The 55056-nt window shown below is 68.6% G+C and carries 58 protein-coding genes and 1 tRNA gene (1 of these 59 only partly in view); 25 read left to right on the forward strand and 34 right to left on the reverse strand.

The window, feature by feature from the left end; all coding sequences use genetic code 11:
• The 8 genes from BMW88_RS02375 to BMW88_RS02410 form a co-directional block, all read left to right on the forward strand.
• Positions 1-570, forward strand: partial view of a sugar ABC transporter substrate-binding protein gene (locus BMW88_RS02375; RefSeq protein WP_089948681.1) — the 3' portion only. It extends 414 nt beyond the left edge of the window; only the last 570 of its 984 coding nucleotides appear in the window; its start codon lies beyond the left edge, outside the window; its stop codon occupies positions 568-570.
• A 14-nt stretch (positions 571-584) separates the two neighbouring features.
• Positions 585-1634 (forward strand): ABC transporter permease, encoded by a 1050-nt coding sequence (locus BMW88_RS02380; protein WP_089948682.1) that lies wholly within the window; start codon positions 585-587, stop codon positions 1632-1634.
• A complete protein-coding gene (locus BMW88_RS02385; protein ID WP_089948684.1) occupies positions 1631-2401 on the forward strand; it encodes an ATP-binding cassette domain-containing protein in 771 nt (256 codons plus the stop codon). The genes BMW88_RS02380 and BMW88_RS02385 overlap by 4 nt, the downstream gene beginning before the upstream one ends.
• On the forward strand, positions 2398-3330 hold the full coding sequence (gene iolC, locus BMW88_RS02390) for a 5-dehydro-2-deoxygluconokinase (protein WP_089948686.1): 933 nt from the start codon (positions 2398-2400) through the stop codon (positions 3328-3330). The genes BMW88_RS02385 and iolC overlap by 4 nt, the downstream gene beginning before the upstream one ends.
• Positions 3327-4232 (forward strand): Cgl0159 family (beta/alpha)8-fold protein, encoded by a 906-nt coding sequence (locus BMW88_RS02395; RefSeq protein WP_089948687.1) that lies wholly within the window; start codon positions 3327-3329, stop codon positions 4230-4232. Before iolC ends, BMW88_RS02395 begins: the two co-directional genes overlap by 4 nt.
• Positions 4229-5116: a 5-deoxy-glucuronate isomerase gene (iolB, locus tag BMW88_RS02400; protein WP_089948689.1), complete on the forward strand. Its 888-nt coding sequence runs from the start codon at positions 4229-4231 to the stop codon at positions 5114-5116. Before BMW88_RS02395 ends, iolB begins: the two co-directional genes overlap by 4 nt.
• The gene (iolD, locus tag BMW88_RS02405; RefSeq protein WP_089948690.1) at positions 5113-6969 is read left to right on the forward strand and encodes a 3D-(3,5/4)-trihydroxycyclohexane-1,2-dione acylhydrolase (decyclizing); all 1857 of its coding nucleotides are present in this window, start codon (positions 5113-5115) and stop codon (positions 6967-6969) included. Before iolB ends, iolD begins: the two co-directional genes overlap by 4 nt.
• Before the next feature lie 121 nt (positions 6970-7090).
• Positions 7091-8086, forward strand: coding sequence for an NADH:flavin oxidoreductase/NADH oxidase (locus tag BMW88_RS02410; protein WP_089948692.1), 996 nt, complete (start codon positions 7091-7093; stop codon positions 8084-8086).
• A gap of 72 nt (positions 8087-8158) precedes the next feature.
• Here BMW88_RS02410 and BMW88_RS02415 read toward each other — a convergent pair whose 3' ends face one another.
• Positions 8159-8344 (reverse strand): DUF3073 domain-containing protein, encoded by a 186-nt coding sequence (locus tag BMW88_RS02415; protein ID WP_089948693.1) that lies wholly within the window; start codon positions 8342-8344, stop codon positions 8159-8161.
• 173 nt (positions 8345-8517) lie between these two features.
• Here BMW88_RS02415 and BMW88_RS02420 point away from each other — a divergent pair, with 173 nt between their 5' ends.
• Positions 8518-9378 carry a DUF8083 family protein gene (locus tag BMW88_RS02420; protein WP_089948694.1) on the forward strand — a complete coding sequence of 287 codons (861 nt, stop codon included), beginning with the start codon at positions 8518-8520 and terminating at the stop codon, positions 9376-9378.
• On the opposite strand, the gene BMW88_RS02425 is transcribed toward BMW88_RS02420, so the two are convergent.
• Genes BMW88_RS02425 through BMW88_RS02445 form a run of 5 tightly spaced genes read right to left on the reverse strand, consistent with a single transcriptional unit; the run spans position 9321 to position 13544 of the window.
• Positions 9321-10502, reverse strand: a complete 1182-nt coding sequence (locus BMW88_RS02425; protein ID WP_089948696.1) for an MFS transporter — start codon at positions 10500-10502, stop codon at positions 9321-9323. The genes BMW88_RS02420 and BMW88_RS02425 overlap by 58 nt on opposite strands.
• 57 nt (positions 10503-10559) lie before the next feature.
• Positions 10560-11129, reverse strand: coding sequence for an RsiG family protein (locus BMW88_RS02430; protein WP_089948698.1), 570 nt, complete (start codon positions 11127-11129; stop codon positions 10560-10562).
• 60 nt (positions 11130-11189) lie between these two features.
• Positions 11190-12014, reverse strand: a complete 825-nt coding sequence (locus BMW88_RS02435; RefSeq protein ID WP_089948699.1) for a beta-keto acid cleavage family enzyme — start codon at positions 12012-12014, stop codon at positions 11190-11192.
• Positions 12015-12042: 28 nt separating this feature from the next.
• Complete coding sequence (ygfZ, locus tag BMW88_RS02440; RefSeq protein WP_089948701.1) at positions 12043-13104, reverse strand: CAF17-like 4Fe-4S cluster assembly/insertion protein YgfZ; 1062 nt, start codon at positions 13102-13104, stop codon at positions 12043-12045.
• Complete coding sequence (locus BMW88_RS02445; RefSeq protein WP_177220898.1) at positions 13101-13544, reverse strand: Fur family transcriptional regulator; 444 nt, start codon at positions 13542-13544, stop codon at positions 13101-13103. Before BMW88_RS02445 ends, ygfZ begins: the two co-directional genes overlap by 4 nt.
• Before the next feature lie 27 nt (positions 13545-13571).
• On the opposite strand from BMW88_RS02445, the gene BMW88_RS02450 reads away from it, so the two are divergent.
• Positions 13572-14414, forward strand: coding sequence for an aminodeoxychorismate lyase (locus BMW88_RS02450; protein ID WP_089948703.1), 843 nt, complete (start codon positions 13572-13574; stop codon positions 14412-14414).
• A gap of 96 nt (positions 14415-14510) precedes the next feature.
• Here the strand turns inward: BMW88_RS02450 and BMW88_RS02455 are convergent, their stop codons facing one another.
• The 13 genes from BMW88_RS02455 to BMW88_RS02510 all read right to left on the reverse strand — a co-directional run bounded on the left by BMW88_RS02455 (position 14511) and on the right by BMW88_RS02510 (position 24218).
• Positions 14511-15461: an alpha/beta hydrolase gene (locus tag BMW88_RS02455; RefSeq protein ID WP_089948704.1), complete on the reverse strand. Its 951-nt coding sequence runs from the start codon at positions 15459-15461 to the stop codon at positions 14511-14513.
• A gap of 24 nt (positions 15462-15485) precedes the next feature.
• Positions 15486-16430, reverse strand: a complete 945-nt coding sequence (locus tag BMW88_RS02460; protein WP_089948706.1) for an NADP-dependent oxidoreductase — start codon at positions 16428-16430, stop codon at positions 15486-15488.
• A 251-nt stretch (positions 16431-16681) separates the two neighbouring features.
• A complete protein-coding gene (locus BMW88_RS02465; protein WP_089948707.1) occupies positions 16682-17536 on the reverse strand; it encodes an MmyB family transcriptional regulator in 855 nt (284 codons plus the stop codon).
• A 67-nt stretch (positions 17537-17603) separates the two neighbouring features.
• Complete coding sequence (locus tag BMW88_RS02470; protein WP_089948709.1) at positions 17604-18455, reverse strand: 5-oxoprolinase subunit C family protein; 852 nt, start codon at positions 18453-18455, stop codon at positions 17604-17606.
• Positions 18452-19039, reverse strand: a complete 588-nt coding sequence (pxpB, locus tag BMW88_RS02475) for a 5-oxoprolinase subunit PxpB (RefSeq protein WP_089948710.1) — start codon at positions 19037-19039, stop codon at positions 18452-18454. Before pxpB ends, BMW88_RS02470 begins: the two co-directional genes overlap by 4 nt.
• A gap of 97 nt (positions 19040-19136) precedes the next feature.
• Complete coding sequence (locus BMW88_RS02480) at positions 19137-19754, reverse strand: heme-binding beta-barrel domain-containing protein (protein ID WP_089949434.1); 618 nt, start codon at positions 19752-19754, stop codon at positions 19137-19139.
• Between the two features lie 622 nt (positions 19755-20376).
• Positions 20377-20676 (reverse strand): DUF1416 domain-containing protein, encoded by a 300-nt coding sequence (locus tag BMW88_RS02485; RefSeq protein WP_089948712.1) that lies wholly within the window; start codon positions 20674-20676, stop codon positions 20377-20379.
• Positions 20677-20680: 4 nt separating this feature from the next.
• Positions 20681-21526 carry a sulfurtransferase gene (locus tag BMW88_RS02490; RefSeq protein WP_089948713.1) on the reverse strand — a complete coding sequence of 282 codons (846 nt, stop codon included), beginning with the start codon at positions 21524-21526 and terminating at the stop codon, positions 20681-20683.
• A gap of 48 nt (positions 21527-21574) precedes the next feature.
• Positions 21575-22012, reverse strand: coding sequence for a DUF4395 domain-containing protein (locus tag BMW88_RS02495; protein ID WP_089948714.1), 438 nt, complete (start codon positions 22010-22012; stop codon positions 21575-21577).
• Between the two features lie 71 nt (positions 22013-22083).
• Positions 22084-22161, reverse strand: a complete 78-nt coding sequence (locus tag BMW88_RS44410; RefSeq protein WP_425434607.1) for a putative leader peptide — start codon at positions 22159-22161, stop codon at positions 22084-22086.
• A 79-nt stretch (positions 22162-22240) separates the two neighbouring features.
• Positions 22241-22669 (reverse strand): thioredoxin family protein, encoded by a 429-nt coding sequence (locus tag BMW88_RS02500; RefSeq protein WP_089948716.1) that lies wholly within the window; start codon positions 22667-22669, stop codon positions 22241-22243.
• Positions 22666-23499 carry an LmeA family phospholipid-binding protein gene (locus tag BMW88_RS02505; RefSeq protein WP_089948718.1) on the reverse strand — a complete coding sequence of 278 codons (834 nt, stop codon included), beginning with the start codon at positions 23497-23499 and terminating at the stop codon, positions 22666-22668. Before BMW88_RS02505 ends, BMW88_RS02500 begins: the two co-directional genes overlap by 4 nt.
• The gene (locus BMW88_RS02510) at positions 23496-24218 is read right to left on the reverse strand and encodes an alpha/beta hydrolase (RefSeq protein WP_245777520.1); all 723 of its coding nucleotides are present in this window, start codon (positions 24216-24218) and stop codon (positions 23496-23498) included. Before BMW88_RS02510 ends, BMW88_RS02505 begins: the two co-directional genes overlap by 4 nt.
• A gap of 176 nt (positions 24219-24394) precedes the next feature.
• On the opposite strand from BMW88_RS02510, the gene BMW88_RS02515 reads away from it, so the two are divergent.
• From BMW88_RS02515 to BMW88_RS02545, 7 genes are all read left to right on the forward strand, one after another.
• A complete protein-coding gene (locus tag BMW88_RS02515) occupies positions 24395-25150 on the forward strand; it encodes a response regulator transcription factor (protein WP_089948720.1) in 756 nt (251 codons plus the stop codon).
• 10 nt (positions 25151-25160) lie between these two features.
• Positions 25161-26036, forward strand: coding sequence for a mycothiol synthase (mshD, locus tag BMW88_RS02520; RefSeq protein ID WP_089948722.1), 876 nt, complete (start codon positions 25161-25163; stop codon positions 26034-26036).
• A 197-nt stretch (positions 26037-26233) separates the two neighbouring features.
• Positions 26234-27355: a phosphate ABC transporter substrate-binding protein PstS gene (gene pstS, locus BMW88_RS02525; RefSeq protein ID WP_089948723.1), complete on the forward strand. Its 1122-nt coding sequence runs from the start codon at positions 26234-26236 to the stop codon at positions 27353-27355.
• A gap of 72 nt (positions 27356-27427) precedes the next feature.
• Positions 27428-28402 (forward strand): phosphate ABC transporter permease subunit PstC, encoded by a 975-nt coding sequence (gene pstC / locus BMW88_RS02530; RefSeq protein ID WP_089948724.1) that lies wholly within the window; start codon positions 27428-27430, stop codon positions 28400-28402.
• Positions 28399-29313, forward strand: a complete 915-nt coding sequence (gene pstA, locus BMW88_RS02535) for a phosphate ABC transporter permease PstA (RefSeq protein ID WP_089948726.1) — start codon at positions 28399-28401, stop codon at positions 29311-29313. The genes pstC and pstA overlap by 4 nt, the downstream gene beginning before the upstream one ends.
• A gap of 15 nt (positions 29314-29328) precedes the next feature.
• Positions 29329-30105, forward strand: a complete 777-nt coding sequence (gene pstB, locus BMW88_RS02540; protein ID WP_089948728.1) for a phosphate ABC transporter ATP-binding protein PstB — start codon at positions 29329-29331, stop codon at positions 30103-30105.
• A gap of 10 nt (positions 30106-30115) precedes the next feature.
• Positions 30116-31276, forward strand: a complete 1161-nt coding sequence (locus BMW88_RS02545; RefSeq protein WP_089948729.1) for a hypothetical protein — start codon at positions 30116-30118, stop codon at positions 31274-31276.
• 12 nt (positions 31277-31288) lie between these two features.
• On the opposite strand, the gene phoU is transcribed toward BMW88_RS02545, so the two are convergent.
• From phoU to dusB, 5 genes are all read right to left on the reverse strand, one after another.
• On the reverse strand, positions 31289-31951 hold the full coding sequence (gene phoU / locus BMW88_RS02550) for a phosphate signaling complex protein PhoU (protein ID WP_089948731.1): 663 nt from the start codon (positions 31949-31951) through the stop codon (positions 31289-31291).
• A 72-nt stretch (positions 31952-32023) separates the two neighbouring features.
• The gene (locus tag BMW88_RS02555; protein ID WP_143115946.1) at positions 32024-35044 is read right to left on the reverse strand and encodes an LCP family protein; all 3021 of its coding nucleotides are present in this window, start codon (positions 35042-35044) and stop codon (positions 32024-32026) included.
• Between the two features lie 300 nt (positions 35045-35344).
• A complete protein-coding gene (locus BMW88_RS02560; protein WP_143115947.1) occupies positions 35345-36193 on the reverse strand; it encodes a GGDEF domain-containing protein in 849 nt (282 codons plus the stop codon).
• Positions 36194-36334: 141 nt separating this feature from the next.
• On the reverse strand, positions 36335-36787 hold the full coding sequence (locus tag BMW88_RS02565) for a hypothetical protein (RefSeq protein ID WP_245777521.1): 453 nt from the start codon (positions 36785-36787) through the stop codon (positions 36335-36337).
• 118 nt (positions 36788-36905) lie between these two features.
• Positions 36906-38048, reverse strand: coding sequence for a tRNA dihydrouridine synthase DusB (gene dusB, locus BMW88_RS02570; protein WP_177220902.1), 1143 nt, complete (start codon positions 38046-38048; stop codon positions 36906-36908).
• A gap of 317 nt (positions 38049-38365) precedes the next feature.
• Here dusB and BMW88_RS02575 point away from each other — a divergent pair, with 317 nt between their 5' ends.
• Both BMW88_RS02575 and BMW88_RS02580 read left to right on the forward strand, forming a co-directional pair.
• The gene (locus BMW88_RS02575; protein WP_177220904.1) at positions 38366-39034 is read left to right on the forward strand and encodes a DUF4241 domain-containing protein; all 669 of its coding nucleotides are present in this window, start codon (positions 38366-38368) and stop codon (positions 39032-39034) included.
• A 111-nt stretch (positions 39035-39145) separates the two neighbouring features.
• On the forward strand, positions 39146-39622 hold the full coding sequence (locus BMW88_RS02580; protein ID WP_089948738.1) for a DUF6328 family protein: 477 nt from the start codon (positions 39146-39148) through the stop codon (positions 39620-39622).
• On the opposite strand, the gene BMW88_RS41605 is transcribed toward BMW88_RS02580, so the two are convergent.
• Positions 39587-40282 carry a hypothetical protein gene (locus BMW88_RS41605; RefSeq protein ID WP_177220906.1) on the reverse strand — a complete coding sequence of 232 codons (696 nt, stop codon included), beginning with the start codon at positions 40280-40282 and terminating at the stop codon, positions 39587-39589. The genes BMW88_RS02580 and BMW88_RS41605 overlap by 36 nt on opposite strands.
• Before the next feature lie 346 nt (positions 40283-40628).
• Here BMW88_RS41605 and BMW88_RS02590 point away from each other — a divergent pair, with 346 nt between their 5' ends.
• Both BMW88_RS02590 and BMW88_RS02595 read left to right on the forward strand, forming a co-directional pair.
• Positions 40629-42083, forward strand: coding sequence for an MDR family MFS transporter (locus tag BMW88_RS02590; protein ID WP_089948740.1), 1455 nt, complete (start codon positions 40629-40631; stop codon positions 42081-42083).
• A 197-nt stretch (positions 42084-42280) separates the two neighbouring features.
• A tRNA-Lys gene (locus BMW88_RS02595) sits at positions 42281-42353 on the forward strand.
• A 77-nt stretch (positions 42354-42430) separates the two neighbouring features.
• On the opposite strand, the gene BMW88_RS02600 is transcribed toward BMW88_RS02595, so the two are convergent.
• The 8 genes from BMW88_RS02600 to BMW88_RS02635 form a co-directional block, all read right to left on the reverse strand.
• Entirely contained in the window at positions 42431-43612 is a 1182-nt protein-coding gene (locus BMW88_RS02600; RefSeq protein ID WP_089948742.1) for a tyrosine-type recombinase/integrase, read from the reverse strand.
• Positions 43612-43806, reverse strand: coding sequence for a helix-turn-helix domain-containing protein (locus BMW88_RS02605; RefSeq protein ID WP_089948743.1), 195 nt, complete (start codon positions 43804-43806; stop codon positions 43612-43614). The genes BMW88_RS02600 and BMW88_RS02605 overlap by 1 nt, the downstream gene beginning before the upstream one ends.
• 17 nt (positions 43807-43823) lie before the next feature.
• The gene (locus BMW88_RS02610) at positions 43824-45428 is read right to left on the reverse strand and encodes a replication initiator (RefSeq protein WP_089948745.1); all 1605 of its coding nucleotides are present in this window, start codon (positions 45426-45428) and stop codon (positions 43824-43826) included.
• Positions 45425-46888 (reverse strand): FtsK/SpoIIIE domain-containing protein, encoded by a 1464-nt coding sequence (locus BMW88_RS02615; protein ID WP_089949436.1) that lies wholly within the window; start codon positions 46886-46888, stop codon positions 45425-45427. The genes BMW88_RS02610 and BMW88_RS02615 overlap by 4 nt, the downstream gene beginning before the upstream one ends.
• On the reverse strand, positions 46885-47103 hold the full coding sequence (locus BMW88_RS02620) for a hypothetical protein (protein WP_089948747.1): 219 nt from the start codon (positions 47101-47103) through the stop codon (positions 46885-46887). The genes BMW88_RS02615 and BMW88_RS02620 overlap by 4 nt, the downstream gene beginning before the upstream one ends.
• 223 nt (positions 47104-47326) lie before the next feature.
• Positions 47327-47587 carry an AMED_5909 family protein gene (locus tag BMW88_RS02625; protein WP_245777522.1) on the reverse strand — a complete coding sequence of 87 codons (261 nt, stop codon included), beginning with the start codon at positions 47585-47587 and terminating at the stop codon, positions 47327-47329.
• Positions 47574-47777: a hypothetical protein gene (locus tag BMW88_RS02630; protein WP_177220908.1), complete on the reverse strand. Its 204-nt coding sequence runs from the start codon at positions 47775-47777 to the stop codon at positions 47574-47576. The genes BMW88_RS02625 and BMW88_RS02630 overlap by 14 nt, the downstream gene beginning before the upstream one ends.
• Before the next feature lie 41 nt (positions 47778-47818).
• On the reverse strand, positions 47819-48271 hold the full coding sequence (locus BMW88_RS02635) for a hypothetical protein (protein ID WP_143115949.1): 453 nt from the start codon (positions 48269-48271) through the stop codon (positions 47819-47821).
• 170 nt (positions 48272-48441) lie between these two features.
• Here BMW88_RS02635 and BMW88_RS02640 point away from each other — a divergent pair, with 170 nt between their 5' ends.
• Together BMW88_RS02640 and BMW88_RS02645 are read left to right on the forward strand one after the other, a co-directional pair.
• A complete protein-coding gene (locus BMW88_RS02640; RefSeq protein ID WP_089948751.1) occupies positions 48442-49185 on the forward strand; it encodes a DUF5919 domain-containing protein in 744 nt (247 codons plus the stop codon).
• Positions 49186-49194: 9 nt separating this feature from the next.
• Positions 49195-49665 (forward strand): NUDIX hydrolase, encoded by a 471-nt coding sequence (locus BMW88_RS02645; RefSeq protein ID WP_089948753.1) that lies wholly within the window; start codon positions 49195-49197, stop codon positions 49663-49665.
• A 30-nt stretch (positions 49666-49695) separates the two neighbouring features.
• Here BMW88_RS02645 and BMW88_RS02650 read toward each other — a convergent pair whose 3' ends face one another.
• On the reverse strand, positions 49696-51042 hold the full coding sequence (locus BMW88_RS02650) for a hypothetical protein (RefSeq protein ID WP_089948755.1): 1347 nt from the start codon (positions 51040-51042) through the stop codon (positions 49696-49698).
• A gap of 303 nt (positions 51043-51345) precedes the next feature.
• On the opposite strand from BMW88_RS02650, the gene BMW88_RS02655 reads away from it, so the two are divergent.
• Positions 51346-53358, forward strand: a complete 2013-nt coding sequence (locus BMW88_RS02655) for an AAA family ATPase (RefSeq protein WP_177220910.1) — start codon at positions 51346-51348, stop codon at positions 53356-53358.
• 612 nt (positions 53359-53970) lie between these two features.
• Positions 53971-55035 (forward strand): hypothetical protein, encoded by a 1065-nt coding sequence (locus BMW88_RS40790; protein ID WP_143115950.1) that lies wholly within the window; start codon positions 53971-53973, stop codon positions 55033-55035.
• Positions 55036-55056: the final 21 nt, after the last annotated feature.

Genomic DNA, 55056 nt, shown 5'->3' on the forward strand with positions numbered 1-55056 from the left:
GAGTTCGGTGCCATGGCGCACGTCGGCCAGGAGGAGACGATCGCCGGTGAGGAGGCCGGCGAGAAGCTCAAGGCCGCGGGCAGGACCAAGCTGCTCTGCGTGATCCACGAGGCCGGCAACTCGGGCCTCAACCAGCGCTGCGACGGTGCCCGCACCGGGTTCGGGGCCGCGGTGGAGAACCTCCAGGTCGACATCTCCAACCCGACCGACATCGAGGCCCGCATCAAGGCCAAGCTGCAGTCCGACACCGCCGTCGACGGCGTGCTGGCGCTGAACCCGCAGGTCGCCGTGAACGCGGCGGCGGCGGTCAAGGGCGCGAGCTCGAAGGCGCAGGTCGCCACGTTCGACCTGAACGCCGACGTGGTGAACGCGATCAAGTCCGGCGAGGTGCTCTTCGCCGTCGACCAGCAGCAGTACCAGCAGGGCTACCTGCCGGTCGTGATGCTGAAGCTGTTCCGCGACAACGCCAACACCCTCGGTGGTGGCAAGCCCGTCCTGACCGGTCCCGGCTTCGTCGACAAGTCCAACGTGGACAAGGTCGCGGAGTACGCCAAGAACGGCAAGAGGTAGGGGGAGACGGGGAGATGACCGTGACGGCCAAGGCACCACCGGCTGCCGACGAACGGGTGGGCCAGCCCGGGGTGGTGGACCAGCTGGTCAAGCGCCCGGAGATCGGCGCCATGCTCGGCGCGCTGCTCGTGTTCGTGTTCTTCTCCGTGGTCACCGAGCAGTTCCTGAGCGTGGGCGGCGCCGCCACCTGGCTGGACGACGCCTCCATGCTCGGGATCATGGCCGTCGCGGTGGCGTTGCTGATGATCGGCGGCGAGTTCGACCTGTCCGCCGGCGTCATGACCGCGTCCACGGCGCTCGTCACGGCTCTCCTCGCCACCCGGCTGGGGCTCAACGTCTGGCTGTCGCTGCTGGTCTCGCTCGTCTTCGCGTTGTCGGTGGGCGCGCTGAACGGCTGGCTCGTCATGCGCACCGGCCTGCCGAGCTTCATCGTGACGCTGGGCAGCTTCCTCGCGTTGCAGGGCCTCAACCTCGGTGTCACGCGCCTGGTCACGGGCAGCGTGCAGGTGTCGGGCATGCGCGAGGCCGCTGGCTACGAGTCGGCCGGTTTCCTGTTCGCCTCGACGTTCCAGCTCGGCGGCACCAGCTTCTTCGTGTCGATCATCTGGTGGGTCCTGTTCACCGTCGTCGCGTCGACGGTGCTGATGCGCACCAGGTTCGGCAACTGGATCTTCGCGATCGGCGGTGCCGCCGCGAGCTCCCGCGCGGTCGGTGTGCCGGTCGTGCGGTCGAAGGTCCTGCTGTTCATGACGACGGCGTTCGCGGCGTGGCTGGTCGGCTCGATCAACATCCTGCGGTACGCGAGCGTGCAGGCGAACCAGGGCATCGGGCTGGAGTTCCAGTACATCATCGCGGCGGTGATCGGCGGCTGCCTGCTCACCGGCGGCTTCGGTTCCGCGGTCGGCGCGGCGATCGGCGCGCTGATCTTCGGCATGGCCCGGCAGGGCATCGTCTACGCGGGCTGGAACAGCGACTGGTTCCAGCTCTTCCTCGGCGTGATGCTGCTGGCGGCCGTGCTGGTGAACAACGTGCTGCGCCGCCGGGCGGAAAGGGTGAAGCGATGACGCCGCTCATCGAGGTCGAGAACATCGGCAAGACCTACGGCAGCGTCATCGCGCTGAGCGAGGTGTCCACCGTGGTCAACGCCGGCGAGGTCACCTGCGTGCTCGGCGACAACGGCGCCGGGAAGTCGACCCTGATCAAGGTCCTGGCCGGGGTGCACCAGCACGACCGGGGGTCGTTCAAGGTCGAGGGCACCGAGGTCAGGTTCTCCTCACCGCGCGAGGCGCTGGACCACGGCATCGCGACCGTGTACCAGGACCTCGCGGTCGTGCCGCTGATGTCGGTGTGGCGCAACTTCTTCCTCGGCTCGGAACCCACCACGAGGTTCGGGTTCCTGGACCGGAGGAAGGGCCGCGAGATCACCAAGAAGGCGTTGTCCGACATGGGCATCGACCTGCGCGACGTGGAGCAGCCGGTCGGCACGCTGTCCGGCGGCGAACGGCAGTGCGTCGCCATCGCCCGCGCGGTGCACTTCGGCGCCAAGGTGCTGATCCTGGACGAGCCGACGGCGGCCCTCGGCGTGAAGCAGGCCGGTGTGGTGCTGAAGTACGTGGCCCAGGCCCGTGATCGTGGCCTCGGCGTCGTGCTGATCACCCACAACCCGCACCACGCCTACCCGGTCGGCAACCGCTTCCTGCTGCTCAAGCGCGGCCGTCCGCTGGGCTCGTACGAGAAGTCCGAGATCGGCATCGCGGAGCTGACGCGGCAGATGGCCGGTGGTGCCGAGCTGGAGGCGCTGGAGCACGAGCTGCGAGGTGCCGAGGCGTGACGTCCCTCGAAGTGCTGACCGTCGGCCGGGTCGGCGTCGACCTCTACCCCGAGCAGTCCGGGGTGCCCCTGGCCCGGGTCAGCACCTTCGCCAAGTCGCTCGGCGGCACCGCGACCAACGTCGCGGTCGCCGCCGCCCGGCTCGGCCGCCGCGCGGGCGTGCTCACCAAGGTCGGCCCGGACGGCTTCGGCGCCTACGTCCGCGAGGCGCTGGAGGGGTTCGGCGTCTCGTCGGCGCACGTGGGCACCTCGCCGGACCTGTTGACACCGGTGGTGTTCTGCGAGCTGAACCCGCCGGCGGACCCGCCGCTGCTGTTCTACCGGTTGCCGATCGCACCGGATCTGACGCTCAACGAGGATGACGTGCCGTGGGCGCTCGTCCGCGACGTGCCGCTGCTGTGGGTGACGGGCACCGGGGTCTCCGCCGAACCGGCGCGGGAGACCCAGCGGATGATGCTGGCGAGCCGCGGCCGCAGGTCGCACACCGTGCTGGACCTGGACTACCGGCCGATGTTCTGGCCGGACGTGGGGACCGCGCGGACTGAGATCGGCTGGATGCTCGACCACGTCACGGTCGCCGTCGGCAACCGGGCGGAGGTCGAGGTCGCGGTCGGCACGTCCGACCCCGACGAGGCCGCTTCGCGGCTGCTGGACCGCGGGATCTCCCTGGCGCTGGTCAAGAAGGGCGCCGAGGGCGTTCTCGTGGCCACGCCGGACGGGCGCTGGACCGTCGAGCCGAACCCGGTCGAGGTCGTGTGCGGGCTGGGCGCGGGTGACGCGTTCGGCGGGTCAGTGGTGCACGGCCTGCTCTCCGGCTGGGACCCGGTGCGGATCGCCCGCCACGCCAACGCCGCGGGCGCGATCGTGGCGTCGCGGCTCGCCTGCGCCGATGCCATGCCGAACCAGGAAGAGATCGAGGAACTGCTGTGATCACCGATGGCCAGTGGCGGGAACTGCTGTGGCGGCGGGCCGAGGACCCCGGCTCGATCCGGCGGGCCTACCAGTCCCGCAAGCGCCGCCACTCGTTGCTGAACGGCAAGTCCACGCTGTTCCTGGTCGCGGCGGACCACCCGGCCCGCGGCGCGCTGGGCGTCGGCGGCGACCCGCTGGCGATGGCCGATCGGCGGCAGTTGCTGGCCCGGTTGCTGACGGCGCTCGCGAACCCCGAGGTCGACGGGGTGCTCGGCACCCCGGACGTGATCGAGGACCTGTTGCTGCTGGACGGCCTGAACGAACGCGTGGTCATCGGCTCGATGAACCGCGGTGGCCTGGCCGGTGCGGACTGGGAGATCGACGACAGGTTCACCGCGTACGACGCGTCGTCCATCGCGACGTTCGGCCTGGACGGCGGCAAGATGCTGCTGCGCCTGGTCGACTCGGACCCCGGCACGATCCCGACCCTGGAAGGCTGCGCGCGAGCCGTCACCGAGCTGGCGGAGCACGGCCTGATGGCGATGGTGGAACCGTTGCCGTACCAGCGCGACCACAACGGCAAGCTGGTGCTCCAGAAGGACGCCGTGGCTCTGGCGCGGGCATCGGCCGTGGCCGCGGGGCTGGGGTCGACCTCGGCCTACACCTGGTTGAAGCTGCCCGCGCCGGAGGAGGCGGAAGCCGTGCTGGACACCACCGCGCTGCCGGCGCTGGTGCTCGGCGGTGTGCCGTCCGACCGGCCGGAGGACGACCTCGCGGCGTGGGGCCGTTCGCTGCGCCACCCGACCGTGCGCGGCCTGGTCGTCGGCCGTGCGCTGCTCTACCCGCCGGACGGCGACGTCGCCGGCGCCGTTGCCGCCGCGGCCGGGATCCTGCGCGCCGCCAAGGGGGTCGGGGAATGACGCTGCACCGTCCACACGGGACTCTCTCGACCGCCGCCGACGTCGTGTCCCTGGCTCCGGAGGACGCGGGCTGGACCTACACCGGGCTGCGCGTGCTCCGGGTCGAGCCCGGTGGGTCGCGCAGGGTGGAGACCGGCGAGTTCGAGGCCTTCGTCCTTCCGCTGGCCGGGTCCGTGGCCGTCGAGGTCGACGGCGAGCGCTACGCGTTGCGGGGCCGTGACTCGGTGTTCACCCGCGTCACGGACTTCGCCTACGTGCCGAGGGACGCGTCGGTGACGCTGTCCTCCGTGGACGGTTGCGAGGTCGCGCTGCCGATGGCCAGGTGCACCCGGCGTCTGACGCCGAAGTACGGCCCCGCGGAAGGCGTTCCCGTCGAGGTGCGCGGTTCCGGCAACGCCACCCGCCAGGTCACGAACTTCGGCGTGCCGGGCGTGTGGGACCACGCGGACAAGCTCAACGCGTGCGAGCTGATCACCCCGGACGGCAACTGGTCCTCGTACCCGCCGCACAAGCACGACTCCTCGCAGCCGTGCGAGGTGGAGAACGAGGAGATCTACTACTTCCGGGTCGCCGGCCGGGACCAGGTCACGCCGTCGCGCACCGGCTTCGGCTTCCACCGCACGTACACCGACGACGGCACGATCGACGAGGACGTGACCGTGCGGGACGGCGACGTGTTCCTGATCCCGCGCGGTTACCACGGCCCGTGCGTCGCGGCGCCGGGATATCCCCTGTACTACCTGAACGTTCTGGCCGGTCCGGGCGCCGAGCGTTCGATGGCGTTCTGCGACGACCCGGCGCACGCCTGGGTCCGCGACAGCTGGGCCGCGCGGGAACCGGACCCGCGCTGCCCGGTCACGACCGCAGAGGGGCGGGTCCGATGAAGCTCACGACCGCGCAGGCACTGGTCCGCTGGATGCTGGCCCAGCGGACGGAACTCTTCGACGGATCGCAGGCGCCGCTGTTCCCCGGCGTCTTCGCGATCTTCGGTCACGGCAACGTGCTCGGCATCGGCACCGCGCTGGAGGAGGTCCGCGACCGGCTCCCGGTGTGGCGCGGCCAGAACGAGCAGGGCATGGCCCTCGCCGCCGTCGGCATCGGCAAGGCCGCGCACCGCCGCCAGGTCGGCGTCGCCACGTCGTCGATCGGCCCCGGCGCCCTGAACATGGTCACCGCGGCCGGCGTCGCCCACGCCAACCGCCTGCCCCTGCTGCTGTTGCCGGGCGACACCTTCACCGGCCGCGCGCCCGACCCGGTCCTGCAGCAGGTGGAGCACTTCCACGACCCGACCGCCACGGTCAACGACGCGTTCCGCGCGGTCAGCCGCTACTTCGACCGCATCACCAGGCCCGAGCAGCTGCTGTCGACCCTCCCGCAGGTCGCGCGCGTCCTGACCGACCCGGCCGACTGCGGTCCGGTGACGCTGGCGCTGCCGCAGGACGTGCAGGCCGAGTCGTACGACTTCCCGGAGTCGCTGTTCAAGGAGGTCCTGCACCGCCCGCTGCGCCAGCGCCCCGACCTGAACGCCCTCGCCGGTGCCGCCTCGGCGATCCGCGCGGCCGCGAGGCCGTTGCTGGTCCTGGGCGGCGGCGTGCGCTACTCCGGCGCCGCCGGTCGCGCCCTCCGGTTCGCCGAACAGCACGGCATCCCGGTCGTCGAGACGACCGCGGGCCGCACGCTGGTCCCGCACGAGCACCCGCTGCACGCGGGCCCGCTCGGCATCACCGGCTCGACGTCGGCGAACGTCCTCGCGGCCGAGGCCGACGTGGTGATCGCGGTGGGTACCCGCCTGCAGGACTTCACCACCGCGTCTTGGACCGTCTTCTCCCCCGACGTGCACCTGGTGTCGTTGAACGCGGCCCGCTTCGACGCCGTGAAGCACGGCTCGTCCGCCCTGGTGGCCGACGCCGACGAGGGCCTGCGCGAGCTGACGGACGCCCTCGGCTCCTGGCAGGCACCCGCGGACTGGTCCCGCCGCGCCGGCGCCGAGCGCGCGAAGTGGGACGACCACATCTCGGCGCTGCGCACGCCCTCCGCTTCGGGCCTGCCCACGTACGCGCAGGTCGTGGGCGTGGTGAACGACGTCAGCGGCCCGGAGGACTACGTGATGACGGCCTCCGGCGGTCTGCCCGGCGAGCTGATCGGCGGCTGGCGGGCCACCGGCGAGTCCACGATGGACGTCGAGTACGGCTTCTCGTGCATGGGCTACGAGCTGGCCGGGGCCTGGGGCGCGGCCATCGCCCGCACGGACGGCGTCGTCACCACCCTGCTCGGCGACGGCTCGTACCTGATGCTGAACTCCGAGCTGTTCTCCGCGGCCTTCGCGGGCCACGGCTTCGTCGCGGTCGTCTGCGACAACGACGGCTACGCGGTGATCCACCGCCTCCAGACCGGCCAGGGCGGCGTGGGCTTCAACAACCTCTACCCCGACTGCCGCTCCTCGCACGCCGAACCTCCGCGCACCGACTTCGCGGGCCACGCCGCCTCGCTCGGCTGCGCGGTCTTCCCGGTGGAGTCCCTGGCCGGCCTCGAAGGCGCGTACCGCAAGGCCCGGAAGGTGGCGGTCACCGAACAGCGGCCGGCGGTCGTGGTGATCCGGACGCACCCGTCGTCGTGGACCGAGGCCGGGGCGTGGTGGGAGATCGGCGTGCCGGAGACCTCGCACCGGGCGGAGATCGCGGCCGCCCGCGCCGAGGTGCTGGAGGGCAAGGCGAAGCAGGTCCGCTACCTGCGCTGATGTCCGTTTCGGCACTGGCCGGTCATCGCCCGGTGACCGGGACAACGGCACGACCGGGAACAACACGACGACCGGCTCCCTTGAACAGTTGGTTAGGTCTACGAACGTTCAAGGAGCCCCCGTGAGCCAGCTCTTCTCCCCGCTGACCCTGCGGTCGGTCACGCTGCCCAACCGCATCGCGGTCAGCCCGATGTGCCAGTACTCGGTCACCGCGGAGGACGGCGTCCCGACCGACTGGCACCTCGTCCACCTCGGCTCCCGCGCGGTCGGCGGCGCCGGCCTGGTCATCGCCGAGGCCACGGCGGTCGAGGCCAGGGGCCGGATCTCGCCGCAGGACACCGGCATCTGGAACGACGAGCAGGTCGAGGCCTGGAAGCGGATCACCGCGTTCATCAAGGAGCACGGCGCGGTTCCCGGCATCCAGCTCGCGCACGCCGGCCGCAAGGCCGTCGGTGACTGGACGCCGGTCGCGCCGACCACCGAGCCGTTCCCCGGCCTGAACACGCCGGAGAAGCTCGAGCACCACAGCGGCATCGTCAAGGCGTTCGTCGACGGTGCGCTCAGGGCGCTCGAAGCCGGGTTCGAGGTGCTCGAGATCCACGCCGCCCACGGCTACCTGCTGCACGAGTACTACTCGCCGCTGACGAACGAGGGCAGCACCGAGGAGCGCATCGCCGTCCCGGTCGAGGTCACCGCCGCCGTGCGGGCAGCGGTCGGCCCGGACGTGCCGGTGCTCGTGCGCATCTCCGGCACCGACTGGGAGCCCGGCGGCTGGACCGCCGACGACAGCGTCGTGCTGGCACAGGCGCTCAAGGCCGCGGGTGCGGACCTGATCGACGTGTCCAGCGGTGGCAACACCGCGCAGGCGGAAATCCCGATCGGGCCCGGCTACCAGGTGCCGCTCGCCGAGGCGGTGCGACGCAAGGCAGACGTGCCCACGGGTGCGGTCGGCCTGATCACCGAGGCGAAGCAGGCCGAACAGGTGGTCGCGGACGGTTCCGCCGACCTGGTGCTGCTCGGACGCGAACTGCTCCGCGACCCGTACTGGCCGCTGCACGCGGCACAGCAGTTGGGTGCGGAGGTCCGGGCCCCGGAGCAGTACGCCAGGGCGTTCTGAGGCAGCCCTCAGAGTTCAAGGGCTGGGCACCGACGTTCCGGTTGCCCAACCCTTGAACTCTTCAGGCTGTATTCAGCGACGGTAGTCGTCGTAGTCGTCGTACGGATCGTCGTGGCTTTCTTCGCCACCACGCCCGTTCGGCGACGCATCGCCACCAGACAGCTCGCGCTGCAGCGCAGCGAAGTCGGTCTCATGAGAGCTGTACTTGAGCTCCCTGGCGACCTTCGTCTGCTTGGCCTTCGCTCGGCCGCGCCCCATGGCTCGACCCCCTCGCACAGGGACGGGGGCGGCCGGGGGAACGGCGGCCCCACTCGTCTCGACAACTAGTTCCTGGTAACTACCGTACCGTGCCGATGGGGTTCCTCGCGACGCGGTAGGCGTGACACGTACCGCCAAATCTCGTGACCGCCCTCGCGTGGAAGGATGCACAGGTGCCCAGACCGTTCGTCGCCTACCTACGGGTGTACGAACCGTTGTCCGTGTTGGACGCACCGTTAGCGGCGAAGATCGAAAAAGCCCTGGCCAAGGGCCCTGTCCCCCGCTCGGAGGTGGGAGACAGGGAACGAGAGCTGTGGTTGCGATCACAGTTGGGTCGCAAGCTCCTCCCGGGCGAGTCGTTCGACGTGATGACGATCAGTCCGGCCGAGGTGCCGACCTCCGACGCCGCACGCGTGGGAGCGGGCCCGCTCGTCTGCCCGCTGGACCTCAGGGCGCGCTCCGCCGCCGCTCTGGTGGGCTTCCTGGCCTCCGCGCCGCCGATCCTTCAGGACGCCGCACTCGGCCTCTCCCCGGAGACGGTCCGGGCGCGCGCCTCGGCCGTGCTGGCCGAACTGGCCGGCGGGGCCGTCCACGTGATTTCCACGACCTGGACCGTGCCGCTGCCGTGGTTCGCCCTCGTCGACCCCGCCCAGCGCCGGGTGGTGCTGGCCGGCTCCCAGGACGACCCGGAGCGCCAGGTGTCGTGGCGCGTGGCGATGGCGGACGCCCGGCGCAGGGTGGCGCGGGCGCTCAAGGTCGTGAAGGCCTCGCTGGGCGAGGAGGGGCCGGCCGCGATCCTCGCCGACACGGGCCGCTGGCTCGAGAACTTCCACCCGCACTCGGCCGTCGAGCTGGACTACGGCGGCCTGGTGCAGCTGATGCCGGACAAGGACCTGCTGGAGGACACCTCGGCGGCGGACGTGAACACCATCGTCGACGCCCTGGAGACGGGCGACGCCGAGGAGGTGGCGTTGCGCTACGAGACGCTGCGCGAGTTCTGGGGCGAGCTCGCCCGCAGGGAGCGCCACGGCTGAAGCAGCACTCGGGCCACGACGGCCGAGACCGCCGCCAGCGCCATCGCCGCTGGCCACGCCACGTGCACCGCGACGAAGCTCGCCACGAACGGCGTGGTCGCGGCGCTGAGGTAGTTCACCGAGTTCTGCATGCCGATCGCGGTGGCGCTGCGGCCGTCCGGCGCGAGCTCACCGGCCTCGGTGACGGCCAGCCCGTTCCAGCACAGCGCGAGCACGCTCGCCGGGACCAGCACCGCCACGAGCACCGGCAGCGGCGCCTGGTCGAGCACGGCGACCAGCGCGAACCCGATCGCGGTGAGCGCCGACACGACCTTCAACGGCCCGATCCGGCTGCGCGCCCGGTCCGACCACACGCCGACCACCAGCCGTCCGGCACCGCCGAGCGCCTGGGCGACGGCGAAGACGGCCGCGGCCGCCGTGACGCTCACGCCGCGGTGGTCGTGCAGGAGGGGGACGATCAGGGCGGTGGCGGTGAACTGGGGCACCACGAGCAGCCCGCTGGCGAGCGAGAGCCGCAGCAGCCTCGGGTCCTTGAGCACCAGCCCGTGCTCCGCGCCCGCCCGCACCGCGCCCGGTGGTTCCCGCGCGAGCAGGGCCACCGCGAGCGCCACGAACGCCGTGACGCCGGCCAGTGCGACGAACGCCGTGGGCACCCCGGCCGAGATGGCGACTCCGGGCAGGACGGCCGCGGTGAGGGCCGCGCCGAGCGGGGTCGCCGTCTGCCGGACGCCCATCGCGAGGCCGCGGGTGTCCTTGCCGAACCACGACATGACCGCCCGGCCGCTCGCCGCGTTGACGCTCGCGCCGAACAACCCGGCGCCGAGGAGCGCGAGTCCCGCGACCCAGGCGTTGCCCAGCGCCGCGGACAGCAGGCAGGCGGCGGCGCCGAGACCGCCGATGGTCATCACGAGTCGTTCGCCGCGACGGTCCGCGACGACTCCCCACGGCACGAGAGCGATCATCGTGCCGAGGTTGACGGCACCGAGGAGCAACCCGACCTGGGGCAACGTCAGTGAGAAGTGCTGTTGCAGCTGAGGGCTGATCGCCGGCAGGCCGAGGAAGACGGCCGCGTTCGTGCCCTGCGCCACCGCACCGACGCACAGGACGACCCAGCGATACCCCATGGGGGCACGCTAGGTCGGCTGCTCAGAAAGTGGAACGACCGTCCCGGAGAGTGGGAGTCAGCTCTTGCGGCGGTGGTGTCCGCGCTCGGCCGCGAGCAGCTCGTCCACCGACGCGCTCCCGCGCTGGTAGCGAGCGGCGATCTCGGCGTTGAGCCTGTCCACGACCACCTGCACCTCGCGGCGCCGCACCGACACCGAGGCCTCTTCCGAGATGAACGTCTCCAGCACCTCGCCGAGCTTGGCGTCGTCCAGCGAGCTCACGTCGGAGAGGTCGACGTCGGAGATGAGCGCCTCGACGTGCCGTTGGTGCGCATCGGCACGGGACGGCTCATGGGTTTGGTACCGGCCGAGACCGGTCGCCGGGCCGACGGCGTTCGTGGAGAGGATCGTGGCCAGTTGCTCGACCACCGCCGAGCCGCCGGAGCTGCGGCGCTCCTGTTCCGCGCGCACGATGTCGATCCGCGCGTGCAACAGCCTCCGCAGGTAGGACAGGTCTGTCTCTTCCTGCGCGGCCTCGTCGCGGAGTTCGCGCACCTCGACGAGCGGGCGCTGCTCGACGCCCTCCGTGTAGTCGGGGGCGAGCACCCGGTCGATTCGGCGGCGCCCGCCAGGACGCACCTCGATCACGTGTCCATCCTGCGGTAGATCCTCCTCACCCGCCAACACATCCCATGCACCAAACTTGTCTCAAATGTGCACGCCCAGCAGTTTTCTCGCCTCGTCCGGCGTCAGAGCGGGCCGCTGGGCGATCTTCGAGAGCCCCGCGGCACGTGCCACGAGCTGTGCGTTGTCGCGCACCGGCACGCCGCGCGAGTAGCTGGTGGTGTCTTCCATACCCACGCGGAGGTGCCCGCCCGCACCCAGTGCGGTGAACATCACCGGCAACGTGGTGCGGCCGATCCCGGTGGCGGAGAAGCTCGCCCCCTCCGGCAGGGCGGCGACCGCGGCGACCAGCGTGGCCGCGTCGCCGGGCATGCCGCCGGGCACTCCCATGACGAGGTCGACGTGCACGTGCCCGCCCGCGGGCAGGCCGTGCTGGTCGAGCAGGCGCTTCAACGACGCGAGCTGGCCGATGTCGAAGATCTCGTACTCCGGGACGATGCCGCGTTCCTGCATGCCCCTGTGCAGGGCGACGATGAACTCCCAGCGGTTCATGAACACGTCGTCGCCGAAGTTGACCGTGCCCATCGTGCAGGAGGCCGAGTCAGGCATCGCGTCGAGCACGCGCAGCCGGTCTTGTTCGGGGTCGTGCACGGACCCGCCGGTGGAGAGCTGCACGACGAGGTTCGTCTCGGAGCGCAGGGCCTCGACGGTGGCCTTCAGCCGGCCGGGGTCCAGGGTCGGCTCCGCGGCCTCGTCGCGGATGTGGACGTGGATCATCGCCGCGCCCACCTGCTCGCAGCTCCGCGCCGTCGCGACCAGCTCCTCCAGGGTCACCGGGAGCTGCGGGACATCGGCTTTCGCGTGTTCCGCTCCGGTGGGAGCGACGGTGATGAGCGTGCCCAGAGACATGTCCCGGACTCTAGCGTCCCGCCGGGGCTCAGCCCCTCAGGTTGCGCACGGCTTCCCGGCCCAGACCGGGCGTGTCCGGCGGCACCGAGTCGGGGTCGATCCGCGCCTGGACCTCGCGGTCCGCGGCGCCGGCCACCAGCTCCGACTCGACCGGTACGGACCGCTTGACCAGCGCCAGCGCGACCGGCCCCAGCTCGTGGTGCAGCACGACGCTGCCCACCCGGCCGACCACGCGCCCGTCCAGCGTCACCGGGTCGCCGGTCTCCGGCTGGGCGTCCGCGGAACCATCCAGGTGGAGCAACAGCATCCGGCGCGGGGGACGGCCCACGTTGTGGACCTTCGCGACCGTCTCCTGGCCGCGGTAGCAGCCCTTGTTCAGGTGCACCGCCGGCTCGATCAGGTTGACCTCGTGCGGGATCGTGCGCTCGTCGGTGTCGACGCCCTGGCGCGGCCGCAGGGCCTCCACCCGCAGCGCCTCGAACGCGAAGCTGCCCGCCGGGCGCGCGCCCGCGTCCGTGATCCGCTGCCACCAGCCGGCCAGCTCACCGCGCGGCACCAGCAGGTCGAACGCGCCCTTGCCCGGCCAGGACGTCCGCCGCACGAAGCCCTCGCCCAGCGCGGTCACGTCCGCGGGCACCGGGACGCCCAGCTTCTCCAGCACGGGCTCGGCGTCCGGGCCCAGGACCGTCAGCAGCGCGAACTCGGCCGTGGCGTCGCGGGGCTCGACCTTGGACCAGAAGACCATCTTCTTCAGGTACGCCAGCAGGTCGCCGGCCTCCTCGACGTCGAGGAAGACGGTGCCGCCGACGTTCGCGACCACCATGTGGTGCTCCAGCCGGCCCTGCGCGTCCAGCAGCAGCGCCTCGGTCGCGGCGCCCTCGCCGAGCTGCTCGAAGTGCTGGCTCGTGAGCTGGTGCAGCCACGTGAGCCGGTCCTCACCGGGGATCGCGATGACGCCCCGGTTCGAGCGGTCGACGACCACCGCGGAACGCACGGCCGACCGCTGCTCGGCGAACGGGTCGCCGTAGTGCCAGGCGACACCGGCGTCGAGGGAATCGTCGGGCGGCGGGACGGCTCCGGGAAGGCTCACTCGGTCTCCTGCTCCTGCGTCGAGCAGTCGCGGCACGTGCCGGACAGCGCGAGATGGCTTGCATCCAGTTCGAACCCGTTGCGCTCCCGCAATGTTCCGACCAACGGGTCGAGAAGCTCACACGGGATCTCCTCGACGTTGCCGCAGACGTGGCACACGAGGTGCACGTGCTGGTGCTCGTCGACCGAGTAGCTCGGCGCGCCGTGGCCCAGGTGCGTGTGCCGCACCAGCCCGAGGCGGTCCAGCAGGTCGAGCGTGCGGTAGATGGTGGTGATGTTGACCGTCGGCGCGGTCTCCTGGACGCGCGAGCAGATCTGCTCCGGAGTGGCGTGCTCCAGGGCCTTGACCGCGTCCAGCACGAGCTGGCGCTGCGGCGTCATCCGCATGCCGCGGTCGTGCAGCGTTTTGCGCAGGCCTCTTGCGGTCTCCACACCGGCCATGTTAGTTGCTCCTAGTAGGCTCTTTTCATGCGCGTGCTGGCACTGCTCGACGGAACCCTCGCTGACCCCGACTCGCCGCAGATCCGCGTCGACGACCTCGGGCTGATGCGCGGTGACGGCGTCTTCGAAACGATCCTCGTGGTCGGCGGGAAGCCCCGCGAACTGACGCCCCACCTCGACCGGCTCGACCGGTCCGCCGCCATGCTCGACATGCCGCCTCCTCCGCGCGCGGAGTTCGAGCGCGCGGTCGAGCTCGTCCTCGGCAACTGGTCGGGCGGCGCGGAGTTCGCGCTCAAGCTCGTCTACACCCGCGGCGTCGACGGCGGCGACGGCACGCCGACCGGGTTCGCGCTCGGCATGGAGATCGGCACGAAGGTGCTCCAGCAGCGCGCCGAGGGCCTCTCCGCCGTGACGCTCGACCGCGGCGTCGACGCCGATCTCGCCGCCCGCGCGCCGTGGCTGCTGCTGGGCGCGAAGTCGTTGTCGTACGCCGTCAACATGGCGGCCCTGCGCGAGGCCGAGCGCCGCGGCGCCGCCGAGGTCGTCTTCACGACGTCGGACGGCTCGGTGCTGGAGGGCCCGACCTCGACCGTGGTCGTGGTGCGCGGCAAGACGCTCGTCACGCCGCCGTCCGAGCTCGGCATCCTGCCCGGCACCACGCAGTACGCGCTGTTCCGCGCCGCCGAGCGCGCCGGCTGGACCGTGCTCGTGGAGCCGATCAAGGCCGACGAGCTCTACGACGCCGAGGGCGTGTTCCTCGCGTCCAGCGTCCGCAAGATCACGCGGGTGACCGTGCTGGACGGCAAGCAGCTACCCGACTCGTCCGCCCTGCTGACCGAGCTGCAGGACCTGTACGAGTCCGAGTACTGAGCACCAGGGGTACCGGGCACCGGGGTGCCGGGCCCGGCGCGGCGACCGACGGGAAGCCGCACCGGGGTGCCGCCGGACGCCGGTGCTCTCCGGCCCTCAGATCGACCTGAGGACCCGGACGCGGTCGGCGATGGCCCGCCGGGCGACGTCGGAGTCGAAGGCGATGGAGTCGAACTCGTGCGGGGCACCGGGGTGCAGGTGGAACTCCACGGGCACCCCGGCGCGGCTGAGCTTCGTCGCGTAGGCCAGGTCCTCGTCGCGGAAGACGTCGAGCTGACCGACCTCCAGGTACGCCGGTGGCAGTCCGGTCGCGTCCTCGAGCCGGGCCGGGGCCGCGGTGGCCGGGACGTCGGGCCCGCCGGCGGCTTCGCCGAGCAGCGCGGGCCACGCGGTCAGGTTGTCGTCGTAGGACCACACCGCGTACGGCGCGATGTGCGGGTCCACCTCGGTGGTGCGGTCGTCGAGCATCGGCATGATCAGAACCTGCCGGGCGATCCCCGGCCCGCCGCGGTCGCGGGCGAGGATCGTCAGCGCGGCCGCCATGCCGCCACCGGCGCTGTCGCCCATCACGCCGATCCGGTCCGGGTCGACGCCCAGCTCGGCGGCGTGCCCGTGCAGCCAGCGCAGCGCCGCGTAGGCGTCCTCGAGCGGGGTCGGGAAGGGGTGCTCGGGCGCGCGGCGGTACTCGACGGACAGCATCGGCACGCCGCTCGCGGACACGTACCGGGAGACCGGCCCGTCGAACAGGTCGACGTGGCCGAAGATGTACCCGCCGCCGTGGAAGAACAGCACGGCCGAACCCGGTGCCGAGCCTTCCTTGGCGTACCAGCGCATCGCGATCCGCGCGCCGTCGTCCGCGATGGCGTGGTGGTCGGTGGTGACCACGTCCGCCGGGATCGGCTGGGCCGTCCCGGCGGCGCCGATGATCGGCTCCCACACGGCCCTGCGCGCCTCGACGTCGCCCACGGCCGGCGGGGTGGCGTCCGCCATCGCGCCCGCCATCGGGGCCAGCGCGGTGGCGATCTCGGGATCCAGTCCGAGTGACATGGTGTGCTCCTGCCCGGTGAGGCGTCAGACGCCGGAGACGAGGAAGACGACCTTGCCGCGGACCTCGCCGGACGCGGCCTGGGCGTGGATCGCCGGCACCTCGGTCAGCGGCACCCGCCGCGCCACGTCGACCCGCAGCTCGCCGGAGTCGACCAGGGCCGCGAGCTTCGCGAGCTGCTCGGCGTCGCTGCGGACGTAGAGGTTGATGCCGCGCACGTCGCGGTCCTCGTCGGACGGTGCGGGCATCCAGATCGTCGTGTTGACGACCACTCCACCGGGCCGGACCACCGCGACCAGCCCGTTCAGGACCGCCGGGTCGACCGGCGCGAGGTTGAGCACGAGGTCGACCTGCTCGGTCACCGCCGAGAGCACGCTGGTGGTGGTGTGGTCGACGACCTCGTCGGCACCGGCGGACCTGACCGCTTCTGCGCTGCGCGGGCTGGCCGTGGCGATCACGTGGGCACCGGCCTGCTTGGCGAGCTGGACGGCGTAGCCGCCGACCGGTCCGCCCGCGCCGTTGACGAGCACGCGCTGCCCTGCCTCCAGCCGGCCGTGGTCGAAGAGCGCCTGGAGGGCGGTGAGGCCCACCACCGGCAACGCGGCGGCGTCGGCCAGCGGGATGCCCTTGGGTGCCCGGGCCAGCACGGCCGCCGGTGCGATGACGTACTCGGCCGCGGCGCCGGGCTTCGTCATCGGCAGGAAGCCGATGACCTCGTCCCCGACCGCGAGGCCCTCGACGCCCTCGCCCAGCGCGTCGACCGTGCCGGCGACGTCGAGGCCGGGGGTGTGCGGCAGCTCGACCGGGATCGGGCCCTGCATGACGCCCAGGCGGATGTTGCCCTCGACCGGGTTGAACGTCGTGGCCGCGACGCGGACCAGGACCTCTCCGGCGGCGGGGACCGGCTGCTCGACGTCCTCGTAGCGCAGGACCTCTGGGCTGCCGAACTCGTGGAAGCGCACTGCCTTCATGACGACTCTCCTTGTCTTTGCTTCGAACTCGAAGCATCTGGAACTGAGGTTAGACCTGCTTCCAATTCGAAGCAAAGTGACGTGCGGCACCTGCCCGGCGAGAAGGCGTCCGACCGCGGGCGTCGAGAAGCCGCACGACCAGGCCGGTGCGGATCTGCGCCTTCGGCGCTCGAACGTGTCGACGAGCAGCACCGCGCCCGGTTCGACGCACGTCGATCAACACGGGCTCAGCATCACCCGCCGCGGTGCGGTCAGCCTGGGCCTGCTTGGCCCACCCTGATGACGGTGGGTCCGGTGACGGCTCGGACGACCTCACCGAGTCGTCCCTCGTCCGCCGAGCCCGGTGCCGCGGTGAGGATCACCGCCATCAGGCCGTCGTCGGGAACGTCGAGCAGCGTGCCGTCGAGCGCGATGTCACCGACTCCCGGATGGCGGAACACGGCCCGATTCTCATAAGTGGCAACGTTGCTCGGCGCCCGCCACAGCTCGTCGAACGACCGGCTCGTGGTCCGCAGCTCGTCGACGAGCTCGGCGAGCGGCTCGTCAGCGGGATGACGCAGGCCCGTTCGGTGCAACCGGGCGGCGAGCATCGCCTGGAACTGCGCCGCTCGGTCGTCGGTGCGGCTGATCTCGCGGTGCGCGTTGCAGAACGTGCGCCAGGCGACGTTCCAGTCCCGGGCCTGCCCCGTCGGTGATCCCGCTCCCAGCGCCATCCACGCGCTGTTGACGGCGACCACGTTCCACGCCGCGTCGCACAGGAACACGGGGGTGTCGGCGAACCGCTCCAGCAACCTCGTCGACGCCGGCCCTGCCTCGCTCGGCACCCGGCCGTGCACCGCGGCGTACCCGGCCAGCGCGCAGAGCCTCTCGTGCTCCGCCGCGCTCACCCGCAACGCGCGGGCGATGGCGTTCACCACGGCGGCCGACGGGTGGCGGCGGCCCTGTTCCAGCCGCCGCACGTAGTCCGCGGACACCCCGGCCAGCTCGGCGAGCTCCTCCCGCCGCACCCCGCGGGCCCGCCGCGCGCCGGACGGCAGCCCGATCGCGGCCGGCTTGGTGTTCTCCCTCAGCCGGCGCACCTCCACGCCGAGATCGTGCAAGGCCATGCCCCCAGTGTCCCCTGTGGAGGGAAGGCGGAGGAGCACCGGCGGCCCCTGATCGCGCGGTGGGGTCTCAGCCGACCGGCCGGAAGGTGACGACCGTTCCCGGCCGGGCCTGGCCGAGGAACCTCAGGTGGTCGTGGTCGACGACGCCGATGACGGGATAGCCGCCGGTGGTCGGGTGGTCGTTGAGGAAGACCACGGGCTGACCGTCCGGTGGCACCTGGACCGCGCCGGTGACCATGCCCTCGCTGGGGATCTCCCCGTCGCGCCGGGTCAGCGCGGTGCCGTGCAGCCGGGCGCCCACCCGGTTGCTGCGGTCCGACACCGTCCAGCTCCCCCGCCGGAGCTGGGTTTCCGCGTCGGCGAACCAGTCGTCGCGCGGGCCGAGCCGGAGCGGGAGCTGGAGCCGGTGCGGGGCGTGGTGCGGCGGCACCACGTCCGCGCCGCACGCAGGGCCCGGGCTGCCGAGCGGGAGGACGTCGTCGTCCCGCAGCGGGTCCGGCCCGATCCCGGACAACAGGTCGGTGGAGCGGCTGCCGAGCTCCTCCGGCACGTCGACGCCGCCGGAGAGCGCGAGGTAGGAGCGCAGGCCGGTCCGCGGGGTGCCGATCTCCAGGACGTCCCCCGCTCCGAGGTGGAGCGGGTGGTGCGAGTCGGCGAGCGCGCCGTTGACGCGCACCTCGACCGACGGCCCGGTGACGGCGGCCGTGCAGCTCGCGCCGGCGCGGACCGCGAGCCCGCCCAGCAGCAGCTCCAGGCAGGCCGCTCCCTCCCGGTTGCCGACGAGCCGGTTGGCCAGCTTGAGCGAGTGCGGGTCGACGGCGCCGGAGGGCGGGACGCCCAGGTGCGCGTGGCCGGGCCGGCCGAGGTCCTGGACGAGCGCCTGCGGGCCCGTCCTGACGATCGTGACGGTGCGGCTCACGCGACCACGAACCTGACCAGGTCGCCGGGCTGCAGCAGCGCCGGGGTCTCGGCCCCTGGGTCGAACAGGGTGATCTCGGTGCGGCCGATCAGCCGCCAGCCGCCCGGTGTCGCCCTGGGGTACGCGGCGGTGAACTCGCCGGCGATCCCGACCGAGCCACGGGGCACCTTGGTGCGCGGGGAGTCGAGCCGGGGCTGCCGCAGGACCTCCGGCAACCCGGTCAGGTAGCCGAAGCCGGGGGCGAAGCCGCAGAAAGCGACCTCGTAGGAGGCCTGCGTGTGCAGCTTCACGACCTCGTCCGGGGTGATTCCGGCGGTTCGCGCGACCAAGTCGAGGTCCGGGCCGTCGTAGGTGACGGGGATGGTGACCTCGCGCGGGTGCGCGGCGGGCACCTCGGTCAGGTCGACGTCCTCGAGGACCTTCCTGACCTCGGTGAGCGCGCCCTTGACCAGGACCGTCCGCGCGGCGGGGACCAGTTCCTCGATCCCTGGCAGGCCCTGGAGGGCCGCGCGCACGGCGGCGACCTCCGTCAGTGAGTCGACCTCGACGAGGAGGGCGTCGGTTCCGCAGCGCCGCAGCAGCATGCGCCCATGTTACGGGGAATCGTGGGATTGTTGAACAATCCGACACGCCAGATCGTTCACCGGCCCGGTGGCGCGGTGAACGATCCCGTGGCTTCGGTCAGCCCACGACGCGCTTGAGGTGCGCGGACGTGTGCGGCTGCATCTCCTGGCCCATCATCGCGCGCTCCTCGACGTACGCGAGGTCGCCGTTGTTGACGATGCCGTACAGGCGCTGCGAGGCCTTGACGTCCTTGGCGGTGGCGGTGCGGATGACCGCGTCCGTCTCGAACTCCCAGGACGTCTGGGTGCGCACCTTGCCGTAGTACAGCTCGACGATGCCCGTGTTGTGGGTGAGCAACAGCTCGATCGTGTCGTCCGCCTGAGGACGCCAGAAACCCTGCTCCCTGGCCGCCGGGCGGATCACCTCGCCGGCCTCGTTCAGCAGCCAGGACCGCGCCTCGTAGACGAGGAACGGACGGCCGTCGTGGGCGAAGGTGATCTGCTGGCCGAAGCGGAACGGGCCGTCGATCGTCGGGTAGACGACCTCCCCCTCGCCCCTCCACACACCCACCAGGGGCAGGACCGCCAGGAGGGCGTCGTTGAGGTTCGCGCCCTCGCGCAGGTTCGCCGTGTCGCCCGGGATGGGCATGTCGGTGAACTGCGGGAGGTTGCGCTCCCTGGTCGCCGCTGCTCGTTCTTCGGCCAGGCGGATCGCCTCGTCGCCGCTGCCCGGGATGGTCATCGCTGGTCGGAGTAGAGGCGGTAGACGACGTAGCCGGCGAACCACATGACGGCGATCGTCACTAGCACGAGGAGTCCGGTGAAGATGTGTTCCACGGGGATGAGGATATCTCTCCGGGGTTGACGTGCAGTGTTCTGGTGGTGCAGGACACCGGGGGGGTGCGGTTTCAGGGCGCGGGGTCGGCCGGCTTGCGTTTGGCGGGTCGGGTGCCTGTTTCAGGCGCGGGGCTCCGCCCCGGACCCCGCCAATCTGATCCAGGACCGGGCCAGCGCCGCTCTTGGGCTGATGGCACGCCTGTTGCTTTGGGCGGCTTGCTGTTGCGTGGGTGCTTGGGGTGTGGCGTGGTCCCGGCACGAGTCGCACCAGAGGCAGCCACACCTGGGGATGGGTGTCAAACGGACGAAAAGCGTGTCCGTTTGACACCCATCCCCAGGCGCGGCAAAGGCTTCGGCACGACTCGTGACGGGACCACGCCACCCGCCTCGTGTGGGGAAGACGCTCGCCTTCGGCTTCGCGTGGCTCGCCTGCGGCGTCGCGGGGCGGGGGCTCGGCTTCGCCTTCGCGTGCGAAGGCCCCGGCGGTGTGTCACCGCCGGGGCCTGTTGCGTGCTCCGGGGTCAGGCGACCGCGATTTCCACCGCGTGCACGCCGGGGCCGTCGGCCGACACGTCGGCCTGGCCGTTGCCGGTCCTGTGCAGGGCCCGGACGGTCCAGCTGCCCGGTGCCGCGAAGAAGCGGAAGTCGCCCTCCGGGGAGGAGACGACCTCGGCGGTGAACTCGCCGGTCGAGTCCAGCAGGCGGACGAAGGCGCCGCCTACCGGGGTGCCTGCGGAGAGGACCTTGCCCTCGAGGACCGTTTCCGACGTCGAGACGTCGATCGTGCCGCCCTGGACGGGGGCGCCGCAGCCGTCGCTCATGGGATCAGGCCTCCTTGCCGGAACCGAGTTCGATCGGCACGCCGATCAGCGAGCCGTACTCCGTCCAAGAACCGTCGTAGTTCTTGACGTCTTCGTAGCCGAGCAGCTCGCGCAGGGCGAACCAGGTGTGCGAGGAGCGCTCGCCGATGCGGCAGTAGGCGATGGTCTTGCGGGAGCCGTCGAAGCCCGCTTCGGCGTAGAGCGCGCGGAGCTCCTCGTCGGACTTGAAGGTGCCGTCCTCGTTGGCCGCCTTGCTCCACGGGACGTTGACCGCGGACGGGATGTGGCCGCCGCGCTGGGCCTGCTCCTGCGGGAGGTGGGCCGGGGCGAGGAGCTTGCCGGAGAACTCGTCGGGGGAGCGGACGTCGACGAGGTTCTTGTTGCCGATGGCGTCGACGACCTCGTCGCGGAAGGCGCGGATCGAGAGGTCCTGCTCCTTCGCCTGGTAGGTGGTCGCCTCGCGGGTGACCTCCTCCTTGTCCAGGGGGCGGCCGTCGAGCTCCCACTTCTTGCGGCCGCCGTCGAGCAGCTTCACGTTCTCGTGGCCGTAGAGCTTGAAGTACCAGTAGGCGTAGGCCGCGAACCAGTTGTTGTTGCCGCCGTAGAGGACGACGGTGTCGTCGTTGGAGATGCCCTTGGCCGAGAGCAGCTTCTCGAAGCCCTCGCGGTCGACGAAGTCGCGGCGGACCGGGTCCTGGAGGTCGTTCTTCCAGTCGATCTTCACGGCGCCGGGGATGTGCCCGCCGTCGTACGCGGTGGTGTCCTCGTCGACCTCCGCGAAGACGACGCCGGGCGTCTGGAGGTTCTCCTCGGACCAGGCGGCCGAGACCAGCACGTTCTCACGGCTCATGGAAGGTTGCTCCTGTATCAGTGCGTGGCTTTCTTGCGGGCGAGTCTTTTATTGCGGGCGAGCGAGGGCGGGTGCGTACCGGCGCAGCAGCAGGTACGCCTCGCACCCGAGGCACAGGCCCAGTGCCGCGTTGAGCAGCGCTGCGACCAGTGCGAGGCCGGTGGCGACCATGCCGAGCGTCGTGAGGCCCGTGGCGTAACCGAGGGTGCCGATCAGCGCGAACACGAACCCGACGCCCTGGGCGAACCGCAGCGGGGCGGCTTCCTCGCGTTCGGTGGTCGGGGTCAGGCGCGGCTGGATCGCGAAGCGGTAGACGTGACCCCACGGGTTGAGCTTGAGCGAGATGAACGCGCACATCGCGAAGAGGACCGTCTGGGCGGCGAGGAGACGCCACCAGCCGGTCAGCAGCACGATCGCGAGGACGACGGTGGTCATCCAGGCGGAGAAGCGCGGTCCGCGCGGGTCTACAGGGGAGTCCTTGGGCACGACGACCTCCGGGCATACGGACGAGAGGATTCAGTCCGGCAGAGGTGGCTGTTGGGCGTCAAGCGGCCCAGTCAGCTCGTCATGCGACACAGGCTGCTGCGCACGCGGCACAGGTCAACCGCGCGTCGCTTCGTGAGCAGCATGGTCATGGCAGCGAGGGTAGCCCCCGATCCCTCGGTCCGGGAGATATGTCCAACTGATGGAACAACCCAGGTTCACTCGACCGGGCTATCCCCCGGATGGGGGCACGAGGTGGGGGCGCAGGGCGGCCAGCAACGCGTCCCGCTTCGGCACCCCGCCGACCCGCAGCACCTCGGTGCCGTCGGCGGTCAGGGCCAGCGTCGTGGGGGTGCGCATGACGCCGAGCCGCGCGGCCACGTCCGGGAGGTTCGTGATGTCGAGCTCGGCGTGCGTGAGGCCCTCGGTGCGGTCGGCCAGGTCGCGCAGGACCACCTTCGCGTGCCGGCAGGGCGCGCAGAACGTGGTGGAGAGCTGGACCAGCGTCACCCCCGGCGCGAGCAGCTCGCGCACGGGAGCGGGCAGGTCGGCGGTGGAGCTGTCGTCGCGACGGGAGATGCGGCCCTCGCGGACCTTGAGCAGCACGCCGATCGCGCCGGCCACGGCCAGCGCTCCCAGCAGCGCCCACACGCCTGTCATCGCTGGACCAGCGGCACGTTCGCGATCTCGCCGCTGAGCTTGAACGACCCGCTCTCCACCTCGACGGCGGTCGGCGTCGCGTCGAAGGGCAGCGTGCCGGGGTCGATCTTGATCGCGAGCGCCTGGCGGAGCTGCGGGACGATCTGCTTGAGCGAGGCGTCGTCGAGCTCGATGTCGTCGATGTTGATCTGAATGGCGCCGCTGACCAGCGCGATCTGGCCGTACGCGGTGAGCGTGACGACCCGGCCGGCGACGTTGGTCTGGCCGGAGAGCTTGACCGCGGCCGTGGTCTTGGGCGCCTTCGGGTCAGCGGGCACCGGGGCGGCGACGCGGTTGTCCGGCTCGATCGAGAGCTTGTCGAACGGCGTGACCTGGTTCGCGAGCCGGTTCAGGTCGAGCGCCTTGATCCGGACGCTGCCCCTGACCGTGTCGATGGTCGCCTTGGAGACGTTGCCCGCCAGCAGGTCGGCCAGCTCGACGCGGGTGTGCAGGAGGTCGGCCTCGATGTCGAGGTCGCGCAGGTCGAGGCCCTGCTGCTCGTCCTTGATCGGCACGCCGTACGCGCGGATCTCCACGTGCCGGTAGTCGCCGCGGATCGCCTGCAGGGTGAACGGGAACCCGTTGATGCGCACCGACGGGTCCTCGTCGAGCTGCAGCTTCTCCCGCATGCGCTGGGCGATCTGGTACTCGCCCGCCGCCGCCAGCGCGAAGTCCGCGGCCACGAGCAGCACACCGAGCACGATCACGGTGATGACGAGGAACTTGCCGCGCCGCGACTTCTTCTTCGGCCGGGGGCGGGCGGGGGCCTGTCCGGAAAACCCTGCAGTCATTCCTCGTCCTCGACGTTGCCGGCGATCCATGCCGCCATCCGGTCTACCAGGTCTGGGGTCGCGGCCGACTCCGCGTGCCGCATGCCGGGCTCGATCCACAGCTCGGCATGCCCTGAGGACGCGCGGTGCAGTGACCGGGCGTGCTCCGGACCGAAATAGTGGTCCAGGTCACCGTGCACGATCAGCAGTGGCGTCGGCGTGATGCGGGCGACCACCTCCAGCGGGCTCTCCGGCGCTTGTACCCAGCCGCCGCCGAGCCGAACCCCGATCGCCCGTGCCGCGATCTTGCCGTGCGGCTGCTCCAGCAACCAGTGCACCCGGCGCATCGGAGCGGTCTCGCGCGACCACCAGCGGGCCGGGCCGCTCACCGAGACGACGGCGTCCGGCCTGGTCCGCCCCAGCGCGGCGTGCCGGATGACGATCGAGGCGCCCATCGAGAACCCGACCGTGGCGACCTTGCGGTAGCCCAGGTCGCGCGCGGTCCGGACGGCCGCCTCGATGTCGTGCACCTCGTCGGCGCCGACCGTGGAGCGTCCCCCGGAGCGCCCGTGGCCGCGGAAGTCGAACGCGACGACACCGGCGTGCCTGGCCAGCCGGGCGAGCACCCGCGCGACGTACGGCTTGCGCACGTTGTTCGTGAACCCGTGTCCCACAACGAAAGCGAGGTCGCTTTCGCGCTTGTGGTGAACGCCGTGCAGCAGCACCCCGTCGTGTGACATGGATGTAACAGGCGTGACGCTTGTGGAAACAACTGTGAGCACGGCTTCTTGACCTGGGACTTTCTCGGGGTGCACCGGTATTGTCTCCGTCATCCGCAGGCAACGGGGCCCGGTCACCGTACGCCGCTGGTCTGGTCGAGGTGACCTGACCACGGCCGATCTTGGAGGGCGCCGCGATGAGCATCGACGTGCTTCTGCTGACGACAGACCCGGACCCGGAGGCTGTTCTCCCCGCGCTGGCACTGCTCCCGCACGCCGTGCGCCCGCTGCGTCCCGAGGTCTCCGCGCTGCTGGAGGCGGGCCCCCACGACATCGTGCTGGTCGACGCCCGCACGGACCTCGTCGGCGCCCGGTCGCTGTGCCGGCTGCTCGACTCGTCCGGCGTGGACGTGCCCGTGGTGGCCGTGGTCACCGAGGGCGGCCTGGTCGCCGTCAACTCCGACTGGTCGGTCGACGAGATCCTGCTGCCGACCTCCGGCCCGGCCGAGGTCGACGCCCGCCTGCGCCTGGTCCGCTCGCGCCGCGGCGCGAGCCAGCCCGGTGGCGACGGCGCGCTGCAGCTCGGCGACCTCGTGATCGACGAGGCCACCTACACCGCGCGCCTCAAGGGCCGCCCGCTCGACCTCACCTACAAGGAGTTCGAGCTGCTCAAGTACCTCGCCCAGCACGCAGGCCGGGTGTTCACCCGCGCCCAGCTGCTGCAGGAGGTCTGGGGCTACGACTTCTTCGGCGGCACCCGCACGGTCGACGTCCACGTGCGACGGCTGCGCGCCAAGCTCGGCCCCGAGCACGAGGCGTTGATCGGGACCGTGCGCAACGTGGGCTACAAGTTCGTCCGGCCGCCCCGTCCCGGCTCGACGCGCCGGGCGCCCGAGGTGACCGAGGTGGACGACTCGGTCACCGTCCTGGATGAGCGCCTGATCGCGCGGTAGGTTCGCCTGCGTGGCGCAACTGAGCTGGTTCGACGAGCTGACCACCGACCAGGCTGCCGAGGTCGGGCGGCTGCTGGCCGCTGCCGAGAGCACCGACGGCGTGGCGCCGGTCGGCGAGGCCGTGCGGCTGCGGATGCGCCCCGGCGCGACCGGCAGCAAGCACCTCCTCGCGCACCTCGACGGCGAGCTCGCCGGGTACGCGCACGTGGACATGATCGGCGACTCGGGCGGCAACAAGGTCGCCGAGTTCGCCGTGCACCCGCGGCACCGCCACCAGGGCGTCGGCGAGGCGCTCGTGAAGGCGCTGCCCCAGGAGGGCCTGCGCATCTGGGCGCACGGCGGCCACCCCGACGCCGAGAAGCTCGCGGCGAAGCTCGGCTTCCGCAAGGTCCGCGAGCTGCTGCGGATGCGGCTGCGGGTCGAGAACGACCTGCCGGAGCCGAAGCTGCCCGAGGGCGTCACCATCCGGCCGTTCGTCCCCGGCAAGGACGAGGCCGCGGTCGTCTACGTGAACCACCGCGCGTTCGACTGGCACCCCGAGCAGGGCTCGATGTCGATCGAGGACGTCCGCGCCAAGGAGGACGAGCCCTGGTTCGACCCCGAGGGCTTCCTGCTGGCGTTCACCGACGAGGACCGGCTGGCCGGCTTCCACTGGACGAAGGTGCACACCGCGGACCTCGGCGAGGTGTACGTGGTGGGCGTCGACCCGGACAGCCAGGGCGGTGGCCTGGGCAAGGCGCTGACGCTGGCGGGGCTGCGCCATCTGCAGCAGCGGGGCGTCAAGGAGGTCATGCTCTATGTGGAGGCCGACAACACTGCGGCAGTGCGTGTGTACACAAAGTTGGGATTCACCCTTTGGGACGCTGACGTTCAATACGCCCGGTAGTGAACGAACCATCACGAAACGCAAACACGCAGGTCACGCCGTCACCCTTCCGGCGGTGTGCCTGGTCACTTCCCGTCCTGTGTTCACCTGCCGTTCACCTCCTTTAGGCGGACTGTCCACTCTGGCTACCTACCTTCCGTAGCGAGCGGCGACGTCCGTCGCGAAACCGCTAATGCTTCCGCAGGTGGAGGACTCAGGTGAAGATCCAGCGGCACGGCGCCGTGCTCGGCCTCGTCGCGGCCGGCGCGCTTCTGCTCAGTGCGTGTGGCTCCGACAACAACACCGGTACGGGTGGCAACACCCAGGCGAGCTCGGCTTCCAACGTCGAGTGCGGTGGCAAGGCCAAGCTCAAGGCCAGTGGCTCGTCGGCGCAGGCGAACGCGATGACGCGCTTCGTCACCGCCTACGAGACCGCGTGCGAGGGCCAGAGCCTCGACTACAACTCCAACGGCTCCGGTGCCGGTGTCAAGGAGTTCAACGGCAAGCAGACCGACTTCGGTGGCTCGGACTCGCCGCTCAACAAGGACAAGGGCGAGTACGACGCGGCCAAGACCCGCTGCGACGGCAGCGACGCGTGGAACCTGCCGGCCGTTTTCGGGCCGATCGCGATCACCTACAACGTGGCGGGCGCCGACGGTCTCGTCTTCGACGCCGCCACCCTCTCGAAGATCTTCAGCGGTGCGGTCACCACGTGGAACGACCCCGCCATCGCCGCGCTGAACAGCGGCAAGCAGCTTCCCGCCGACAAGATCGTCGTGGTCTTCCGCTCGGACGAGTCGGGCACCACGGACAACTTCCAGAAGTACCTGGAGGCCGCGTCCAAGGGCGCGTGGACCAAGGGCTCCGGCAAGGCGTTCACCGGCGGTGTCGGTGAGGGCGCCAAGGGCAACGAGGGCACCTCGGCCGCGGTGAAGGGCACCAAGGGCGCCATCACCTACAACGAGTGGTCGTTCGCCAAGGCCAACAAGCTGCAGATCGCCAAGATCGTCAACTCGGGCGGCGGTGAGCCGGTCGAGCTGACCACCGCGAGCGCGGGCAAGGCCATCGAGGGCGCCAAGTTCAAGGGCGAGGGCAACGACCTGGTGCTCGACCTGAAGTCGCTCTACGCGACCGAGACCGCCGGCGCCTACCCGCTGGTGCTGGCCGCCTACGAGATCGTCTGCTCCAAGTACACCGACGCGGAGACCGGCAAGGCGGTCAAGGCGTTCCTGACGGTCGCCGTGACCGATGGTCAGAAGGGCCTGGAGGACGCCGGGTACAGCCCGCTCCCGACCGCCTTCCAGGAGAAGCTGCTGACCGCCATCAAGGCGATCGCCTGACGGTAGTGACCACCGCGCCGGGAGCGTCCAACACGATCGGACGCTCCCGGCCGACTACGGATGATTGGCACCATGGCTGAAGAGGTCACCGGCAGCTCGCCGCCCGCCAAGTCGAACGGCCGTCGCCGGGGCGACGGCGTTTTCCGTTCCATGACCACCGGCTCAAGCCTGGTGATCGTGGTTTCCATCGGGTTGATCGGCCTGTTCCTGCTGATCCAGGCCGTTCCGTCGCTGAACGCGAACAACATCAACTTCTTCACGAGCCCGGAGTGGGCGACCGGCGAGGTCGGGAACCTCCGGTTCGGCATCCGGGACCTGCTCGTGGTCACGGTGCTGTCATCACTGCTGGCGCTCGCGATCGCGATGCCGCTCGCGATGGGGATCGCCCTGTTCCTCACGCACTACCTGCAGCCGAAGCTCGCCCGGCCGTTCGCCTACGTCATCGACCTGCTCGCCGCGGTGCCTTCGATCGTCTTCGGCCTGTGGGGCGCCAAGGTGCTCGGCCCGGCGCTGGAGCCGGTCGCCACGTTCCTCAACGAGAACCTGGCGTGGGTTCCGCTCTTCTCCGACGGCAACGTCTCGCTGTCCGGCGGTGGCAACATCTTCACCGCGGGCATCGTGCTCTCGATCATGATCCTGCCGATCATCACCGCGGTCAGCCGCGAGGTGTTCCGGCAGACGCCGGTGATGCAGATCGAAGGCGCGCTCGCACTCGGCGCGACCCGGTGGGAGATGATCCGCACCACGGTGCTCCCGTTCGGGCGCAGCGGCTACATCGCCGGTTCGATGCTCGGCCTCGGCCGGGCTCTCGGTGAGACGGTCGCGGTGCTGATCATCCTGCGGTCCGCGACGAGCTCGTCGACGTTCAGCTTCTTCGACGGCGGTTACACGTTCGCGTCGAAGATCGCGTCCGCGGCGCCGGAGTTCAGCGAACCGCTGTCCACCGGCGCGTACATCGCGGCCGGTCTGGTCCTGTTCGTGTTCACCTTCGCGGTGAACGCCCTCGCGCGCTACGTCGCGGGCCGAGGAAAGGCGAAGGCGTCGTGACGGCCACGTTGACCGATCCCAACAGGCCGGCTCAGGCGCCTGCGTTCCAGAAGATCAGCCCGGCGAGGCAGTTCAAGAACTACCTCGCGATGACCTTGATGGGTCTCGCGTTCCTCGTCGCGGTGGTTCCGCTGGTGTGGCTGCTGTTCACCGTGGTCTCCAACGGCTACAGCGCGCTGGTGAACGGTGACTGGTGGTCCAAGTCGCTCAAGGGTGTGCTGCCGGAGCAGTTCGCCGGCGGTGTCTACCACGCGCTGTACGGCTCGATCATGCAGGCGCTCGTGTGCGCGCTGATCGCAGTGCCGATCGGCATCCTCACCGCCGTCTACCTCGTCGAGTACGGCAACAACGGCCGCTTCGCCCGGCTCACGACGTTCATGGTCGACATCCTGTCCGGTGTGCCGTCGATCGTCGCGGCTCTGTTCGTGTTCGCGCTGTGGGTCACCACGTTCGGGTTCGAGACGAGTGCGTTCGCCGTTTCGCTCGCGCTCGTGTTGCTGATGCTGCCGGTCGTCGTCCGTTCCACCGAGGAGATGTTGCGCTTGGTGCCGGACGAGCTGAGGGAAGCCTCGTACGCGCTGGGCGTGCCCAAGTGGAAGACGATCGTGAAGATCGTGCTGCCGACCGCGCTGTCCGGCATCGTCACGGGCGTCATGCTCGCGACCGCCCGCGTCATGGGTGAGACCGCGCCGGTGCTGGTGCTGGTGGGTTACAGCCGCTCGATCAACTTCGACATCTTCGGCGGCAACATGGCTTCGCTGCCGCTGCTGATCTACAACGAGCTGCTGAACCCGGAAGAGGCGGGCCAGTTGCGGGTGTGGGGTGCCGCGCTCACGCTGATCCTCCTCATCATGTTCTTCAACCTCGTGGCGACCGTGATCTCGCGGTTCTCCGCGATCAAGACCAAGTGAAGCGGCGGAAGACAGATGGCCAAGCGCTTTGACATCAAGGACCTGAACATCTACTACGGCAAGTTCCACGCGGTGAACAGCGTGAACTTGGCCGTGCCGCCGCGCAACGTCACCGCGTTCATCGGGCCGTCCGGCTGCGGCAAGTCGACCGTGCTGCGGTCGCTGAACCGCATGCACGAGGTCATCCCCGGCGCGCGGGTCGAGGGCAAGGTGCTGCTGGACGGCGAGGACATCTACGCGTCCAACGTCGACCCGGTCGAGGTGCGCCGCACCATCGGCATGGTGTTCCAGCGCCCCAACCCGTTCCCGACGATGTCCATCAGGGACAACGTGGTCGCGGGCCTGCGCCTCGCGGGTGTGAAGAACAAGAAGCACCTCGACGAGGTCGCCGAGCGCTCGTTGCGCGGCGCCAACCTCTGGAACGAGGTCAAGGACCGCCTCGACCGGCCCGGCGGCGGCCTCTCCGGTGGTCAGCAGCAGCGCCTGTGCATCGCGCGTGCCATCGCGGTGCAGCCCGACGTGCTGCTGATGGACGAGCCCTGCTCCGCCCTGGACCCGATCTCCACGCTGGCGATCGAGGACCTGATCACGGAGCTGAAGAAGGAGTACACGATCGTCATCGTGACCCACAACATGCAGCAGGCCGCGCGCGTCTCCGACCAGACCGCGTTCTTCAACCTGCTGGGTGTCGGTCAGCCCGGACAGCTGATCGAGGTGGACGACACGGAGAAGATCTTCTCCAACCCCGGCCAGAAGGCGACCGAGGACTACATCTCCGGCCGGTTCGGCTAGATTCCTGCGGGTGAGCCCGCAGAGCAAACCCCGCAAGCGCAAGCAAGGCAAGGCACCCGGCCGCCGGCCGGAGCGGCAGTCCCCGTACGGGGCGTTGCTCGAGTCGGCGGCCGCGTTGCGTTCGGAGTCCTGGCTGCTCGCGGACGCCTGGGCGAGCGAGCTCCACGCCACGCTCTGGCTCGCGGGCTCCGGCAACTCGCCGGTGGTCGAGGCGCTCGCCGCGATGGACGACCCCGCCGCGCTCACGGCGTTGCGCGCACTGTCCGGTGTGGGCTCCGCGGAGAACCGGCTCGAGGCCTTCGCGGCCGCGGAGAACGTCGCCGCCCGCGGCGTCGCCGAGCCGTCCTGGTACGCGGCCGGCGCCTCGCTGGAGTTCCGCGAGGCCTTCCTCGTCACGAACCTGCTGGGCGACGTCGAGGTCGTCGCGATCACCCAGGAACGGGCCGGTGCCGCGGAGACCGTCCTGTTCATGCGCCAGCCGGTGCTCGGGGCCACCGCCATCGAGCTGTTCTCGACCCCGGCCGAGGGCACCGTGGCGCTGCTGGAGGACATGATCGCCTCGACGCCCGACGCGTTCCGCGACGTGCTCATCCCGCTGAGCGCCACGGACGTCTACGACCGGGTGTGGCCGGACATCGAGCAGTTCTGGGCCGACGGACCCGACGAGGAGGCCGAGGAGGGCCTCATCGGCTCCGAGGACGTGCGGCACCCCGTGCAGCTGATCGCGCTCGCCGACGCCCGCGTGAGCGCGCTGGTGCCCAGCGGGTACGAGATCCCCACCGTCAGTCCGGAGAGGGCGGACGAGGCTGTCGAGGCGTTCCTCGCGTCCGGCCACGGGATCGAGGACGTCGAGGCGGCGCGGGCGTTCGCGCGCATCGTCGCGGCCGCGGCGGTGGAGCAGAACCGCGATCCCGTCGTCTACGGGCCGGCGTCGCTGACCGCGGTGCTCATCCTGAAAGTGGCGGCCGAGGTGCACGTGTCCGACGCGGACCTGGCGCTGTTCCCGGACCTGGTGCGGGCGTGGGCCTACTTCACCGCGGACGCGCGGGACCTGCCGCGCGACGAGGCGCGGGCGGCGTGGGACGAAGAACTGCCCACCGTGCTCGCCGAGTTCTCCGAGGCCTACGCCGATCCGGAGCTCGCGGCAGAACGCGATGGGCAGTTTCGCTGAACGGTTCGTGGATCAGACGGTCTCGTCGTCGTAGCCGGGCATCCGGCCGGTGACGACGAAGACCGTGCGCTTGGCGACCGACACGGCGTGGTCGCCGTAGCGCTCGTAGAAGCGGCCGAGCAGCGTCACGTCGACGGCGCTCGCGACGCCGTGCTGCCACTCCTTGTCCATGATCACCGTGAACAGGTGGCGGTGGATGTCGTCCATCGCGTCGTCCTCGTTCTCGAGGCTGCGCGCGCGGGCGACGTCCTTCTCGCGGATGATCTCGGCCGCCTCGGTGGCGAGCTTGACCGCGATCCGGCCCATGTCGGCGAAGTACGGCTGCACGTCCTCCGGCAGCGCCGATGCCGGGTGGCGGCGGCGGGCGGCCTTCGCGACGTGCAGGGCGAGGTCGCCCATGCGCTCCACGCTCTCGGCGGCGTGGATCACCGCGAGCACGGTGCGCAGGTCCGTCGCGACCGGTGCCTGCAGCGCGAGCAGCGCGTACGCCTGCTCCTCGATGCTGGAGCGGACGTCGTCGACCTTCTGGTCACCGCTGATGACCTGCTCCGCGAGGCCGAGGTCGGCCTGCAGCAGAGCAGAGGTCGCGTTCTGCATCGCCTCCGCGACCATGACGGTCATGTCGGCCAGTCGTTCGGCAAGCTCTTCTAGCTGGTCGTGGTAGGCCTCGCGCATGGCGCTCAGCCTACGTCCCGACCATCGCGGCAGCGACATGCCAGGATGAACCCGAGGTGAACCCGAGGCGAATCACTTCGCGCAGGGGTCCTGTGCGGCGTTCACAATGGACAGATCGCTGGTGCCTTGTCCCTGCTTCTGGGCCTGTCCCTGGTTCGTGCCGCCCTGCGGCGCCACGACCCTGTCGTCGAAGTTCGCGCCGAGCGTGAGCAGGATCGCGCCGCCCATCTCGGGCGCCTCGACCAGTTCCGCGCTGGGAACGGCGGCCTTGAGCGTCGCCGCCTTGTTCTCGTTGCCCTTCGCGTACCTGATCGTGGTCTTGGACGCGTTCTCCGGTGAGTTGCCGCGCCGCGCGACCTGGAACCCCTTCTGCTGCAACGCGTTCGCCGTCCGGTCGGCCGCGCCGCCGTTCGTCGGGTCGCCGTTCAGCACCTGGATGGTGACTTCCTTGGGGTCGATCACCGTGCCGGGCTGTTGCTGCACCGGAGCGTTGGGCTGCTCGCCCGGCTTCGTCTCGGCGACCTTCTCCTGCGGCAACGGCGTGCCGTCGATGACCGTCTGGAAGAGCTTCTTGACCTCTTCGTCCTGCAGGCGCTCGATGTTGTCGTCGTTCGACTTCGTCGGGCCCTCGTCGGTCCAGTGCGGCATCGTCACGAACGAGACGCGGCCCGCCTCGAGGCTCTGCATCGAGTTCGCGAGCTCCAGCAGCGAGGCGACGTCGATGTTGTCGCCGACGGTGGAGCTCGTGAGCGCGTTGATGAAGTTGTTGAGCTTGGTCGGGCTCAGCAACACCTCGTTCGACAGCGACTGGCGCAGCATCGCCGACAGGAACTGCTGCTGGCGCTTGATGCGGTCGAAGTCCGTGCCGCTGTCGCCCGCGACCTTGCGGGCCCGCACGAACTGCAGCGCCTGGTCACCCTTGAGCAGGATCTTGCCCGGCTTGTCGATGACGACACCGAGCTCGTCGTCGATGATCGCCTTGGGCGTGCAGATCTCCACGCCGCCGATCGCCGTCGACATCTCGCGGAAGCCGTTGAAGTCGATGCTGACGAAGTGGTTGATCTTCAGGCCGGACAGCTGGGTCATCATGTTGGCGACGCACTCGGGTCCGCCGTCGTTGTAGATGGAGTTGGCCATCACGGCCTTCTCCGGCGCCAGCGGGCCGGCGTACTGCCCGGTGTCGGGGTTCCAGCTCCGGCACGCGGGCCGGTCGACGCGCACGTCACGGGGCAACGACACGACGACGATGCGCTTCCGGTCGGCCGGGATGTGCGCGAGCATGATCACGTCCGACCGCGCGCCACCCTCCTGCGCCTGGGTGCCGACGTTGTCGCCCGCTTTCGCGCCCGCCCTGGTGTCCGAGCCGACCAGCAGGAAGTTCTCGTCACCGAGCTGCTTCTCGGCCTGCTGCACGGCCTGGGAGTTGCCGCCGAGGGCGTCGATCCGCTGGAACTTGGAGTCGGCCCACTGCATCGCCGACCAGGCGATGCCGGTCGAGGCGAACACCGCGGCCGCGGCGGCGATCGCCGAGACCTTGGCGCCGCGCATCAACCTGCGCTGCTGGGGCGTGCGACCGGTGGTCCTGGGCGGGGCGTCGTCGTCACCGTCCGGCGAGACCGGGGCGGCGAACTGCGTCGCCTCCTCGTTCGCCTCCTCGTCCTCGTCCTTGACCCACGGCATGAGCTTGGCGCGCCGCTCCTTGCGCTGGCGCTCCTGCTCGAGCAGTTCGTCGTGCACCGCGGAGAACCGCGCGAGGGTGTGGTCGACCTCGCGGCGCTTCTTCACGTCGTCGCCGATGGCCTCCATCTCGGTGGTGAGGCACGACGGGTCCATGTCTTCGCGCTTCTCGACCTTGGCCACGCCCGCCGCGGGGGCGACCTTGGCCACGCCCGCCGCGGGGGCGACCTTGGCCACGCCCGCCGCGGGGGCGATCTGAGTGGCTTCGGGGCCCGGCGCGTCGGCCTTGGGCTCCTCGGCCGGGGCGTCGGGCGCCGCACCGAGCCGGTTGGCGATGGCGGGTCCACCGGCGCCGGGCACCGGGCGGGGACCGCTCGACTCCGCCCGCGGGGGCATGGGCCGGGGTCCGCTCGACTCGGCCCGCGGCGGCATCGGGTGCCTGCCGCTCACGTCCCCGTTCGGGGGCATGGGACGTCGGCCCGCGGGCTCCGGTCCCTCGCCGGGGGCGGGTGGCCGGGCGATCGTGTTCGACGACGGCGCGTCACCCGGCAGCAGCCTGCGGGGCGCACCCGCGTCCGGCGGTCCCGCCGGAGCGGGGGGACGCGGGAGGCCGGTGGCCGAGGGGGCGTCGCCGGGCGCGAGCCTGCGCGGCGGTGCGCCGTTGACGTCGGGCGCGGGCCGGCGGGGTGCGCCGCCTGCTTCCGGCGCGGGACGCCGGGGGATGCCGTTCGCGGAAGGCGCGTCGCCGGGAGGCATCCGGCGCGGGTCGCCGGGGGCCGGCGGGCGCGGGATGCCGTTGGACGAGGGCACGTCGCCGGGGATCGGCGGGCGCGGGATGCCGTTGGACGAGGGCACGTCGCCGGGCGCCGGGCGGCGAGGGACGCCACCGGGGCCCATCTCGCCGGGCGCGGGACGTCGCCTCGGGTCGGCTTCGGGACGCCGGACGGCGCCGTTCGGATCGCCGGGCGCCGGACGGCGCTGCATCCCCGGCGCGTCCGGTCGCGGCCGCTGCCCCGGCTGCTCGCCGGGAGGCGGGTAGGCGCCGTTCTGCGGACGTGGCCGGTTGCCGGTCTGCTCGGCGGGGGCGTCGGGACGCCGTCGCCTGCCGGTCTGCTCGCCCGCGAAGTTCTGCGGGGCGGGGTCGGGCATCGGCGGCCGCGGGCGCGCGCCCGTCTGCTCACCGGGCCGGTGCGCCGCGGGTGGCTGCTGCCGCGGCGCCTGTGGCTGCGGCGGCTGCACCGGCGGCGGCGCGGGCGGGTCGGGCAGGGCGCGCCTGCCCGTGGCGGGTGGATCGGGCAGGGCACGCCTGCCTGTAGTGGAAGCGTCGGGCGAGCCAGGCGGGACGGGCCGGGGGATGTTCGTCCTGCTGTGCTGCTCGATGAGGTCCGAGACGCTCAGGCCCCCAGAGCCTTCCATCGAGCGACGTCTGCGGCCGGTCGGCTGGTCGTCGTGCTGGGGGTCCTGATCACCACGGGAAGAGGGGCCGCCACGTCGGGGGTCGTCGGGCACCCAATCTCCCTTCTGGGTCAGAAGCAAAGCGGTTCGTCATTACGAGTTGACGACGACCGGGATACAACGGTTGCATCACCGGCGTGTCAGTTGCGCCCGCGATACTACGGATGTAGCCGACTTCTGACGACCACTCCCGGTGATACGTCTGGGATGAGTACGCGAATTCGTGCAGTCCGCCTACCCTGAACGGGTGAGCCAGCTCACTCAGTAGTAACCGGCGGCCCGGGGTTCGGCGATGGCTCGCCGGCCGGAGGCCGCGCCGGCGAGGCGGACGCGACCGTCCGCGCGGTACGCCACCGCGTTGCGCCCTGACTGCTTGGCCGTGTACAGGAGGCTGTCGGCGCGCAGTAGCTGCTGCTCGGCGCCGACCGCCGGGCGCTCCGGCGCCTCGTCCGCGGGCGGCTCGTACGCGAGGCCCGCGCTGACCGTCACGCGCAGCCCCGGCGCGATCTCCTGCCAAGGGTGACGCTCGACACGTTCCCGCGCCGCCTCGGCGATCTCCACGGCTGTCGCCGAGTCGACCCTGGGCAGCACGAGCACGAACTCCTCGCCGCCGTAGCGGGCGCAGAAGGCGTGCTCGGGGAGGTCCTGCTGGAGCAACTCCACCACGCGTTGCAGCACCCGGTCGCCGAGCAGGTGCCCGAAGCTGTCGTTGACCTGCTTGAACCAGTCGAGGTCGATCAGCGCGATGGCGAGTCCGTGCCGGCACGCGCCGTGCTCGGTCAGCAGGTCCATCAGCCGCTGGTCGAGGTAGCGGCGGTTGTAGGAGTCGGTGAGGCTGTCGCGCAGGCTCTGCTCGCGCGCCTCGGCGTGCTCCCGGCGCAGCCGGTCGACCTCGCGGCGCAGTTGCTCGGGAACGTGCGGCTCCTCCTCCTGACCGGCCTGGACCAGGTCGAGGGCGAAGCGGAGGTGCTGGTAGGCCTGGCACCACTGGCCGCGGGAGGCGAGCAGCGCCGCGATGGACTCGTGCAGGCCGGCCAGCCCAGGACCCTGCCGGTCGACGCCGGCGTCGGACTGGCGGGTCTGTGCGATCTCTGGTCGCAGCGCGGTCATCGCGGTCACCTCCTTACTTGGCAGGTGTCGTCCCCGCGGAGGCGGCGCTTGAGCTGAAAGGACACGAGCGGGTGGGATTTCCCCCGTCCGGTTGACCGTGAGCTGCTCCGATCCAGTGAGCTTGGAAGATCGACAACCCGCTCAGCCACCGAGGCAGGGCGCGAACCCGTACACCTGGTCGTCCAACAGCACGACGTGCAGCGATCCGATCTGGCTGCCGACCACCGCGGTCTCCTTGCGCAAGGTGATCGTGACCGCCACGACGTACACGTCCCCACGAGGATGGGTCTTTTCACCAGGGGGTGCCCAGTCGGCGTCCGTGCGAAGCGTCGACCACGTCGGCTCGACCTTGATCGTCGCTCCGCGCAGGTCGCACGTCTTCTGCCGGAAGTCCGGGTGCTGCGTGTCCTTCAGCATCTTCTGCTGCTGGGACACGCCCTCGTCCGCGGCCTTGTTGAGGCGCTCGTAGAACGCCTTGAACTTCGCCTTGTCACCGTCGCTCAGCCGGACCGGCCGTGCCGTGCCCGCGACCGGACCGCCGCAGCCCGCGAGCAGCGCGAGCGAGGCGAGGAGGACCGCGACGCGCTCAGTCACCACGTCTGTCCCGGCGGGAAGGGGAGCGCACAGGACCTCCAACGGTGTGCCGGACCGCAGCCCGGACATCGTAGACACACCGGACCGGGGCCGGTGGCCGAACGCGCAGGCCGGTGGCTCAGCCGCCCGAGTGCATGACGTCCGCGCCGGCCGGGACCGTCGCGTCCTCGGGGTCGTCGAGCCAGCCCTCCGGCAGCACGACCTTCGCGGCGGACCCCTGCCTGCCCCTCGGCCCCTCGGCGTGCTCGGGGAACGCGACGGTGGGGTCGAGCTGCCCGATGAGGTCGTCCAGCTCCTGCAGGCTCGACACCATCGCGAACGCCCGGCGCGTGTCGCCGCCGACCGGGAAGCCGTGCCAGTACCAGGCCATGTGCTTGCGCAGGTCGCGCAGGCCCTTGTCCTCGCCGTAGTGCGCCGCGAGGAGCTGGGCGTGCCTGCGCAGGACGCTCGCCACCTCGCCCAGGTTCGGGCCCTCGGGGACCGGTTCGCCCCGGAACGCCGCCTGCAGGTCGCGGAACAGCCACGGCCTGCCGAGGCAGCCGCGCCCGACGACCACGCCGTCGCAGCCGGTCCCGGCCACCATGTCGAGCGCGTCCTGGGCGCTGAAGATGTCGCCGTTGCCCAGCACCGGGATGCTCGTCACGGCCTCCTTCAGCCGGGCGATGGCCGTCCAGTCGGCCTTGCCGGAGTACCGCTGGGACGCCGTGCGCGCGTGCAACGCCACGGCCTGCGCACCCTCGTCCTGCGCGATGCGGCCCGCGTCGAGGTACGTCAGGTGGTCGTCGTCGATGCCGATGCGGAACTTCACGGTGACCGGCATGTCGCCCGCGTTGCGCACCGCGGCCCGCACGATCTGCCGGAACAGCTCCCGCTTGTACGGCAGCGCCGCCCCGCCGCCCTTGCGCGTCACCTTGGGCACCGGGCAGCCGAAGTTCATGTCCATGTGGTCGGCGAGGTTCTCGTCCACGATCATCTTCGTGGCCTCGCCGACGTTGCGCGGGTCGACGCCGTAGAGCTGCATCGACCGCGGGTGCTCGTCCTCGTCGAACGTGATCATGTGCATGGTCATCGCGTCCCGTTCGACCAGGGCGCGCGCGGTGATCATCTCGCAGACGTAGAGCCCGGCCCCGTACGTGCGGCAGAGCTGCCGGAACGCCACGTTGGTGATGCCGGCCATCGGCGCGAGCACGACGGGCGGATCGACCTCGTAGGGGCCGATCTTGAGTGCTGGCGTCGACAGGGGGGTGCTCACGTCACCCATTGTTGCCGTTGGTGGAGGCCACCTCCAACTGAGGCGTGACCAGCCACGCCGGTTCCAGCACCAGGACGTGACCGGACATCGGGCCAGAACGCGACTAGCCAGTTCCGCGCGGCCGTTCACTCCCGTCCTTCGAAGCGATCGTCCAACCTCGCCCGCGGTGGAGGTCAAGCCGCCGGACGCACGGCGACGGCGCCGCCCACCCGCTCGCCGTCACCAGCGGCTCCGCGACCGCGGCGGACTCCGCCGACCGCCAACACCCCGGTGCCCCGATCGGGTGTCGGGGGCTTCTGCCAACATGCCCTTGGAGGTGGCCTGGCGTGAGGGCGGTTGAACTGAGCAGAACCGGGTTCGAGCGATTCTTCGTCGACGGACCGGTCGGCAAGCCGACCGGCGGTGGCGAACAGCAGGTCGTCACGGTGCAACAGGTCGGTGAGCTGGCGCTGCCGACGGGCCGGCTCGTCGCCGCCGACCCGTTCGTGCTGTGGCCGGAGGACGCCGAGGCGTTCACCACCGAGGTCCCGCCCGGCAGGTACCCGGTGTCGGTCTCCCTGGTCTCGTGGGTGGACAGCGACGGGTTCCCCGACCTGCGGCAGGGCTACCGCGTCGCCGCCGCGAAGCTGACGGTGCGGGACGAGACCGCGTACTCGTGGCAGCCGGCGGTCCTGCCGGGTGAGCTCGTGCCGATGTCCGAGCCCTTCGGCTACGAGGTGAAGTCGAGCACCGGCGCGTTCTTCGACCTCGCCGCCGCCGAGGCGCTGGACCGGCTGGCCGGTGACGACGAGGTGGGCAACTGCGACCTGATCGACGCCCTCGGCGCGGTGGGCGGCGGCCGTGGCCCCGCCAACGTCACCGACCGGGTGTCCGGCCTGAACGTCGTGGCGTTCTCGACCGGGTGGGGCGACGGCGTCTACCCGACGTGGATCGGCCGCAACACGGCGGGCGACCCGGTCGCGTTCGTCACGGACTTCTTCGTCATCAACCGCTAGAAGGCGTGGTCACCGCGGCCGCGATCGTGTTCCCGGACCTTGGTTAACGGCATCGGCTCAACTCCCGCCACGTGGCGTTTCACGCCTGGTCGCGCCGGGTACGCGTCGTCGATGAGCGAAGCGGAGGAATCGGAGCACCACAGGCTCGCGCGCAACGTCAACGAGCTGATGCAGGAGCTGCGCGTGGCTCAGGCGAGCGTGCAGATCCTGTTCGGCTTCCTCCTGTCCATCGCCTTCACCGAGAAGTACGCCGCCACGAGCGCCTACATCCGGGTCACCCACCTCGTCACGGTGCTGTGCGCCGCGGTGGCCGTCGCGTTCCTCACCGCTCCCGCCGCCTGGCACCGGGTCCTCTTCCGCCAGGGCCGCCGGGAGGACGTCGTCAACTCGGGCAACAGCTTCGCCCTGATCGGCCTGGTGTTCCTCGCCCTCGCCATGACCGGCACCGTCTTCCTGCTGGCGGAGGTCATCCTCGGCGGCTGGTTGTCCATGCTGGTGGGCGGCCTGGCGTTCGCCATCTTCGGCGGCCTCTGGTTCATCTGGCCCGCGGTCTCACCCCAACGTGCTGAGGACTGCGAGCGCGCCTAGACCCACCGCCACGGGCACCGCCGTCAGCACGTTGCGCCTGGTTGGCCGTGGCTGTTGCAACAGGACGTGAACTCCCAACGGCACGCACGCGACGCACACCCCGACGGTCCCGATGATCGACACGACCTCCGTGCCCTTCAGAACCCCGAGCGGCAGCAGGCCCGCGGCCGCCAGCGCGACCGCCCGCACCGGCCCGAGCACCCCGCTCCGGTAGGCCCCGGCCGCCAGCACGAACCACCCGAACACGATGGTGAACGACAGGAAGCTGAACAGGTGCAACGCGCCGTACCCCGCGGCCACCAGCTCCGTCGCCCCGTTCACGCCCAGGTGCCCGGTGGCCGTGAACGCCGCGTGGTCCACCCCGGCGTGGAAGACCCGCCCGAACAACCCGACCGTCACGAGCACTCCGGCCCAGGCGGCCCACCGCGGCCGCTCCCGCCCGATCCGTTGCACCAGACAGGCCACCGCGGCCCACATGACGACGTTCCCGGCCAGGAACGCCGTGTACGCCGCCTTCATCAACTGAGGATGCTCAGCCACCGCCCGCAGTTGATCCGGGAAGAAGAAGTTGAACGGCGACCGCAACAGCGTGCCCACCAACAACAACACGGGGCCGACCACCAACGCCGTGCCGCCGATCCACCCGTTCGGAAACCTCATGCCAGATCACGTTGTCACCGCCCGCGTCCCGCAGGATCGGCCCACGGTCCGACCCCACATCTCGGCCCACGGTCCGACGGGCCCGAGAAGCGCAGGTCAGCCGTCCTCTCCGGAATCGGGCGGGCGGAATGTCGATTGGCGCCCCCGCCGTTCGACATGTGAGTGGGAGGACGAGGACCGGCGTTCGCCGCGGCGAATTCAGGTGAGACCGGCGCGGCGATGAGGAACACTCGGGGAGACCGATGAGTTCTGTCAGACCTGCCGGTCCCCACAGGTGTCACGACGCGGTGACGCCGGCGGCCTCGACCGCGACAAGACTGTGCCAGCAACCTAGTGAGGGCCTGACATGCCTGCTGCGATCCAAGACCAGCCGACCGCGAAAGCGAGCGGCACACCAGTGGTGGTGCGCCTGCTGGTGCTGGCCACGTTCGTGGTGATCCTGAACGAGACGCTCATGATCAACGCGATCCCGCGGCTGATGGAGTCGTTGCACGTCACCGAACACGCGGCGCAGTGGGTCTCCACCGCGTTCATGCTCACGATGGCAGCCGTGATCCCGATCACCGGCTGGTTCCTGCAGCGGGTCACCACCCGTCAGGGCTACACGATCGCGATGGGCGTCTTCCTCGCAGGCACCGCCCTGTGCGCCGTAGCGCCGTCCTTCACGGTGCTGCTGCTCGGCCGCATCGTGCAAGCCGCAGGCACGGCCGTGATGATGCCGCTGCTGATGACCACGCTGATGACCGTGGTGCCGGAACAGGATCGCGGCCGAGTGATGGGCAACGTCACCCTCGCCATCTCGGTGGCCCCCGCCCTGGGCCCGGCCGTGTCCGGCCTGATCCTGCAACTGGGCTCCTGGCGCCTGCTGTTCGTGGCCGTCCTGCCGATCGCGGGAGCCGTGACCTACTTCGGCCTGCGCCAGCTTAAGAACATCGGTGAACCGCAGGTGAGCACGATCGACTGGGTCAGCGCGGCGATGGCCGCCCTGGGCTTCGGCGGCTTCGTCTACGGCCTGAGCCTGTTCGGCGAAGGCGACGCCCAGCTCGGCCCGAGCATCGGCATCGTCGTCGCCGGCGTGGCCGCCATCACGATCTTCGTGCTCCGCCAGCTCAAGCTGCAGCGCACCGGCGCCCCGCTGATGGACCTGCGCACCCTCAAGCACCGCACCTTCGCCCTGTCGCTGGCCCTGATGTGCATCGCGTTCCTGGCGATGATGGGCTCGATGATCCTGCTGCCGCTCTACCTGCAGAACCTGCGAGGCCTCACCCCGCTGCAGACCGGCCTGCTGCTCATGCCGGGCGGCCTGGCCATGGGCCTGCTGGGCCCGACCGTGGGAAAGCTGTACGACCGCTTCGGCAGCCGCCCGCTGGTGCTGCCCGGCTCGATCGCCATCGTGCTGTCCCTGGCCGGCTTCACCCAGATCTCCACGACCATGCCGTACTGGCAGGTGCTGGCCCTGCACGCGCTGCTGATGATCAGCCTGGCGGCAACCTTCACCCCGATCTTCACCCTCGGCATGGGCGCCCTCCCGCCGAAGCTGTACCCGCACGGCAGCTCGATCCTGGGCACGTTGCAGCAGGTCGCCGCAGCACTCGGAACCGCCCTCGTGGTGACCGTGATGTCCGCGCGCACCGGCCAGCTGGTCACCGAAGGAGCTTCCACCGCGTCCGCTCAGCTGAGCGGGATGAGGCTGGCCTTCGTGGTCGCCACCGCTCTCGCCGTGGTCACCATCGTGGTCGCGGCCATGCTGCCCAACCGCACCGCGAAGACCGCCGAGGAACCGCTGCACGCCGCGGTGTGACCTCTGGCGTGCGGCTACTCGCCCCCAGGTCTTGTGGCCTGGGGGTTTCTTCTTGGGCAGCCTGGCTTTCGTCTCGCCCGCACAGCGCATGGGGCCGAGGGGGACGGTTGACGGGGAATTCTGTGGGCGCCACCACAGCCGTGAACCGACCACCCTGGTCAACTCGGATGCGGGGGTCGGTAGGCTGTCTGCGGCGAGGGCTGCTAGCTCAATTGGCAGAGCAGGAGACTTTTAATCTTCGGGTTCAGGGTTCGAGTCCCTGGCGGCCCACAAAACCCCCAGGTCATAGGCCTGGGGGTTTCGCTTTGTCCGGGTCTCCCCACACTTAACCCACACAAAACCGCTGGTCATTCAACTTCGTCGTCGTCCGCTTGATCGTCTTTTGGCCCTCCGAGCGCGTCCTCCAGGGCGTCAGCGGCCCGCCGATCGACCAGCTTCCGACCCATGTAGGTGTCCTGCGTCATGGACGGCCGCGCGTGGCCGAGCTGGTCCGCGACCTGCCGCGCGGAGAGGCCCGCCTCATCGAGGATGGTCGCCGCCGTCTTGCGGAAGACGTGCGAGGTGACCCATGCGAACTCGTCCGCGCCCCTCGCCTTCCGGAGGTCCTTCCGGGTGTTGGACGGGTCGCGGAGGCCGCCGAGGGCGTCCGGGAAGATCGGCCCGTTCGGGAAGCTAGTGGTCTTGCACCTCCTTTGGAGCATGTCGAGCGCCCATTGGGGCAGCAGGAGCGTTCGTTCACCGGCCTCCGTCTTGGTCGATTTCCGGATCAGCCCGAGGTCCTTGACCCTGATGACCGTGTAGTTCACGTTCACCGTGCCAGCGTCGAAGTCGACGTCGTCCCAGCAGACGGCCAGTGCCTCACCGATGCGGACGCCCGTGGCCATCATGAAGCGCGACAGGTCAGGCAGGTCCCGCTTCACGGCCCTGGGGTCCGACTCCAGCATCTCCAGCCAGCGGACCCGTTCCTCCAGCGTGAGCGCCCGCGGACTCTTCTTGCGGCCGGCCTCCAGCGGCTCCGCCTCCCGGACCGGGTTCGTGTCCAGCGCCTTGTCCCGGACAGCAATCCGCAGAGCCCCCGAGATCACCGAACGGGCCGTCTTCGCCGTGTCCACGCTGACCGACCGCCACAACGCGCCAAGGAACGCGTCAACCCGCGCCACCGTCATCTCACGAATCCGCAGCTCACCGAGGCCAGGGAGCACGTGCCGATCCATGATGCTCCGGTACGTGTCGACGCTGCTCGGAGACCTCTTCCCAGCGTCAGCGAGCGCCTGGAACTTCGTGAACCATTGGTCCAAGGCTTCCTTGAACCGGCTCTCACGCGTCAGCGAACTGCCGGAGGGCCCCTTCCTCTCGGCGAGCGCCTTTTTCAGGCTCCGCTCTGCGGCGCTCTTGGTCTTCCCCCACCGCTCGACCGGCCGCGTCTTGCCGTCGTAGTCGCGGTACTTCGTGGTCGCACGCCAGCCTGAATCCGTTTCGTAGCAACGAATCGCGCCGTACGTGCCGAGGTCCAGAGGCGGACGTCCCATCAGGCAGCCTCCTCAAGCAGGTGCTCGAACCAGCTCCGCACCTCGGACGGCAGATACCGCAGGTGCTTGCCAATGCGCCGAGCAGGCGGCCCGTAGTTCTTGGTCCTCCAGCCGTAGAGCGTGTGAACCGGGACGTTCAGGTAGTTGGCAACGTCATTGACTGTCCACAGTGGTTCAAACTGGCGTGCTTCCATGATGCTTCCCCCTTTGATCAAGCGGCGAACGGAGTTGCCGAACTCCCCGGAGGTCCGGCAGCTGCGAGCAGCGCGGCCGTGTACTCGGCCTTCCACCTGCGCCGCTCAGCGACAGCGCTCAACAGCAGATGTGCCCGTGGTGGCACGTTCGGGTCGCCGGGCTGGACGTTGTTCCAGACCAGCCGCTTCGGTTCGTCCGCGGGCTTGATCCCGACGTCTGCGAGCAGTTGCCGAACGAATGCCTTGCGGTCGTGCTTGTGGGCGGCGAGCGACTTCCCCGACCACTTCCGCGACACCAGGACGCGCCGCCCAGCCACCCCGAGCGTGGTCCGCTTGTGCGCCTTGCCCTTGCACTTGCCCGGCACCGTCGACATCCGTGCCCCGCGAGGCTGGACGCCATAAAGCAGCCAGATCGGGCACTGCGGCGAGCAGGGCGTGACCGCGAGCTCAGCGCACAGCCGTTCGGCGTGGTCCTCCTGGCGGGCCGTCTGCGCCTCGAAGCACTCGTTGATGCTCTTGATCAGGTACTTCGTCAGGTAGCCGATGTGGCGGCCGGCCTCTTCAGTCCCGCCGAGGATGCCCTTGGAGTGCACCTGCACCCCGAACCGCGCGACGTGCGCGGGCCGCTCCACTTGGTCGAGGGCGTCTTCCCAGGTAGGCAGGGCCTTTCGCGTCTGCGGATCAACGAAGCCCTTGGCCCGGACATCCCAGACTGGCAGGTTGTCGCCGCCGTACTTGATCTCGTCATGCTCAGGCCACCAGACCTGGTGGTACGTGGCCTCAGCGACCGCCCGCAGCTCCGCCCGCGAGATCGAGCCACGAACCGCCGCATGCCAGTGCGGAGCCAACCGCCTCTGCGGCTCGACCGCCGAGAAGTACTGGACCTCCCACCCGACGCACCTGCGAAGGTTCTGGACGAACCGATCGAGCAGCGCGGCGAAGTGCACCGCGTCCCGAGCCGCCCGCCGGTAGTTGTAGGTCGCCGGGTCAACGGGCGTGCCGTCACTGCGCACCTTGCCGTAGGTGTCGAGCGTCAGCGTGAGGAACGTCGAGGGCTGATACTTGCCGCCGAACACCTTGCCCACGGTGCGCTTGCTGACCGGCCGCCGAGGCAGGTTGGGCGCATCCTGCCGCCTCTTGGTCGACCGCTTCCGAGCTGCCTTGAGCGGCACCTCCAGAGAGGGGAGCGAACCGCGGACTCCGAGTTGCCGAAGTTCGGCGTCGACCTCCGCGACCTCTTCCCGGACCTCCTCCGCTCCGACCTCGTCACCCTCATCGAGGGCCAGGCGGAAGGCCTTCACGAGGTCAGCCCGGTAGGCGGTCAGCTCTCGCTGTTCGTCGCTCGGAGCGTCCGGCGTGAAGTCAGGCTCCTCCGTCAGGTGCCATCCCTCACGACATTGCGCCATCCGCAGACGCCGGTTCTTCTCCGCGCAGGTAGGGCACACACTCGCGACCGTCGAGCCACACGGCACAGGCACGATGTCCACGCGTCCGGTGTCGAGGTCGATCCGTTCCTTGGCCAACGGCCGAACGCAGACGCCGTGCTCCTCAGCGACGGCCCGAGCGATGTCGAGTGCGGCCGGCTGCTTCATCCGCTTGGAACGAGTCAGGTGCTCGGTCATGCCGCCGCCCTCCCGTCTGTCCGCTCCGGGAACTCGTGAACGGTGGCCGGGGCGAGGTAGACGCCCAGCTCAACCAGGTCCGCATCCGTGACGTGGAAGGCCCTCGCACGCTCCGGTTCGCGCTGCCCGTCCTCTTTGAGCCAGGCGACACCGGGCGTGTTCTCGCTGATCTCATGAGCAGCCGCGCCGCGTTGCCGAACGCCGTCGCCCAAGACCATGTCCACCTGCACCGGCTCGTCCAGGCGCAGGGCAACGCGAGTGGTGAACAGGTGCCGGAAGCTCACGACCTCCTTGCGCGGGTCTTGGACCAAGCCCACGACGGCGTAGCCAGGCGCACGTCCCTGCGAGGTGATCGTCTGCACGGCACGCGTGGCGCGCTCACGCAGGTTCCGATCAGGCTGGTAGGCGATCAGGTCCGCCAGCTCGTCCACGATGAGGACCGTGAACGGTTCACCCGTGCTGCGCGCCCAGAGCCGCCGAATACCTCGGTAGCGAGCCGCGCGCTCCTTGACCTCAGCGGCGATTTCTTCAAGCAGGGCAATGGCTTCCGGCCCGTTGTCGTAGACGACCTTCTCGAATGCGTCCGGACACTGACCCAGTTCCATTCCGCCCTTGGGATCGATGCCGACGAGGCGGACGAGCCCAGCCTTGATCGCCGGGGCGAGCTGCCACACGATCGACCACAGCACCGACCCCTTGCCCGCACCAGGCACACCGACCACGAGCACCTGCGAACCGAGCAGCTTCAGCCGCCAGGGCTTCCCGGTCTCGGTCCGGCCGACGACCACGCGCTTGAGGTCGACCTCTCCGACATCGGCGAGCGGCGGCACGACAACCGGCCGCGACAGCGGATCGGAGTGGATGAAGTCGAGCTCAAGCACGCGCGGCTTGAGCACCCGCACCCGGCAAGACCGGGCGTTGAACGAGTGCGCCAGGTTGTCCCGTCGTGCTTCCCACTGCTCCGGCGACTGCGCGGTGATCATCCGTACCCGGACCTTGTCCCGCCAGCCCTCAGAGCGAATCCGGCGCAGCTTCGGCCGGTACTCCTTCCCCCGGCTGTCCTTGGTCAGCTCCGCCAGCCGCATCACGGTGCGCCACTGCGGCACGTAGACCGTGAGCCGACGCCACTCCGTCAGCAGCCGATACCAGCCGTGCCGCAGGAACGACTCTCGGTCGAAGCCGTACCAGAGGGCCAGCGCACACACGAGCGACAGCAGCGCCAGGACCAGTGGCGAAAGCCCGAACTGCCGGTAGCCGGCATAGCCGCCGAGGCCGAGCGTGAAAGCCATCGGGTACCGCACGGCGAGAACCGCGAGCCTCACCGCCAGGCGCACCGCCAGCCAGAGCAGCGCGAACGGCGCGAGTACGACCTTGACCCAGCCGGGAAGCCATACCCACCAGGGAACCTGCGGACGTGCACCCTCGAACGGTGCGGGATCGACCCATCGGTTGCCCTTCATCGCGCACCGCCAGCGCACTTGAGGCACTGGAAGACGGTGCCAACACTCGGGATGTGCCCAACAGGCCGGAACGCTCCCGACTCCGTGGTGTGCTGTGACTTGCAGGTCAGGCACTCGAAGCCCTCAGCCTGAGCAGCCGTCAGATCCAACGTCTCCAGGCTGCCGCCGTCGAGCATCACGACGTAGCTGGAAACGGTCTGCTTGCTGGCGATCATCCGATCCCAGAGCAGTTGTTTCGTGGCCCTGTCTGGCGCAGGAATGCGCCCAGGCTCTACGCTCATCTTGTTCACTCCCGAGTTGGGTGGACAACGCAGGAGCGGCGAGGTTGGTAGCCGGGTTCCGCTCCTGCGTCTCACGTTCTCTTTGCACCGCAACAAGACGTGCGGCATCGCCACGTGACCTAGCAGAGTCACGCGTTCTGTCCAATAAGGACTCCTGCTACTTCTTCTCCGTCACGGTGACCTTGATCGCCTCCCCCTTCTCGCGCTCACGGTTCGCCCAGTAGACGGCTTCGTGGTGGTGACTGCGATCGGTCTCGGCGACCCGCGCGTAAACAGCGGCCGAGCGGAGGTAGTACTCCCGCAGGACAGCGGGAGCAGCCTTGGGGTTGGGCATGAGCTTGCTCAGCACGTCGTGCGCCTCGCTCAGCGTCCGAGCCTGCTCAGCAACTCCCCAGTGCATGGCCTCAGCCGCGGACATCGGGAGCCTCCTCCGTCAGCGCATGACGCCCCTCCTGCCGAGCGGCCGAAGCCTGGAGAGCCCGCCACCCCTGGTCGAGCACGTCCCGCAGCTGCGGGACCACATCCCGGTCGACGACGAGCACGGCGGGGAAGGCGTTGCCGAAGCGGATCTCAATCCGGTCGGCGAACGGCATCGCAAGGGGCCGCATCGGCACACCGTCGGTCAGGTGAACACGCACCAAGTCAGGCATCACGCCGCCTTAGCGGCTGGCTTGCCGACGACCGGCTTCATGCCGGAGGCCCGCAGGCTGTAACCGAGCTTGGCGCGGCAGCGGTGACGCTCACCCGAGTGCACCCCTCGGCACGCCTTGTCGTCGATCCACGGCGTGACCGTCAGCCCCTCGAACACGACCGGCCGGACGTCCGTGCCGGGGATGGCCTCCGGCGGCACCGGCTGGTGAGGCGCGGAGATCTTGACCGTGACCACCGCGTCCGTCTTGCGCTCCGCGGCCTGGTCGATGACCAGCACAGACCACACGAGGAGACCGGTCTCCTTGTCCTTCTCCTGCTCGGGCGGCAGACCCTTCGCCCGCTCTTCGGCGGACTGGAACTTGAGCACGGGCTCAACGCCCATCACGAGCGCGCCCCTGGGAAACACGAAGTCGTGACCCGCAGGGAGCCTGCTCCCACCTGTGATCGCCATCGTGGCTCTCCTGTCGTAGGTGTCGTCCAGACCGGTTGCCTGGAGTTCTCGACACCTACGACTTTCGGCTGAAAACCGGGACGTGAGCACCGCATGGCGGGACTTCTAGAGACGTCCCTACTAACGTAAGACGTCCCTGACGTCCCCGAGGACGTCCGACAGGAGCGATCATGGCGAATGAACGACTACGAGATGCGTTGCTACGCAACGGACTCACATACGAGCAGGTAGCCAAGGCCACGGGCGTCGACCAGAAGACCGTCGAACGCTGGATCACGAAGGGCCGGGCACCGTACCCGCGCCACCGCAACACCATCGCGTCGATGGTCAAGGAGACCGAGACGTACCTCTGGCCGGACGCGGTCGCGCCAGAGCGGAAGGCAGAGATCACCGAGTCCGAGGTGGTCAAGCTCTACCCACACCGGAACTCGATCCCTGCGGACTTGTGGGACCACCTCATCACGAACGCAACCCGGCACGTGGAGGTGCTGGTGCACGCCGGCATCTTCCTGGTGGAGCGGCCGACGTTCATGCGCGACCTGGCCAACAAGGCCGCGAACGGCGCACGTATCCGGCTGATCTTCGGCGATCCGGCCAGCCGCGAGGTTGCCAAGCGCAGCGATGAGGAGCAGCTCGGCAAGGGCACACTTGGGTCCCGCATCCGCAACGCACTGGCGTTCTACCGACCACTGGTGGGCGTGGACGGCGTTGAGATGCGCTTCCACAAGACGACGCTCTACAACTCGATCTTCCGCTTCGACGACGAGATGGTCGTCAACACGCACGTCTACGGCTTCCAGGCCGCGCACGCTCCGGCGCTACACCTGCGGCGGCTCGCTGCGGGTGATCTCTTCGAGACCTACTCTGAGAGCTTCGAGCACGTCTGGAACCTGTCCAAGCCAGCAACGTTCTGAGGGAGCCACATGGCCCGCGTGGACTACTTCCACGACCCGCACGCCCCCAAGGCCAACAGCCTCCGACCAGCTGTCAGTGCATTCGTGCAGGATGACGCCGGCCGGCTACTGATGATCCGCCGCACCGACAACGATAAGTACGCGATTCCTGGCGGGCAGCAAGAAGTCGGCGAAACCCTTACCCAAGCGACGATTAGGGAGGTAATGGAGGAGACCGGCGTCGCCGTCGAAGTAACCGACCTAATCGGCCTCTACTCTAACCCAGAACACGTCATCGAGTACGACGACGGAGAGGTTAGACAAGAGTTCTCTATTTGTTTTCGAGCGCGACCACTCGGAGGCGACTTGCGAACGAGCAGCGAGTCGAAGGAGGTCCAGTGGGTCTCACTCAACGAAATCGATCGACTGGACATCCACCCATCTATCCGACTGCGCATAAATCACGCACTCGCCGAAACTACGACCCCCTACTTCACCTGAACTAAGTAGGTGGATCGGAACCAGCAGCTCCTATACGGGCCGCAAGGCAACTGCACTTTCCCTAAGGAGATGTGACGTCGCCCCCCGCCTTCGCAGATGCCTTGCGACGCGCACTTCCTCCACACGCCAACCTGCAAGCTCAGAAAGTGCGCCCATCATGACATCTGCCGCGATTATGAATGAGTCCGATTCGCTGCCATGAACCGAGTTGCCAACTATAAACACAAGCTGTGATCCATCAGCAGCAAGACGCCGACAATTGATTAGGACCTGAAGCATATCATCGGCATATCCGCGTACGATCTGTTGACGTCCGACACGGTACCGCGCATCGTCCGGTATTGACGCAATAATAGGGTCGACTATGCGATCGAACTTCCGCTCTAACGGAAGGCCGCGGTAGAGGTACGTCTCATCGAACCGGACGCTTGGATGACTGCGGACAGTCGAGAGTCTTTGTTTGCGCATGTCGAGCGAGTTCTCATAGCACCCAAGCACCCAAGCCTCAGTCTTATAGACTTCAGTGTAGTCGATGTTGTTCGGGTACGGCGGAGAGAACACGATGAGATCGAACTTCGCATCTTCCTTAAGGTACTTGTGCGGGACTCGCCCGTCACCATACTTTACTGAGGCAGATCCACGCACAGAAGTTATGCCCTTAAGATCCTCTGCAACAATCTCGACCGCCGAGGTGAACGAATCCCAGGGATCCCGCGGTTTACGATTAGCTTCAAATCGAAGAGCTCGGCCGTCACGACGAAGCATTGAGGCCGGTTCGACAGCAGAACCCAAACACACGCGGAATATATCGCGAATAATTCCCGCTGACGCATTATCGATTGCCATACGAAGTCTCAAAAGGGAGCCAATGTTGCCGGGTGAGAAATACTTCTCGTTCGCCAGTGTGGCTGAAGGCGGAATCTCTACACGGACAGCCTGAAGTTCCCTGTACGCCTTGGACACAGCAACTAGCTGGGTAGCTAGCGGCTTGACCAGCTTACTTCCCTTGAGTCGCGCACTCGCTTTAGTTTTGCCAAGCAAGTATAGGAACGGGTTCCTTTCCACGCCTACTGCGTGAGCGTCAATCCCGAACTCTTCAGACAGCGCAATAGCGCTTACAAGTGTGGTACCACTTCCAGCAAACGGGTCGAAGACAGCAAATCCGTCCTCCGTTTGCAGGCCGGCGTCCTTCACCACACGGCGAAGTAGTTGGTTTGAATACGCTTCCTTGAGGTGGAACCACCTATGTATCGGCTCAACATTGTTGCCCGTCGGTACTACTAGACGACTGTAGTCCGCACTCCGGTCCACCACGTGCCACTTACTCTGGAGCGACTCATAGTGACGGGTCAGCGCATCTGCGCTGGCCTCAGACATGGGCGTCTCCTGCAAGTAGGCTGGATGCGCATCGGCCAACAGGCTTGCCGGCGGCGACGACCTCCTATCTTCGCACGTACTGCGCACTCCAGCGCACTAGACCCCCGCCAAAGTTGGTCGTGTCGCGTCATCCCGCGTCACGACGGCAAGTCACCACACCGCCTTGCCGTCACCAGCTCTCCCAAGAAGAGCCTCCACCGAGGCGCACGGTTAGGCCATAAGTGGTACTTGTGTTCGGAGCTGATGTGCGCCGCTCGACGGTTCTCTATGGTCACCGATCAGACGTCAACGTCCGGAGTCGCTATGAACAACGTCCCAGCAGGCGAGCAGCTGGCCACCGGTGGTGGATCAGTGCGCCTCCCTGTCGTGCAGACGATCGAGATCAACAACTTCTCCCTGTATCGGGAGAACCCTCGAATTAGCCTATCCTTTGGCGACGGGGTTTTCTGTCTTGCTGGGGCGAATGGACTCGGAAAGTCAACATTCCTCGCGATACTCAACTATGCGATCACAGGGATTGTTGCCAACCCAGATCAAAAGTTCATGTCACTCAAGGAATATTACAAGGACAGCCTCAAATACAGTGGCCTGTACTTCACAGGCAGGGTGTTCGAGCTTGAACGACACCTAGCCGAGGTGACGATCTCATTCACGGTAGGACGGGCGCAATATTCGCTGACGCGCGGCATCTTTGAGCCGCGAGCTCTCCGCAAGCTCAAGGTGCTCAATTCGTCCACGGAAAATGACTACGAGCATGAGATTGAGTCTGCGGACGAAGACGCAGCATCTGAGTTGCACAGCGTTTACGTTCGAAAAATAGTGCAAGACGCCGGCCTAGCGACCTTCGATCAGCTTGTCTTCCTACAGCACTTTCTCCTTACGTTTGATGAGCGTCGACACCTGCTATTCTGGGATCCGGAAGTAGCACAGCAGGCATTGTTTCTAGCTTTCGGAGTTGATGGCGAGCTCGCCGAAAAGGCTGACGAGTGGCGCCGCATAGCAGACAGGCTTGAGTCGCAGGCACGAAATGCGCAGTATCAAGCAACGACTGCCCGGCAACGCAAGGAAGAGATTCAAGGTCGAGCGGGTACCACGACCGAACTGAACCCCGACCTACTGCTCGCACACTCCGAGCTCACCCAGGCTCGCGATCAGACGGCAAGAGTCCGCGATCTCAGAAGCCGAGATGTATCGGATGCTTCGCTCGTTCTGTCACGCGCTACCGCCAAGCGACACGCTCTCGAAAGTGACTACGATCGGGCTTTTAATGAGCGCTTGAAGCCAGGGGCTAACCCTAGGCAGCATTCCCTCGTTAGCAACCTAATCACACAGCACACGTGCGGCATTTGCGGCACCCACGCTGACGGTGTCGAAGAATCAGCAGTTTCACTGATGGCTGACGATAAATGCCCACTTTGCCAAACATCCACGAAGCGCACCGGCGAACCAGGGATCGATTTTCAACACCTGGAACGCTTGGACAATGAGTTGGCTAGCGCAGTTCAAGAAGTAACTGTCGCAGAGAGCTCTCTAACCCGTTTGACTAAAGAACTCGAAATCGCCGAAAACGACTACGCTGACGCACGCGAGCGCCTGAAGGAATTCGAGAAGCAGAACGATATATCAGCAGAAGATGTGGCAAAGCCAGAACCAGATGACGTACTTAGCAAGCTCGTAAAGCAGCTGGAAGCGGAGCAGCAGTCAGCTGTAGAGCGAAGGGACGACTTCCGGCGGACCAGGGACGAGTACCGCAGTAAGCTGACTCCTGTTCAAAACGAACTCGCCGAGAAGTATTTCGAAGCTGAAGTAGAATTTGTTCCTAAGTTTCAGGAACTTGCCTACCAGTTCCTAGGGCTCGATCTTCGCGTAAACATGGAACAGCGCGCCAAGGGGGCAGAGCTCACCTTGGAGATCGAAGGAACCCGTCGACGCATGACCACCCAGCTGTCCGAGAGTCAGCGATACTTCGTTGATATCGCACTGCGAATGGCACTAGCTCAGCACATGGTCGGTGAAGGAAATCCCGCTTGCCTGTATATAGATACGCCTGAGGGATCGCTGGATATCGCTTACGAAAACCGGGCTGGGAGCATGTTCGGAAAGTTTGCTGTTGCCGGAAACAAGCTAGTCATGACGGCGAACATCAACTCCAGTCGCTTGGTTCAGCAGTTGGCGCACATATGTGGGGCCGATCGAATGAAGATCGAGCGAATGACCGAATGGACCGTTCTTTCAGAAGTCCAGGCTGAGTCTGAGGCATTGTTTGACGAAGCCTACCGAAAGATCACCGGTGCGCTTTACGAAGTGACGCCGTGATGATCACCAGCGGGCGCCCATTTGCTTCGTTCGATGCCCTGTACTTGACGGGCAGCCTTGGAGCCCAAGGCGAGAAAGCTACCCTAGCCGAGATACACGTATTTGCTTACCTAGCGTGCCTACTTTCGGTTTATGACGGCAAACCAAGTACGGCATGGCGGTACGATTTCTCCGCAACCGAAGTCACGGCGCCGTTTAGCAATGACCTTCTTGGTGCATCGCTCGCTCTCACTGATGCGGGACTATTGACTAAATCGTCCCTTGTCTACTCGATTACCGACGCCGGCTCCAGCGAGCTAAAGCGATGGCGTGGGCTCCGACGCTTTGCTGAGCGCATCTCGTACCTGGAGGGCGCACTAGGCGCCGCAAGCACTTTGCCGGTTAATGCTGTGTCGCAAGGCCTAGATCATGAGCCGCAGATCCTACTTGCAAATAAGCTTCGAAGTCCGCGCCCACTTCTGGACAACGCAGGACGGACCACACTACATAGCCACTTTCGTGCCTTGCGAACGGCACTTGGTGACGATATTTCGGACCTAATGGTGCCGGCAGTTATTTGGATTACCTTTCTTCTTGAAGAAAGCGCACCGGAAGAGGTCGTGGAGCGCGCTGATGGGTGTTGAGCGAATCGGCGAGATAGTTCGCGAGCACTATTTGACAGCGGTGGCACGTAGCTACGGCTCGAAGGGCACTGACACTGTCCGGACTTTGGTTCCAACCCTGAAAGAGATTTTCGCGGTCCTTGACTACGAGTCAATCAACGGATCGCTAACAGTGTTTCAGACTGTCGATCCAACGCAACGACCCGTCGCGGAAAGCGAAGCTTATACACTGACCGGCGCAGAAGATATTCCTGTACACAATCTAGGAACGCTGACCATCCAAATCCTCGGCAATGGGCAGCTTCTGCTTTGGAAGAAGGATGTTCCTCCGCTTGAAGTTTCTGACGGCGCGATCGTGTATCGGTTTGAGCCGGACAAGGGCGAAAGAATGTGGATCGATGGCGAGGAGCGGGCTGCAGACCTGCCTGGCTATGTTCACCTCTTTGGCATTCCGACTTTCCTGGATCTCGCTGATGCGCTCCAACACTACAGCGTGCACATTGCGCGCCCGAGCGAGTGCCCGTATCTCACCTCGGCTTGGCGCGAAGATGGTCGCGTCATGTGGAAAGCCAAACCCGAAGAGCTTATGCGATTGTCTTTGTATCAGTTCTTGCGAAGCGCACTTCGAACCGGCCGACCCGATATACACCAGGAAGCACCCACAGATGCCAACAATCCTGTTGATATCACCGTTCGGTGGGCAGATTCAAACCGCATCGCCATTATCGAAGTGAAGTGGCTAGGCAAGAGCGGCGTACTGGATCCACCTGCATTCAGAAAGGCGTACAGCGAATCGAGGGCGCAAGACGGCCTTCGCCAGCTCGCCAGTTACCTTGACCTGACTAAATCCCGTGCCCCTAGATACGACCAGCGTGGCTATCTCGCGGTCTTTGATGGTCGTCGTGCGCGCGTGAAGGTAGAAGACACACAGTGCACCAGAGAGAACGGGATGGCTTACGTCGATGCGCACATCTCGTATGATCAAGATTTGCTAGACCGGCATGACGTAGCTACTCCAGTCCGCTTTTTCTGCGAACCGCGATGGGTTCTAAAGAGCCCTTCGAAAGGTGGCTGATGCTGCTGAATTCAGCTCTAC

The organism is Lentzea xinjiangensis (genome assembly GCF_900110955.1).
Taxonomy (GTDB): Bacteria; Actinomycetota; Actinomycetes; order Mycobacteriales; family Pseudonocardiaceae; genus Lentzea; species Lentzea xinjiangensis.

What these genes read in the sequence shown, in the direction of transcription:
- BMW88_RS02380 (WP_089948682.1), top strand. Translation starts at nt 585, where the DNA reads ATGACCGTGACGGCCAAGGCACCACCGGCTGCCGACGAACGGGTGGGC.
- BMW88_RS02385 (WP_089948684.1), top strand. Translation starts at nt 1,631, where the DNA reads ATGACGCCGCTCATCGAGGTCGAGAACATCGGCAAGACCTACGGCAGC.
- iolB (WP_089948689.1), top strand. Translation starts at nt 4,229, where the DNA reads ATGACGCTGCACCGTCCACACGGGACTCTCTCGACCGCCGCCGACGTC.
- iolD (WP_089948690.1), top strand. Translation starts at nt 5,113, where the DNA reads ATGAAGCTCACGACCGCGCAGGCACTGGTCCGCTGGATGCTGGCCCAG.
- BMW88_RS02415 (WP_089948693.1), bottom strand. Translation starts at nt 8,344, where the DNA reads ATGGGGCGCGGCCGAGCGAAGGCCAAGCAGACGAAGGTCGCCAGGGAG.
- BMW88_RS02425 (WP_089948696.1), bottom strand. Translation starts at nt 10,502, where the DNA reads ATGGGGTATCGCTGGGTCGTCCTGTGCGTCGGTGCGGTGGCGCAGGGC.
- BMW88_RS02435 (WP_089948699.1), bottom strand. Translation starts at nt 12,014, where the DNA reads ATGTCTCTGGGCACGCTCATCACCGTCGCTCCCACCGGAGCGGAACAC.
- BMW88_RS02445 (WP_177220898.1), bottom strand. Translation starts at nt 13,544, where the DNA reads ATGGCCGGTGTGGAGACCGCAAGAGGCCTGCGCAAAACGCTGCACGAC.
- BMW88_RS02450 (WP_089948703.1), top strand. Translation starts at nt 13,572, where the DNA reads ATGCGCGTGCTGGCACTGCTCGACGGAACCCTCGCTGACCCCGACTCG.
- BMW88_RS02455 (WP_089948704.1), bottom strand. Translation starts at nt 15,461, where the DNA reads ATGTCACTCGGACTGGATCCCGAGATCGCCACCGCGCTGGCCCCGATG.
- BMW88_RS02460 (WP_089948706.1), bottom strand. Translation starts at nt 16,430, where the DNA reads ATGAAGGCAGTGCGCTTCCACGAGTTCGGCAGCCCAGAGGTCCTGCGC.
- BMW88_RS02465 (WP_089948707.1), bottom strand. Translation starts at nt 17,536, where the DNA reads ATGGCCTTGCACGATCTCGGCGTGGAGGTGCGCCGGCTGAGGGAGAAC.
- pxpB (WP_089948710.1), bottom strand. Translation starts at nt 19,039, where the DNA reads ATGCTGCTGCGGCGCTGCGGAACCGACGCCCTCCTCGTCGAGGTCGAC.
- BMW88_RS02485 (WP_089948712.1), bottom strand. Translation starts at nt 20,676, where the DNA reads ATGAGCGACGGCTGCGGCGCCCCCGTCCAGGGCGGCACGATCGACGTC.
- BMW88_RS02490 (WP_089948713.1), bottom strand. Translation starts at nt 21,526, where the DNA reads ATGAGCCGTGAGAACGTGCTGGTCTCGGCCGCCTGGTCCGAGGAGAAC.
- BMW88_RS44410 (WP_425434607.1), bottom strand. Translation starts at nt 22,161, where the DNA reads ATGACCATGCTGCTCACGAAGCGACGCGCGGTTGACCTGTGCCGCGTG.
- BMW88_RS02500 (WP_089948716.1), bottom strand. Translation starts at nt 22,669, where the DNA reads ATGACAGGCGTGTGGGCGCTGCTGGGAGCGCTGGCCGTGGCCGGCGCG.
- BMW88_RS02505 (WP_089948718.1), bottom strand. Translation starts at nt 23,499, where the DNA reads ATGACTGCAGGGTTTTCCGGACAGGCCCCCGCCCGCCCCCGGCCGAAG.
- BMW88_RS02510 (WP_245777520.1), bottom strand. Translation starts at nt 24,218, where the DNA reads ATGTCACACGACGGGGTGCTGCTGCACGGCGTTCACCACAAGCGCGAA.
- BMW88_RS02515 (WP_089948720.1), top strand. Translation starts at nt 24,395, where the DNA reads ATGAGCATCGACGTGCTTCTGCTGACGACAGACCCGGACCCGGAGGCT.
- pstC (WP_089948724.1), top strand. Translation starts at nt 27,428, where the DNA reads ATGGCTGAAGAGGTCACCGGCAGCTCGCCGCCCGCCAAGTCGAACGGC.
- pstB (WP_089948728.1), top strand. Translation starts at nt 29,329, where the DNA reads ATGGCCAAGCGCTTTGACATCAAGGACCTGAACATCTACTACGGCAAG.
- phoU (WP_089948731.1), bottom strand. Translation starts at nt 31,951, where the DNA reads ATGCGCGAGGCCTACCACGACCAGCTAGAAGAGCTTGCCGAACGACTG.
- BMW88_RS02555 (WP_143115946.1), bottom strand. Translation starts at nt 35,044, where the DNA reads ATGGAAGGCTCTGGGGGCCTGAGCGTCTCGGACCTCATCGAGCAGCAC.
- BMW88_RS02560 (WP_143115947.1), bottom strand. Translation starts at nt 36,193, where the DNA reads ATGACCGCGCTGCGACCAGAGATCGCACAGACCCGCCAGTCCGACGCC.
- dusB (WP_177220902.1), bottom strand. Translation starts at nt 38,048, where the DNA reads ATGGGTGACGTGAGCACCCCCCTGTCGACGCCAGCACTCAAGATCGGC.
- BMW88_RS02580 (WP_089948738.1), top strand. Translation starts at nt 39,146, where the DNA reads ATGAGCGAAGCGGAGGAATCGGAGCACCACAGGCTCGCGCGCAACGTC.
- BMW88_RS41605 (WP_177220906.1), bottom strand. Translation starts at nt 40,282, where the DNA reads ATGAGGTTTCCGAACGGGTGGATCGGCGGCACGGCGTTGGTGGTCGGC.
- BMW88_RS02590 (WP_089948740.1), top strand. Translation starts at nt 40,629, where the DNA reads ATGCCTGCTGCGATCCAAGACCAGCCGACCGCGAAAGCGAGCGGCACA.
- BMW88_RS02600 (WP_089948742.1), bottom strand. Translation starts at nt 43,612, where the DNA reads ATGGGACGTCCGCCTCTGGACCTCGGCACGTACGGCGCGATTCGTTGC.
- BMW88_RS02605 (WP_089948743.1), bottom strand. Translation starts at nt 43,806, where the DNA reads ATGGAAGCACGCCAGTTTGAACCACTGTGGACAGTCAATGACGTTGCC.
- BMW88_RS02610 (WP_089948745.1), bottom strand. Translation starts at nt 45,428, where the DNA reads ATGACCGAGCACCTGACTCGTTCCAAGCGGATGAAGCAGCCGGCCGCA.
- BMW88_RS02615 (WP_089949436.1), bottom strand. Translation starts at nt 46,888, where the DNA reads ATGAAGGGCAACCGATGGGTCGATCCCGCACCGTTCGAGGGTGCACGT.
- BMW88_RS02620 (WP_089948747.1), bottom strand. Translation starts at nt 47,103, where the DNA reads ATGATCGCCAGCAAGCAGACCGTTTCCAGCTACGTCGTGATGCTCGAC.
- BMW88_RS02625 (WP_245777522.1), bottom strand. Translation starts at nt 47,587, where the DNA reads ATGTCCGCGGCTGAGGCCATGCACTGGGGAGTTGCTGAGCAGGCTCGG.
- BMW88_RS02630 (WP_177220908.1), bottom strand. Translation starts at nt 47,777, where the DNA reads ATGCGGCCCCTTGCGATGCCGTTCGCCGACCGGATTGAGATCCGCTTC.
- BMW88_RS02635 (WP_143115949.1), bottom strand. Translation starts at nt 48,271, where the DNA reads ATGGCGATCACAGGTGGGAGCAGGCTCCCTGCGGGTCACGACTTCGTG.
- BMW88_RS02640 (WP_089948751.1), top strand. Translation starts at nt 48,442, where the DNA reads ATGGCGAATGAACGACTACGAGATGCGTTGCTACGCAACGGACTCACA.
- BMW88_RS02645 (WP_089948753.1), top strand. Translation starts at nt 49,195, where the DNA reads ATGGCCCGCGTGGACTACTTCCACGACCCGCACGCCCCCAAGGCCAAC.
- BMW88_RS02650 (WP_089948755.1), bottom strand. Translation starts at nt 51,042, where the DNA reads ATGTCTGAGGCCAGCGCAGATGCGCTGACCCGTCACTATGAGTCGCTC.
- BMW88_RS02655 (WP_177220910.1), top strand. Translation starts at nt 51,346, where the DNA reads ATGAACAACGTCCCAGCAGGCGAGCAGCTGGCCACCGGTGGTGGATCA.
- BMW88_RS40790 (WP_143115950.1), top strand. Translation starts at nt 53,971, where the DNA reads ATGGGTGTTGAGCGAATCGGCGAGATAGTTCGCGAGCACTATTTGACA.